The sequence below is a fragment of the Chryseobacterium sp. HNCC26DJ238 genome (genome assembly GCF_057180465.1).
The window spans coordinates 1-57,671 of sequence record NZ_JBXUGI010000014.1; the positions used below are offsets into that span (position 1 = coordinate 1).

50 protein-coding genes and 2 tRNA genes (1 of these 52 running past the window's edge) are annotated in these 57,671 nt (G+C 34.8%); 16 read left to right on the forward strand and 36 right to left on the reverse strand.

The genetic code is table 11. The annotated features are described in order from the left end of the window. Positions 1-147 precede the first annotated feature (147 nt). The gene (locus AC2A07_RS13725) at positions 148-1,272 is read left to right on the forward strand and encodes a pepsin/retropepsin-like aspartic protease family protein (RefSeq protein ID WP_484050886.1); all 1,125 of its coding nucleotides are present in this window, start codon (positions 148-150) and stop codon (positions 1,270-1,272) included. A gap of 105 nt (positions 1,273-1,377) precedes the next feature. Here the strand turns inward: AC2A07_RS13725 and AC2A07_RS13730 are convergent, their stop codons facing one another. The 4 genes from AC2A07_RS13730 to AC2A07_RS13745 all read right to left on the reverse strand — a co-directional run bounded on the left by AC2A07_RS13730 (position 1,378) and on the right by AC2A07_RS13745 (position 3,015). Beyond that, on the reverse strand, positions 1,378-1,767 hold the full coding sequence (locus tag AC2A07_RS13730; RefSeq protein WP_484050887.1) for a hypothetical protein: 390 nt from the start codon (positions 1,765-1,767) through the stop codon (positions 1,378-1,380). Between the two features lie 104 nt (positions 1,768-1,871). Beyond that, positions 1,872-2,180, reverse strand: coding sequence for a hypothetical protein (locus AC2A07_RS13735; RefSeq protein WP_484050888.1), 309 nt, complete (start codon positions 2,178-2,180; stop codon positions 1,872-1,874). A 138-nt stretch (positions 2,181-2,318) separates the two neighbouring features. Further along, positions 2,319-2,432 (reverse strand): type I restriction-modification system subunit M N-terminal domain-containing protein, encoded by a 114-nt coding sequence (locus AC2A07_RS13740; RefSeq protein ID WP_484050992.1) that lies wholly within the window; start codon positions 2,430-2,432, stop codon positions 2,319-2,321. 358 nt (positions 2,433-2,790) lie between these two features. Next, a complete protein-coding gene (locus AC2A07_RS13745; protein ID WP_484050889.1) occupies positions 2,791-3,015 on the reverse strand; it encodes a helix-turn-helix domain-containing protein in 225 nt (74 codons plus the stop codon). A 487-nt stretch (positions 3,016-3,502) separates the two neighbouring features. Here AC2A07_RS13745 and AC2A07_RS13750 point away from each other — a divergent pair, with 487 nt between their 5' ends. Next, on the forward strand, positions 3,503-3,925 hold the full coding sequence (locus AC2A07_RS13750; protein WP_484050890.1) for an XRE family transcriptional regulator: 423 nt from the start codon (positions 3,503-3,505) through the stop codon (positions 3,923-3,925). A gap of 175 nt (positions 3,926-4,100) precedes the next feature. On the opposite strand, the gene AC2A07_RS13755 is transcribed toward AC2A07_RS13750, so the two are convergent. The 14 genes from AC2A07_RS13755 to AC2A07_RS13820 form a co-directional block, all read right to left on the reverse strand. After that, on the reverse strand, positions 4,101-6,101 hold the full coding sequence (locus AC2A07_RS13755; protein ID WP_484050891.1) for a DUF262 domain-containing protein: 2,001 nt from the start codon (positions 6,099-6,101) through the stop codon (positions 4,101-4,103). 1 nt (position 6,102) lies between these two features. Continuing rightward, positions 6,103-7,482: a DUF262 domain-containing protein gene (locus AC2A07_RS13760; RefSeq protein WP_484050892.1), complete on the reverse strand. Its 1,380-nt coding sequence runs from the start codon at positions 7,480-7,482 to the stop codon at positions 6,103-6,105. Positions 7,483-7,513: 31 nt separating this feature from the next. Beyond that, positions 7,514-8,407 carry a restriction endonuclease gene (locus AC2A07_RS13765; protein ID WP_484050893.1) on the reverse strand — a complete coding sequence of 298 codons (894 nt, stop codon included), beginning with the start codon at positions 8,405-8,407 and terminating at the stop codon, positions 7,514-7,516. A gap of 33 nt (positions 8,408-8,440) precedes the next feature. Then, a complete protein-coding gene (locus tag AC2A07_RS13770; protein ID WP_484050894.1) occupies positions 8,441-9,850 on the reverse strand; it encodes a restriction endonuclease subunit S in 1,410 nt (469 codons plus the stop codon). Positions 9,851-9,852: 2 nt separating this feature from the next. Continuing rightward, positions 9,853-11,319, reverse strand: coding sequence for a nucleoside 2-deoxyribosyltransferase (locus tag AC2A07_RS13775; protein ID WP_484050895.1), 1,467 nt, complete (start codon positions 11,317-11,319; stop codon positions 9,853-9,855). Continuing rightward, positions 11,316-13,502 carry a type I restriction-modification system subunit M gene (locus tag AC2A07_RS13780; RefSeq protein WP_484050896.1) on the reverse strand — a complete coding sequence of 729 codons (2,187 nt, stop codon included), beginning with the start codon at positions 13,500-13,502 and terminating at the stop codon, positions 11,316-11,318. Before AC2A07_RS13780 ends, AC2A07_RS13775 begins: the two co-directional genes overlap by 4 nt. A 1-nt stretch (position 13,503) precedes the next feature. Then, positions 13,504-13,701, reverse strand: coding sequence for a helix-turn-helix transcriptional regulator (locus AC2A07_RS13785; RefSeq protein WP_484050897.1), 198 nt, complete (start codon positions 13,699-13,701; stop codon positions 13,504-13,506). Between the two features lie 448 nt (positions 13,702-14,149). Next, complete coding sequence (locus tag AC2A07_RS13790) at positions 14,150-15,100, reverse strand: hypothetical protein (RefSeq protein WP_484050898.1); 951 nt, start codon at positions 15,098-15,100, stop codon at positions 14,150-14,152. A 17-nt stretch (positions 15,101-15,117) separates the two neighbouring features. Then, entirely contained in the window at positions 15,118-16,143 is a 1,026-nt protein-coding gene (locus AC2A07_RS13795; protein WP_484050899.1) for a hypothetical protein, read from the reverse strand. A 10-nt stretch (positions 16,144-16,153) separates the two neighbouring features. Continuing rightward, positions 16,154-19,291: an AAA family ATPase gene (locus AC2A07_RS13800; protein WP_484050900.1), complete on the reverse strand. Its 3,138-nt coding sequence runs from the start codon at positions 19,289-19,291 to the stop codon at positions 16,154-16,156. Further along, entirely contained in the window at positions 19,288-19,833 is a 546-nt protein-coding gene (locus AC2A07_RS13805; RefSeq protein ID WP_484050901.1) for an ABC-three component system middle component 1, read from the reverse strand. The genes AC2A07_RS13800 and AC2A07_RS13805 overlap by 4 nt, the downstream gene beginning before the upstream one ends. Further along, a complete protein-coding gene (locus AC2A07_RS13810) occupies positions 19,811-21,193 on the reverse strand; it encodes an ABC-three component system protein (RefSeq protein WP_484050902.1) in 1,383 nt (460 codons plus the stop codon). The genes AC2A07_RS13805 and AC2A07_RS13810 overlap by 23 nt, the downstream gene beginning before the upstream one ends. Beyond that, positions 21,193-22,245, reverse strand: coding sequence for a ComEC/Rec2 family competence protein (locus tag AC2A07_RS13815; RefSeq protein WP_484050903.1), 1,053 nt, complete (start codon positions 22,243-22,245; stop codon positions 21,193-21,195). Before AC2A07_RS13815 ends, AC2A07_RS13810 begins: the two co-directional genes overlap by 1 nt. 561 nt (positions 22,246-22,806) lie before the next feature. Further along, positions 22,807-23,049 (reverse strand): helix-turn-helix transcriptional regulator, encoded by a 243-nt coding sequence (locus tag AC2A07_RS13820; protein ID WP_484050904.1) that lies wholly within the window; start codon positions 23,047-23,049, stop codon positions 22,807-22,809. Between the two features lie 675 nt (positions 23,050-23,724). Between AC2A07_RS13820 and AC2A07_RS13825 the strand changes: the two genes are divergently transcribed. Next, entirely contained in the window at positions 23,725-24,147 is a 423-nt protein-coding gene (locus tag AC2A07_RS13825; protein WP_484050905.1) for an XRE family transcriptional regulator, read from the forward strand. A gap of 282 nt (positions 24,148-24,429) precedes the next feature. On the opposite strand, the gene mnmE is transcribed toward AC2A07_RS13825, so the two are convergent. Beyond that, on the reverse strand, positions 24,430-25,815 hold the full coding sequence (gene mnmE, locus AC2A07_RS13830; protein ID WP_484050906.1) for a tRNA uridine-5-carboxymethylaminomethyl(34) synthesis GTPase MnmE: 1,386 nt from the start codon (positions 25,813-25,815) through the stop codon (positions 24,430-24,432). A gap of 245 nt (positions 25,816-26,060) precedes the next feature. Beyond that, on the reverse strand, positions 26,061-27,830 hold the full coding sequence (locus AC2A07_RS13835) for an aminopeptidase P family protein (RefSeq protein ID WP_484050907.1): 1,770 nt from the start codon (positions 27,828-27,830) through the stop codon (positions 26,061-26,063). A 493-nt stretch (positions 27,831-28,323) separates the two neighbouring features. On the opposite strand from AC2A07_RS13835, the gene AC2A07_RS13840 reads away from it, so the two are divergent. From AC2A07_RS13840 to pruA, 4 genes are all read left to right on the forward strand, one after another. Then, complete coding sequence (locus tag AC2A07_RS13840) at positions 28,324-28,761, forward strand: DUF6526 family protein (RefSeq protein WP_484050908.1); 438 nt, start codon at positions 28,324-28,326, stop codon at positions 28,759-28,761. Between the two features lie 26 nt (positions 28,762-28,787). Then, positions 28,788-28,955, forward strand: coding sequence for a phosphatidate cytidylyltransferase (locus tag AC2A07_RS13845; RefSeq protein ID WP_314497363.1), 168 nt, complete (start codon positions 28,788-28,790; stop codon positions 28,953-28,955). A gap of 11 nt (positions 28,956-28,966) precedes the next feature. After that, the gene (locus AC2A07_RS13850; protein WP_314497366.1) at positions 28,967-30,070 is read left to right on the forward strand and encodes a DNA topoisomerase IB; all 1,104 of its coding nucleotides are present in this window, start codon (positions 28,967-28,969) and stop codon (positions 30,068-30,070) included. A gap of 210 nt (positions 30,071-30,280) precedes the next feature. Next, positions 30,281-31,906 (forward strand): L-glutamate gamma-semialdehyde dehydrogenase, encoded by a 1,626-nt coding sequence (pruA, locus tag AC2A07_RS13855; protein WP_484050909.1) that lies wholly within the window; start codon positions 30,281-30,283, stop codon positions 31,904-31,906. A 948-nt stretch (positions 31,907-32,854) separates the two neighbouring features. Here the strand turns inward: pruA and AC2A07_RS13860 are convergent. Beyond that, complete coding sequence (locus AC2A07_RS13860; RefSeq protein WP_484050910.1) at positions 32,855-33,136, reverse strand: GIY-YIG nuclease family protein; 282 nt, start codon at positions 33,134-33,136, stop codon at positions 32,855-32,857. 409 nt (positions 33,137-33,545) lie between these two features. Beyond that, on the reverse strand, positions 33,546-34,790 hold the full coding sequence (locus AC2A07_RS13865; RefSeq protein ID WP_484050911.1) for a dicarboxylate/amino acid:cation symporter: 1,245 nt from the start codon (positions 34,788-34,790) through the stop codon (positions 33,546-33,548). A 174-nt stretch (positions 34,791-34,964) separates the two neighbouring features. Between AC2A07_RS13865 and AC2A07_RS13870 the strand changes: the two genes are divergently transcribed. From AC2A07_RS13870 to AC2A07_RS13880, 3 genes are read left to right on the forward strand one after another with little or no spacing between them, the layout of a single operon-like run. Further along, complete coding sequence (locus tag AC2A07_RS13870; RefSeq protein ID WP_484050912.1) at positions 34,965-35,882, forward strand: DnaJ C-terminal domain-containing protein; 918 nt, start codon at positions 34,965-34,967, stop codon at positions 35,880-35,882. Between the two features lie 3 nt (positions 35,883-35,885). Then, the gene (locus AC2A07_RS13875) at positions 35,886-36,188 is read left to right on the forward strand and encodes a chaperone modulator CbpM (RefSeq protein WP_484050913.1); all 303 of its coding nucleotides are present in this window, start codon (positions 35,886-35,888) and stop codon (positions 36,186-36,188) included. A gap of 30 nt (positions 36,189-36,218) precedes the next feature. Beyond that, complete coding sequence (locus tag AC2A07_RS13880; RefSeq protein ID WP_484050914.1) at positions 36,219-36,755, forward strand: hypothetical protein; 537 nt, start codon at positions 36,219-36,221, stop codon at positions 36,753-36,755. A 91-nt stretch (positions 36,756-36,846) separates the two neighbouring features. Here the strand turns inward: AC2A07_RS13880 and AC2A07_RS13885 are convergent, their stop codons facing one another. Then, a complete protein-coding gene (locus tag AC2A07_RS13885) occupies positions 36,847-37,830 on the reverse strand; it encodes a PLP-dependent cysteine synthase family protein (RefSeq protein ID WP_314497386.1) in 984 nt (327 codons plus the stop codon). Positions 37,831-38,005: 175 nt separating this feature from the next. Then, the gene (locus tag AC2A07_RS13890; RefSeq protein ID WP_484050915.1) at positions 38,006-39,235 is read right to left on the reverse strand and encodes an ABC transporter permease; all 1,230 of its coding nucleotides are present in this window, start codon (positions 39,233-39,235) and stop codon (positions 38,006-38,008) included. Between the two features lie 4 nt (positions 39,236-39,239). Between AC2A07_RS13890 and AC2A07_RS13895 the strand changes: the two genes are divergently transcribed. Then, positions 39,240-40,436, forward strand: coding sequence for an exo-beta-N-acetylmuramidase NamZ family protein (locus AC2A07_RS13895; protein ID WP_484050916.1), 1,197 nt, complete (start codon positions 39,240-39,242; stop codon positions 40,434-40,436). A 103-nt stretch (positions 40,437-40,539) separates the two neighbouring features. On the opposite strand, the gene AC2A07_RS13900 is transcribed toward AC2A07_RS13895, so the two are convergent. From AC2A07_RS13900 to AC2A07_RS13910, 3 genes are read right to left on the reverse strand one after another with little or no spacing between them, the layout of a single operon-like run. Further along, positions 40,540-40,746: a hypothetical protein gene (locus AC2A07_RS13900; protein WP_484050917.1), complete on the reverse strand. Its 207-nt coding sequence runs from the start codon at positions 40,744-40,746 to the stop codon at positions 40,540-40,542. Between the two features lies 1 nt (position 40,747). Beyond that, positions 40,748-41,374 (reverse strand): DUF3575 domain-containing protein, encoded by a 627-nt coding sequence (locus AC2A07_RS13905; protein WP_484050918.1) that lies wholly within the window; start codon positions 41,372-41,374, stop codon positions 40,748-40,750. Positions 41,375-41,383: 9 nt separating this feature from the next. Further along, entirely contained in the window at positions 41,384-42,559 is a 1,176-nt protein-coding gene (locus AC2A07_RS13910) for a thioredoxin family protein (protein WP_484050919.1), read from the reverse strand. A gap of 365 nt (positions 42,560-42,924) precedes the next feature. Here AC2A07_RS13910 and AC2A07_RS13915 point away from each other — a divergent pair, with 365 nt between their 5' ends. Then, complete coding sequence (locus AC2A07_RS13915) at positions 42,925-44,592, forward strand: NUMOD4 domain-containing protein (protein ID WP_484050920.1); 1,668 nt, start codon at positions 42,925-42,927, stop codon at positions 44,590-44,592. 173 nt (positions 44,593-44,765) lie between these two features. On the opposite strand, the gene AC2A07_RS13920 is transcribed toward AC2A07_RS13915, so the two are convergent. The 4 genes from AC2A07_RS13920 to AC2A07_RS13935 form a co-directional block, all read right to left on the reverse strand. Then, a tRNA-Phe gene (locus AC2A07_RS13920) sits at positions 44,766-44,838 on the reverse strand. Positions 44,839-44,947: 109 nt separating this feature from the next. Beyond that, positions 44,948-45,020 (reverse strand) — tRNA-Phe (locus AC2A07_RS13925). A gap of 101 nt (positions 45,021-45,121) precedes the next feature. Continuing rightward, the gene (locus AC2A07_RS13930) at positions 45,122-46,963 is read right to left on the reverse strand and encodes a lysophospholipid acyltransferase family protein (protein WP_484050921.1); all 1,842 of its coding nucleotides are present in this window, start codon (positions 46,961-46,963) and stop codon (positions 45,122-45,124) included. 22 nt (positions 46,964-46,985) lie between these two features. Next, positions 46,986-48,224, reverse strand: a complete 1,239-nt coding sequence (locus AC2A07_RS13935) for an aspartate kinase (protein WP_484050922.1) — start codon at positions 48,222-48,224, stop codon at positions 46,986-46,988. A 317-nt stretch (positions 48,225-48,541) separates the two neighbouring features. Between AC2A07_RS13935 and fbp the strand changes: the two genes are divergently transcribed. Both fbp and AC2A07_RS13945 read left to right on the forward strand, forming a co-directional pair. After that, positions 48,542-49,558 (forward strand): class 1 fructose-bisphosphatase, encoded by a 1,017-nt coding sequence (fbp, locus tag AC2A07_RS13940; protein WP_066674943.1) that lies wholly within the window; start codon positions 48,542-48,544, stop codon positions 49,556-49,558. After that, a complete protein-coding gene (locus tag AC2A07_RS13945) occupies positions 49,559-50,560 on the forward strand; it encodes an o-succinylbenzoate synthase (protein WP_484050923.1) in 1,002 nt (333 codons plus the stop codon). 229 nt (positions 50,561-50,789) lie between these two features. On the opposite strand, the gene AC2A07_RS13950 is transcribed toward AC2A07_RS13945, so the two are convergent. Continuing rightward, positions 50,790-51,917 (reverse strand): alpha/beta hydrolase, encoded by a 1,128-nt coding sequence (locus AC2A07_RS13950; RefSeq protein ID WP_484050924.1) that lies wholly within the window; start codon positions 51,915-51,917, stop codon positions 50,790-50,792. Between the two features lie 161 nt (positions 51,918-52,078). Between AC2A07_RS13950 and AC2A07_RS13955 the strand changes: the two genes are divergently transcribed. Beyond that, the gene (locus AC2A07_RS13955; RefSeq protein ID WP_484050925.1) at positions 52,079-53,752 is read left to right on the forward strand and encodes a glutamine--tRNA ligase/YqeY domain fusion protein; all 1,674 of its coding nucleotides are present in this window, start codon (positions 52,079-52,081) and stop codon (positions 53,750-53,752) included. A 233-nt stretch (positions 53,753-53,985) separates the two neighbouring features. Continuing rightward, positions 53,986-55,149 (forward strand): MFS transporter, encoded by a 1,164-nt coding sequence (locus AC2A07_RS13960; RefSeq protein WP_484050993.1) that lies wholly within the window; start codon positions 53,986-53,988, stop codon positions 55,147-55,149. A 14-nt stretch (positions 55,150-55,163) separates the two neighbouring features. On the opposite strand, the gene AC2A07_RS13965 is transcribed toward AC2A07_RS13960, so the two are convergent. The 4 genes from AC2A07_RS13965 to AC2A07_RS13980 form a co-directional block, all read right to left on the reverse strand. After that, complete coding sequence (locus tag AC2A07_RS13965) at positions 55,164-55,562, reverse strand: immunity 22 family protein (protein WP_484050926.1); 399 nt, start codon at positions 55,560-55,562, stop codon at positions 55,164-55,166. A gap of 288 nt (positions 55,563-55,850) precedes the next feature. Beyond that, positions 55,851-56,414 (reverse strand): DUF4256 domain-containing protein, encoded by a 564-nt coding sequence (locus AC2A07_RS13970; RefSeq protein ID WP_484050927.1) that lies wholly within the window; start codon positions 56,412-56,414, stop codon positions 55,851-55,853. A 26-nt stretch (positions 56,415-56,440) separates the two neighbouring features. Continuing rightward, complete coding sequence (locus AC2A07_RS13975) at positions 56,441-57,151, reverse strand: hypothetical protein (protein WP_484050928.1); 711 nt, start codon at positions 57,149-57,151, stop codon at positions 56,441-56,443. Between the two features lie 89 nt (positions 57,152-57,240). Further along, positions 57,241-57,671: the 3' portion of a YdeI/OmpD-associated family protein gene (locus AC2A07_RS13980; protein ID WP_484050929.1), read on the reverse strand. It continues 133 nt past the right edge of the window; only the last 431 of its 564 coding nucleotides appear in the window; its start codon lies off the right edge, out of view; its stop codon occupies positions 57,241-57,243.

Sequence of the window (57,671 nt, forward strand, 5' to 3'; positions counted from 1 at the left end):
TTAAGAAAGAAAGTTGCCTGAAGAGAACAACTTTTTCTATTTTTCAAAATAATGAAGATTCTACTGAAATAAAAAATCCGCGTCAGTTTTAGTTGTGAGACGGATTCTTTTTTATATCCTATATTTGTTTTTAACAAAAATCAAAAAATGAAAAATCCTGCAATACACTGTTTGACGATTTTCTTCTTACTTTTTCCTTTATTTTTTAATGCGGCAACGATTCCTTTTGAATTGATTGACGGAAAAATTGTGATAGCAGTAAAAATTAAAAATGACCAGCATCATTTTATTTTTGATTCCGGAGCATTCACCATTATTTCAGCAGATTTGCAGGATAAGATCAACGCAAAAAAGACGAATATAATATTTGAAGGGACAGACGCAAATAATGCCAAATCCAGGATGGATGTTTTCTCCACAAACAAACTGCAAATATCTGATATGGATTTAAACGATGTTAAATTTTCCTTTGCTGATGTCAACTGGATGAGTTCTCGTGCATGTAGGAAAATAAGCGGGATTTTTGGAGCCAATATGATGAAAGGTAAAATCTGGAAAATTGATTTTAAAAACAGGAAAATGACAGTGTCGGATCAGATTGGTGATTTAAACTCAGCAAATTCGTTACAGATTCCATTTTCTGAGGAGGATTTTACAGGTGTCCCTAAAATAAATGTTAAGATAAGAAATCAGAACCTGGAGTATATTTTTGATACAGGATCAGGAATGGGATTTACGCTTGATCAAAATTCCTATAACAAAATCAAAGACGATCAGTTTCTAACATTTGAAGGGTTGTTAGCTCAATCAATCAGTAGTGTAAGTACAGGAGAAAGGTATGTTGATTTAATGGAGGTGCAGATCAATAATGCTGAAATAGGAGCTCAGATGGTAGATAGCAGCCCGGATGCAAGAAATCTTCTGGGAACCAGGTTTATGGAAAACTATGAGGTTCAGCTTGATTTCATCCACAAAAAAATTATTCTGCAATCCAACGGAAAAAAACCTGAATATTCAACTTTTGGAGTTACTCTTGCGCCAATGAAAGATGACCTTGTCATCATCAATAAACTAAAAATCCCTCAATTATCTTCATTAAATCTGAAAGACAAAATTGTGAAAATTAATCATTTAGATATTTCGAAAGTCAATTCAGAAACATTTTGTGAAGTTAAGAAAATACTTGACAGCAGTTCATCAATAACAATCGAAACTGTAGGGAAGAAAAGCTTTACTTTAGAGAAGAAGAATGTTTTAGAGTACCTCAGATAAATAATTACAGATTTTCAGATATCTTTTGTACTGAGTATTTTGCTGCATTGATCTTTATAGAAATGTTTCATAGAAGCACTTCAGCCTCCATATTGCCAACCCACGTTACCTGCCATTTTTCTTTTGTCCGTTTTGTATGATTTCAATGATAGAATATCTGAATACTTTTCCTGCTTCGTCGTGTCCAACCTTTGCCAATTCTCTTTTAGGGAATCCGTTTTCAGTTACAACCTGTCCTGTTACTTTGATAATTATGGGCAGATTTTCTCCGTTGAAAAGTGAGTCAGCATCAATCAGCTTTTCATCAGCAGGTTCTAACCAATAATTTTGTTTTCTGTCAGTGTTTTCGGTTTTTCGGGTTTCACTCCATTGAGCACAGGTGCAAGAAATCACATTATAGATCAATGTCAATGTTTCGACTTTGCTCTCAGCTTTGAAATTTGGATTGTTAATTACTTCAAGCTTTGTGTATCTGAAAATTTTCGCTTTCGGCATTGGTTCTTCCGTTTCAATAGTTCCTTGTGGATAATCTTCTTTTTCATAAAATTGTCCTGTAACTTTAATTCTGTGTCTAGATGCATCAAAATATATTGGCAGTTCTAAAGTCTTGTCGGCAGGTTCAATGTAAAAGTGCAGTTTAAGTAATTTTTTGTTGTGTCACTATTTGCATTGTCTTTAGATTGGATCCATTGTGGACAGGCACAACCCCAAGCAGTATATTCAAATTCTAAATTTTTAACTGTAGCCGTCAGATTGTTTGTTGAGTCAGAAATTACTTTTTTGTAATTCTTCTCAACTTGTTCATTCACTGTAACTTCATCAGCATTTATTTTAGTTTCTGTCTGTCCACAGGAAATCAATATGAAGTTACAAAGCAAAATTGTCAATATGTTATTATGTTTTATCATTTGTTCGGTGTTTGATTCATTAATCTAACAGACTCGAATTGAATGGCGAATCCATGAGGAAAGAAAGGAGTTACCAAGAGGTAATATTTTATTATAGTTGAATACTAATTAACACCCGAAAAACTGTAGTGCCAGTCTTTATCTCAAAGATTTGTCATTCGCAAGCTTGAGGAGAATCAAGCTCAATACCACGTGCTTGTATTCGGAAGGCTCTACAGAACCTCTTAATTTATTAGTAGAATCCCACAGGATTCTTCGGTATTTTTAGTTTTTGCAGCTGTTTTCGTTGCCTTTATATCTTTTCTGAATAGATTATTTTAATTATTCGTATAACTAAAGAACAATAAAACAAAAAAGGAGAATACGCATTAAAAGTTTATTTTTAATAATATTTTGTCTTAAGCCCACAATTAATACAAATTAAAGTGAATTGTTATTCAATAAATTTCACTTATACTTTTAAAGATTTAAGACCGATCTGTGCTATAAGAAAATAAAAATTGATATATGTGTAAGCTTTAGCACCATAGTAAAAATAATATATAATAATAAATCAACCACTTAAAACATACTAATTGTGACTTTTGCTATTGTCCAAGAGTAATTTTTCCTAATTTAATTTAAAATCAAATAGCTCCTGTGGATGTACATCTAACCCTTTGGCTAACTCTTGAATAGTAGAGATTCTAAGATCTACTTCCCCTTTTTCTATTTTACTAATATTACTATGATCAACATCACACTTTTGAGCCAACTCTCTATAACTCAAATTAAGCTTTTTTCTAAAAATCTTTATTCTTTTCCCAAAAGCTATTCTAAATTCTAATTTATCCATTGCAGTCAACATTGAATAGACAAATTGATAAGATTTAAAGAAATTTTTGTAGTCGAATTAACCTACATTAAATAAAAATGCTTATATTTGCTATCTAAGTTATAACATTGGTTTTGAGATAGTTCAAAAAAAACATGTGCCAATGCTTAGATTTCAACCGGAAAACTAAAACTTTTCAAAAAACAACGAGTTGATCGTTACATGTTCTCACTACCTTGAGTGAGCTTATCAATCGTTGCTCAGTATGTTGGTGCAACTTGTCAAAATCGGAATTTCAAAAGAACGCAGATTTGTTCTTCACAACCGGAATTTTCACAACTTGACGGCCAAAATAAAATACAGAGCAGAAAAAGCCAATATCTAATTAATCATTTGATAGCTTAAGAAAAATAACGATGGCACCTGTTAACCCGCAGGTTTTAGGCTATGGACACTCACTAAATAAAAGAGTATAAACAGATTTGTAGGATTTTTTATTACCAATAATATGGAACAGAAAATACATCAGGGAAAAAACATAAAACGCTTCAGGGAAATGCTGGGAATCAAGCAGGAGGCCCTGGCTTGGGATCTTGGCGATGATTGGAGCCAGAAGAAAGTTTCGTTAATTGAACAAAGAGAAGTCATTGAGGATCGCATGCTGGAAAAGATTTCCGGAGTATTACAGGTTCCTGCAGAAGTTTTTCGAAATTTTGATGGAGAACAGGCTGTGAATATAATTTCCAGTACATTTATCAATAGGCATAATTTGATAGGTAGCCCTCCAGGGATTTTATCAGGAATGGTTAATAATTACAACTCTCTCGATAAACTGATCGAATTGCACGACCAAAAAATTTCGCTCTACGAAAGAATGCTGAAAGAAAAGGATGACATGATGGAAAGGATTGAAAAGCTGATCAATAAATAAAACATCAGTAATTCGGGATAATTACAGAAGCAAATAATACAATAGTAGTATTTATCGTGATATTTTTTTTCTAAATCATATATTGTATTACAAATCTACAGAATTTTTAATATACATATAGCAAATTGAAACAGACTCACATACAGAAAAACTTTAAAATTGTAACTTTAACAATTCATATTTTCTCTTTAAGTAAAGAGATTATTTCATCCTCATGTTCTTTTATTTCATTTATTCCCCAAGATAAATCTGGATATTTATTAAACATTAAATACTGTTTAACACTATCAGCGGTTGAGCCATTTTTGTAATGTTCCTTTTTTGCCTTGGGTTGATAATTGTTCATTGCAGAATTTTTACTATGGCTTATCAAGGTTAAATTTCCTATAGAATGTAGAAATTTTTCATCTAATTTATCATCACTATCTTTCGGATTTTGAGGATAATAATGCTCTACAGAACTTCTAAATGTAAAATCAAAATTGGAAATAAAACTAAAATATCCTCTAATTCCACTTTTCTCCTGTAATTCTTTATGAATAAGTAAGTAATCAATATAATTAAAAACTAGATTATTTTCTAAACTTTCATATCTCACTTTTGACCAATCCAAATTTTGGACATTGATTTCTGATGGACTCTGATAGATAAGTTCATAGTATCCCTTAGGTTTTGAAGATAAAAACCTATTAAAGACAAAATTTTTAGCAAGATTACGAAGAAATTCCATATACTTTTTTGAGGAAATATCTTCATTTGAGTAATTATCGTAAAGATAATTTAAAGTTGCATTTAACCAGTGTTTATACATCATGTTTGGTGCTACTGTGTGAAACATACTCAATAACCAAATCAAATCTTTGGTATCAAAATTAACTTCAACAGAGTTGTCTTCGTCAGAATTTCCAAACGTATTAATATAACTCTGTGACTTATTATTATAATAATATAATCTCTTTAAGCTCCAAGAGTCCTTATTATTAAGAAATTCTCGTTTTATCACATAATGATCCAATAAATATTTTGTTTTCAAAACAGTAAAAGAAAAGTTTTTGACAAATTCAATTTGGTCTTTTGCTTTTAAATTCTTTAGAAAGTCAAAATTTGTAATAAGTTTTTTATCATCTAATGTTGCATCTTCATTTTTAGTTTGAATGAGTAAGCAATGTAAGATAAAGTTTTGAAAATTTATTAGTGAATTAAAACGTTCTGAAGTTTCCGTTGTTCCTTCTTTAAGAATCGTACTATAGCTGTTATCACTGATTATTGCATCTATTGAAAAACCATCATCTTCATTTTCTAATTGATTACTTAAACTGTCTAATGTTTTTTCATCGAAATCTACATGTTGCAAAACTTCATCAAAAGAAGAAACAATGAGTCTGTCCCAGGTGTTACTAAATATTTTTGATCTTTGGTTTTTACTAAATCCATATTGTATATAGCGCTCCATTTGTGAGCACCCTTCCCAAATAGTATTGAATAATACTTTGGATTTTTCACAATCTATATTATCCTCAATCTGGTCAAGATAGCTTAAGAGAAAAGATTTTAGAACTTCATGTTTCTCAAGTTGTTCACCCCGATTATTCATGATTTCAAAATAATGATTTAAATCCGTTCCTTGTGGTACATTAACTTTCAAAATAATCACATTCTCATTCAGGTATGAAATAAACTTCAAAAATTCATCAGAGGTATTTTGATACTCGCCAAAAAGAGTCTTCAATTCTTTTTCTATGATGTGATAAGCACTTTCTATTGAAGTATTGTAATTAACAGTAGTGTTAAATTTCCCTTCGTATACCAAATCTAAAGCTTTAGATGAAAGCCTTCTATTTTCAAAATCAAGAATAATACTTTTGAAATCTGCTAATTCGGTTTCTAAATGATATACATTCTTTAATACCGAATACAAAATGTTCAACGTTGTTAATCTTTGTTGCCCATCAATGGTTTCATATAGTCCAGACTCTTGCTCTTTTTTAAAAACAACTAAAGTACCAATGTAATATTTCTGTTCATTTTTACTTTTAGAAGAATCGAATATATCATGAATAAGTTGGAGTATTTGACCTTCCTTCCACGCATAATTACGTTGATAAAGTGGAATTAGATATTTACCCGATCCAAAAATCTTACCTAAGCTAAACGCCTTAATATCTTCCGTACTCATACTATAAATAATTTAGGCTTTTGAATAAATCTAATATCTCACTGGTTTTAGAAGATTCAAAAGGGTTTGGAGTAATTTCTAATGTAGAATCAAAAATGTGTTGAGGTGTAAAAGAATCATTTATTTTTTTAAAAAAATTATTATCTAAAACATAATTATCAACTGATGGAAATTGTAAACTTTGATAATCTAATCTTAAATTGTAACTCCAAATAAAAAAAAATTGTATAGCTGTATTTAACGACTCTTCCCCAAATTTATCAACATAGAAAATCAATATCGTATCAAACAATAGCCTTGTATATTGATCTCCCGTTCGGTTTCTACCTTCGTAACTATTTAATACTTCTATTATTTCTCTATTCTTCTCGTTCAGAATAGGATTGTTTTCAATATCTTTTATTTTAGTTTTGAAGACCAGATAATAGTGTCCAATCATTTCAAAAAATCGTCTACCATTGATTATCGCTTCATTGATTTGGAAAGGATAATCCATTTGATGTTGATTAACCCTGCTATAACAGCTAGCATTATACTCATCTATATAGTGATGTAAAATTCTTAAACTTTTGGAAAAAGGATAATTATTCAACTCATTGATATCAATGCCTTTAAAAAGATAGATATCATTTTTTGTAAAATCTCGTGAGGATTGGGCTTTAGCCCAACCTTTTATTCTATAAAGATAATGAGCAAATAATCTTGCCATTTCTTCATCTTCTGCATTTTCCCAAGTATCAACAATTTTAAATTTTTTCTCTTGATCTGAATCATCAAAAGCTCTTAAGTGAAAAGCCTTTAATAAATCATGCGGATCGAGATCTTTTCCTCTAGCATTTTGAGAATCAAAAAACTGGAAAGCTTCAGAAACATCATTAAGCTTGAAAACGATGAACTCACAATTATTGAGCAAAAATCTAATCATCTCTTCGTCAAAATCAATTACAAGACGTAATAGCTCCTTATAATTGATATAAATATTTTGTTGAGATAAAGGATTTGAAAATTTAAAATTTACTAAGTTACTTCCTAGTGCTTGAATATCTTTTTTAATATCGGAAGGAGGATAGTCTTCGTATACTTTAACTAATGCTTTTATTATAAGTAATAAAGTAATGGTACGTTGTTGCCCATCCACAATATCTAAACATTTTTTTTCTTGATTATTATGAATAACAATTGTTCCAAACCGATAAGTCGGCTTTTTACAAAACGTTTTTATATCAGCAACTAATTGTGTAACATGTCTTTTGCTCCACTTATAAGGTCTCTGATAAATCGGAATTTTAAGTTTAGAATTACTTAAAAAATCTTTGACTTTTACAACATCATGTTGCAATTCGTTCGTATTATTTGCATCAACGGATAAAGATTCGATCATCTGTATTTTTTTAACTTTTTTTTCTACAAATCTACTCTCCAACAAAATAGATGGGATGTAATGGCAAATGTTGTTTTTGTGAATCATCTAATTTATGATAATAAGATTGCCACAATGAAATAAATCGTTCAAAATCGATAAGCTCTATATGTTCTCTTGAATCTTTTGCTTCTTTAATTGCTGGCTTTGAAAACGTTCCGGATGTCACAAAAATTCCAACATCGGTATTTCTTTTTAGAGTTCCTGCTAATTTTTGAATTTCATCGCTAGAAACGGCATCATTAGGGCGATGCTTTACTTGTACAATTATTCGGGGTTGGCTCGTGCCAAGAGGATCTGTATAAGCAATAATATCAATACCTCCATCTGGACCTCTTTTCGCTACATCCGAGATATAATACCCCATGACCTTTAGTAACTCTGCAACCAAATCCTGAAAATCATAAGGGTTTTTAGATATAATGTATTTTCTAATCCCAATATAGGCTTCATCTTCGTACTGGCTGATTACAGATTTTTGCACTTGCAAAGCATCTTCTTCATTGTCAGTTGATAAATCTTCTTCTAGGCTTTCAGATTTCCTCTTTCCGTCCCATTCTCTATATAATTTTGTTGCAGTGCTCAATAATCTTTCAGCACCTAAATCAAGGGCTTTCTCTCCCTCCGCAGTAAGTATCCAAGTGCCTTTCTGTTTTCTTAGGTAGCCCGCTTTCATACAATCTATCGTGTAGAAATGCAATATAGATTCCCAACGGATATATCCTGTTTTTTCGTATCTGTGCTTCTCGTAGTCATCAAAAGAGACCGTGTCTCTTATTTTGTCTACTATTTCTTTACCACGCATTTCTCCACCATTGTCTTGTAATATGGATAGTGCTGCAAAAATGGTTTTCTCGGCTATTTTTTTTGATCTTGATTTGGACACGGTTATATTTTTATGAAAATGTTTAATATTATTTTATCCCAATATCATTATTTCTATTTGTTGTTTGGCATGTGCCAAAACTTGCTCTGCTTCTTGTTGTAAAGCTTTGGCTTGCGCACGGATGCCTTGTATATGTGTAGTAATTTCGTTTTGTTTTTTTAATGGGGGAAGTGGGATTGGCATTTTTTTAAATTCTTCTGAATTGATGTTTGATTGAACCGCTGGTCTTTCAATTGCAGTTACCCAAAATTTATATATAGAAGAATTACAATAATAAAATAGAAAATCAGGATTAACTAACTTATCATTTATGACAAAACGAATTAAATAACCTGCAAATATTGCGGGATAATTAATGTTTTTATGAATATAGCATTTGCCAACTGAACCACTTCTAGCAAAAAGAATATCATTAAAATTTAATAGATATCTATCATCAGTGTTATTTGCAGTTTTAGCTTTATCAGTCTTCAGTTCTCCAATTTCATCAATATCAGTAATTCTAATATATCGAATATCATCTTCTGAAACTATTTTTGTTGCTTCTTCATTGGCTCCATATTGAGGATTTTTAAGTAAGAATGATTTTAATTCTTCAAATTTATAATTTGCTGTTTGCGAAATTAAGTAAGCAATTTTAGAATTATAATCAGGATCTAACCTACTACTGCTAACTTCGCTAAATTGTGTTGTAAAAATGCGAGCTTCTAGGCTATTGTCTTTTTCGGGTAAGATAATACCTAACTCGTTTAATAAATAAGTATCTATACTATCAAGTAAAAATTTGGCTTTTGCTTCTTTAGTTTGTTTTTGATTGTAAGCATTAACGTAAGTGTCTACAATTTGTTCTTGAATGTCTTTTGGAGGAATTGGGATTTTTACATTTCCTAAATCACTTAAGTTTAATCTTTCTTGAATTCCACCTTTCTTTTCAATTTCAAATAATCTAAATCCAACCTCAGTATCTATTAATATTTGAAGATATTTTGTTAGCAAATGATTATTCGTTTTATTTCGTAAAATACCAACAGCTCTATTAGCAGTAGAAATAGGAAAATTTTCAGGAACAATTGCATTTAATCCTAAAGAAGCCATAATTGATATTAATAAATCATTTGGATAGATATGACATCTTTTAATTTTATTAAAATAATTTTCAGTAATGAAAATAGGTCTTTGACTTAAAATCTCTCCATTTTTAATATCTTGAGCTCTTAAATATCGTTTACCATTACCTTCCTTCGCTATTTCTTCCTCGGGTAATTTATCATGGTCTCCATCTTTAACAATAAAGTGTTTTTTTATTTGAACTAAGGGATATTTGAAAGAGCTTAAAAAATTAAGTTTATTAATAAAAAATTTAGAATCCCATCTATTCTCTATCTCTGATCGTTTTACTACAAAAACTTTGTTGTTATTTAAATGTTGTGGTATGATGTACATGCTTAGCTAATTTTAAGATCTTCTTTTAATAAACTTATTAAATTTCTTGTAACAATACCTTTAACTGCAGAGTAGTAAATAGCTTTATTATATGGGATATATTGTAATTTATCCATATCAAAAGGAGGTATTTTAGGATCTTTTTCATCTTTTATAAGAATCATTGGCTTGTCCATTCCTTCAGCTAAACCAACTTCAAAAATCACATTTTTATTACAACCTGTAATATCAGCCACAAAAACATCACATTCTTTAATCGATTTTATCAATCTACTATCGATACGCTGACTTTTTCCACTAAAACGCATAATTGGTATTAACTCTACGCTTGTGTTTACTTTAGTGCTTACTTCCTTACATATTTCCTTAAATAGCGCATTGTACTCATTTACTTCTGCATGGCTCCAATATGGCATTGCAACAAATACTTTATAGGTTCTTTTAGCGTGAATTGATTCAAAAATTTTTACTAAGGTTAAAGGTTTTACTTCAGTAATATCATTAAGATGATTATTAAAAATCCATTGCTTAAATTTTTTATTTTTGTTCGCATCAAATTCATTCTGAGCAAAAACTAAAGCCAAGACAATATTTTTATGATCAATAATTGACTTTTCTCTAAACTCTAAAACTAAATTGTCGATTAATTGTAAAGAACTTTGTAACCTATCTAAATCCAAAGTAATACCATCTAATTCGCTTACTTCTAAAATGAATGACTTAACATTTGAATCAATAATATCTTTTAATCCTAAGTAATTATACGCTTCAAACCTAAAATATAATTCCCTGGCAAGGCTTGCATTAGAGTTTATCAATTGATTGACTTCTTCATCGGAAAACAAATCTTTTTTAAATAGAGACTTAAGATTTTCTTCAGATGTTAGTTGTACAGCTTTCGAATTAATTAAATGGAAATATGCAGTTTCATTTTTTATGGCTTCTTCATCTTTAAATTGAATAAGAATATTAAATGGTACAACATAATTTAATAATTCTTCAAATTCTCTTTTTTCTTCTTCTTCTTTTAAATTTAAAATGAAGTCAATTGCGGATAATCTATGATTACCATCAATTCTGGAAAAAATTTTATCGTCAAATGATTCAGGAATTTCTAAACTTATAGATCTTAAACTAGGGTTATTTAATTTGTCTGAATTCAAATACGCTTTGAAATCAGTGTTTTTTGGTGTGTAAATAATACCATTCTCAAAAGCATATTTTGTCCCATTTACAATTTTTCCTACTACATCGACTTCAGAAATATTCCAACATAGGGTTAATTCAGAAAAAAAACGATAATTAGATTCTTTATAATACTTTACAATTTCCTGTATTCTGTTCTCATCATGCTCTCTTTGATACTTATCATCAGAAGCTGATACCTTAGCTAAATCTCCAATTTTCGCAAATCCTCTAAAACATAGCTGATGGCCAAAAACATGGTCTAACATACCTCTTAAAATCATAATCTCTCTATTGAATTAATAAATTTTGTAAGTTCTTCACTAATAATATCTAGTTCGTTGTTACTTGTTGGCTTGCCTGCTGCATCATATCCAATATCTTCAGCAATAGCCATGAAAATATCGTAGTTTTCTGATGAATTAGCTTGTAAATATTCTTTTATGGCAGTTTGATAGGCTTCTGTCAATTCTTCCTTTAAATTATTAATTCGTTCCGTATATGAAGCACTTAATTCTGTTTTCCATGCTTTGTATTCTTCTGTTTTTTTAAGCTCTGTAATGCTTAGTGTAGAATCTAGATTTATAAAACCCTTTAATTCTTTAATATCAGCATTCTTTTCCTTCTCCCATTTTTTTATGGTATTGATATAATCAAATTTCTGTTTGAGACTGTGCTGAATACTTAGTTTTTTACTTTGCCAATCTTCAGTTTTAGAAATAGAATTTTTCATTAAAAATAGAACAGAGCTTTTAACTCCTGCCCCTGTCGCTGCAAAAGCTGTTTGAGGCATAGAAACCACAGCTACAATACGGAATTTTTCATCTATACCATCACGAATATATTGTAAAGAACTATTAGTTAATATACCATCTGGAATGACAATCGCTAGAAATCCCTTAGGCTTTAAGAAATTATAACATTGTTCTATAAATAAGACTTCTGTACTTTGAGAATCACGTGTTGTAATTGTATTCGTTTCTCTAGGGTCTAACCAATCTGGTGATTTCTTTGCAAAATCAAACATTCCTAAATACGATTTTTCTGTTTTTTTAACTGTACTACCAAAAGGTGGATTGGTTACAATACAATCGAATGAATTGTATTTGAATCCTTGATTTTTAGTTACATTTTCAATTGCTTTTTCATCTAATAAACCGTCAGATGTAATCACATTGGTATGTCCATCATCATGAATAATCATATTCATTTTAGCTGCACGAGAAATTTGCTCATTTATTTCGATTCCAAAAAGATTCTTTTCTGCGAAATCGTGCCAAAAACGGAAATGCTTGAGTTTATTTTTAGGATTAATTTTATGATCAGGATAAATTTCATTCGCTTGCTCACGTACTTTATTTAAAGCATACAACAAGAAACCTCCTGAACCACATGAGGTATCTAAAACTTTAGATTCATTTGTAATTGGCAGAACATCTGTTGCAAATTTTACGATAGGACGTGGTGTGAAATATTGCCCAAAATTCCCTCTAAAGAATGAGTCCATAAAAGTTTCAAAAGCACGACCTTTCGCATCCAAATCGGTTTCACTGAGATTGATATCTTGCAAATAACCAACTACAGTTCTTATTTTTTCAGATGTTAATCGAATGTTATCACGAAACACTTCTGGATCTTTTTTACGACCTTCTTCATAAAGCCCATTAATACGCTCAGCTAATTCTTTGTTTTCTGCTTGTCTTCTTTTGCTTCCATCAGGATATTCTTCTGCATCTTTGGTTATGATTTGAAAGTGATAAGGCATTCCCGAAGCTCTATCTTTCCGTTCATCCCAAATTTTACAGAAAATTAGTTTATCCAATTCATCAAATGCTTCAGAAGGATTAAGTTGTCCACCAGCCCACAAAGAATCATGCGCTTGTTTAAAGCGACGTGTTAATTCATTTTGCCCAATTACTTGAAGTTCGAAGAATTTTTGTTTTCCTTCACTAGTTTTTATAGAATCAGCATCATACACATACTTGTAATTTGCCATTTTATTCACTCCATATTGTGGAATGTCAGGTTGATTAATACGAGCATGCTTATGTTTATCTACTTCAAAATATTCATCCTTTATCCCTGAAGTAACCCAAACAAATTTCACATTATTAGGTAAAGCATAGGCATAGCTATAGGCTTGTTCAACAGCTTGAAGAAACTCTTGTTCACTTACCTCTTGTTGTTTACATTCTACCAAAATGTGCGGTATCAAATGTTCGTCATCATTGTAAACTATAATATCCGCTTCCTTTTTACCTGATCCCATAGTAACTGACACAAACATTTTCATTCTCTCAGGTTTGTAACCATAATCAAAAATTAATTTCAAGTATGTTTCAGCTTGTACCTTTTCTTCGGGGTTAGTATAATTTTTCGATTTATTAAGTTTAATATATTTTATTGTCTTTTCGTCTTCAGAAATACTGATAATACCTTTGTCGACTCCTTGTTGTAATAAGCTCATTTTATTTACTTGAGTTAATTAATTCTTTAATATCAATATCTAATTTATTTGCAATTTCCAAAAACATTTCCATCGAGGGTTGTATCTCGTTGGTACACCAGCGAGAAATTGTCACTTCACTTTTGCCCAATTGTTCTGCAAGCCATTTACTCGTTCTTCCTTTTTCAGCTAAGATTATTTTTAATCGATTGATTTTCATTATATGTTATTTTATTAACAGCAGGTGTTAAATTTAATGAAAAAACCATTAAGTGCTTAAAAAAATAATTTATATTCTTACTAACACTTTAAATCAACTAGGCATATTGCATTAACCACGATCAGTATGTTTAAGATAGTCCAGTTTATTGTTAAGTTAATAAACAGCATGGCCTTAATTGTATAGTCGAAGTTTTCAATTATTTGCTGTAGAAAAATAAATTTATTGTAAGAAAGCAATAGTTTTGGTATAAGTTCTTGTTAGATTATATACAGACTCTAACTCAATTGCAAGTATGCTGTAATCACAACGGAAAAATGTAGCAAAATTTAGCGGATAATTTCTGCCACAGCAGTCCGGTTCGAATGCCTCAAACTCCACTTATTGATCTGTAAAGATTTTTGTTTCCAGATGCTAGTTTGGCACCAAACATATTTCTTGGTATTCTTCAAATTTTTATTTTAGAAATTTCGTTAGAAGATATCACTTGTGTTAATATTCCTAGTTTATTATAAGTCTTTTCTGCTTTGTATCTACAACGTTCATCGTTTGTGATGAAATAGTCAAAATGAGCAGCGTAAAAAGTATGAAGAGAATCGTCAAACATATTATTGAAATTACTATCTGTTTTGTAACCTGCTAAATCAAATTTATAAAATGTTTCTAATATTTTTGAATACATTACATTATTACCTGTTTTTGTGTTAGGAGTAAAGACATCATAAATGTCTGTTAAATCCAAATGTTTAGGCAAGTCTTTAAATTGATTTCTTAATGCGGCGGTAAACCCTTGATTATTTTTTAATTTTTTCAAGCTTAAAGCAAGAAATTTTTTAATCGTTTTATATAAACTATAATCAGATTTAAATTTATTCTGGAAAGCATATAAATCAGCTTCTAAGGAATATTGGTTATCATATACTTTAGATAAAGGAAACATCAAAGCAAAAATTGGTTCAGAATATCCTTTTTTGAAATTTTCCGGTAATGGTATAAATTTTTTTAGTTCAGCCTGCATTCTCAGCAAAGGCTCATCTGAAATTAGCTCGTCATAAGTTTCTGTCTCAAATTCCCACTCTTTATTCTTTTCATTGAAAAATTCAAATATATTTCGTTTGTGAAAAACTACATTACTTTGATTCCAATATTGACAGACGCAATTATTATTCGTTAAGTATTCAATATTTTTTAAATGTCCCTCAACATAAGTTGGATTCTTTTGGTAGCCCCTAAACAGATCGTTAATATGTGCATTAGAATACGCAGTGAAGAGTTGTTTATTTTCAATTTTTTGTCTTAAGAAGAGATAATTTGCTTTAACTTCATTCTCTAATGTTTCAATTTTTTCGATCCGATCAAAAATATTTAAGTCAAGATAAGCAGATGGTATATTTCCCATATATTAGTAAATATTTATTATCTATAATTTCTTACATCATTTATCCAACGTTGATCTAAATTTACTATTTTAAATGAACTATATGTACTTTCTAAATCTTTATAGAATATGAACATTCTAACAAACCAGCGCTCTTTAATACCTACCGCTACGTCAGCGTCATATTCCTCATTACGCCAAATATTTACAATTCTCTGTGGTAAATAAAATCTTAAAACTTTTTCTCCATTGATTATTAGTTCCCAATTATCTAATTCATCCTGTGGGTAATAATAATATTGACCTTTCAATGAGCCTGTGTTACGTAAGAAAGATGTGATATTTTGATCTTGCGATAATAAAAAAATCATATCACCACTTTCTAACAAACCAATTAATACCCTTCGCTCAAAAAACTCAAAAGAGTTTATTATTGTCTGAATATGACTTTCTACATTAATTATTTCTTCTAGTCCTCCATTACCTTTTAGAAATGACAAAAGATTTCTCCGTTGTTGTTCATTATAAATATTGCTAAGATAATCATCAGTGATTTCATGAAATAAGTCACATGTTGCCGAATCTAGTAGCCATCTTAGAGATATTAAAGGAATCTTATTATTTGCGGCAAATTCAAAAGCATCCTTCGAAAAGTCTTCTACTGAAGCAACACCTACTTGATAATTATATCTTACTCTATTGGCTATCGCTAATTGCTGCCTTCTAAGATTATGTCTCAATTGCAGTTGTTCATCAGTTAATATTTCAAATTCATTAATATCATATCTCAATCCAAGCGCATTTCTAACAATACCTAAGCCTGTTTTTTTATTATAAGCTTTGCATTCAAAGTTTATTCTTGAAGGGTATGAAAAAGGCATTTGAATTGGAGGATCCATTAAAACATCAGCGTCATGAGCAGCTCCCTTACCATGAATAAAGTTAAGTCCTCTATCTTCAAATATGTATTTTCCGTCAGGAGATACTTTTTTAAACCCGCAATTTGTAAGCATTCTACGTACAAGATATTCCAGTAAGCTACCTTTTATTTTTGCAGCATTCATATTCTTTAATTTATTTTTCTTTCTTTACTTTACCAAAGGTCTCAAATTCTATATATTTCGATTTAAATAATTCTTTAGGAATTTTTTTCTGTAACAACAAATGAAAATTTTCTTCATGTGTAGAAACAATTAATTGCTTACCTAACGATAAAGTAATTCCTCTGAATAAATCAATAAATGACAATATGTTTATACTATCCATTGATTGTATTGGATCATCTATGAAGATACAGTCTACAGATTCTTTTGTGTCTGGATTTTTTGTTTTCAGAGCTCTTGCCAAAAAAATGCTTAGACTAAGAATGTTAATTTGGGCAGTACTGAAATAAAGTGCAGGAACAGATATTTCGTTCTCACCCTTAGTATTAACTTTTACAGTGTATATCTGCAATCTTGGTTTACTATCGGCAAATTCACACTTAAATTGTATGGATTGATAATCAGGATGAGGATCAATCTTATTATAAATTTTATTAATTAACTCTGTATAAAAATACTCATCTATTGTTTTAGTTAAATATTTAACAAGATTTCCTCTTTCAGCGCTCAAATGAGTTTCCGCATTATTTAACCTGCCTAAATCTTTTTTATAGTAGTCAATCTTTTCCTGAATTTTTTGAGAAACAGTAGCATTAAGACAATCATCTTTTAATATCTCAACAATTTTATAATTTCCAATTTTTTCCTCTACCAGTTTTTTATCTTGTTTCTTATGATCAATTAGATCTAAAAACTCATTCTCAATTTGAGATTTACTCTTGTCTTTCAAGTCTATATTAAACTCCGACTTTATAAAACCTTCATAATTATCATAAAACCTTAATATAAGAGATTTAGAATCAATTATTTGTTGAATCCTATTATTACATTCTTCTTTTGATAAATTTGTTAGTGACAAATCGATATTCAATTGTTCTAAAGAAATTTTTTGATCATCTCTTTCTTTATTCAGTTCTTGGATTAATTTTTCAATCAAAGATTTGGCTTCTAGCAAAATTGTCTTATCAACTTTGCTGTGATTTAATACAGTATTAAAATAATTTATAACAATAACATACTCATCTGAAACTTGCTGAGCTACAATATTCTCTTTTAATTTATCTATATTTTCAACATTACTATTAATGCTAGTGATAATATCTTTAATCTTTTCAGAATTTACATTTACAGTGTTAGTATTTTTATGAATATCAGTTTCTATCTCAGAAATTTTGTTTCTTAAGTCCTTTACTACTTCATCACTATTTTGCTTGTTTCCAAAAAACAGTAAAACTTCATTTATATTTTCAAGGATATTTTTAAGTTCTTCGTCTTTACTTAATTTTTCTAAATTTAATTTTTGAAGTTCTGTTGTTAAGTTTTTTTGCTCATTTAAAAAAGGTGATTTGACTAGAACAAAAGTTTTATTTATTTCTTCAATTCCAAAAAGTATTTGTTCTTTTAAGTCATTAATTTCGGTTTCAAGGGAAATTTTGATTTCCAAATTTTCTCTTAACTGATCATCAAAAAATTTATTACCAACTATATTATTTGATAATTCTTCAAACGAATTATAATGATGATTACAAAGGGGACAATCAGAAGTTTGAGTGCGAGTGATTATTTCTAACCCCAGGCTCACATACTCTTTTAATTCATTATTAAATCTATCTTGAGAACTAATTTTATTTTCTATTTCTTCTAAGTTTTTACTTTTTGTATCAAGGCTTTTTTTTAGATTTAATTGTTTTGTTATTAAATTTTGATAGCTAGTGAAGTATTTAAATTCTAACAAAATCCCTAAGTCAGAATTAATTATTGACTCATAATATCCAAATTGTTCAAGAATAATTTTTACCTCAGATAGTTTCAGTTCTTTGTCAGAAATAGTGCTGAAAAGATTATTAACAGACTTTCTAATAGCCTCACTAATTTCTAATAAATTCTCCAATCTAATTTTTTGATTGGGAATCTGTTCTAATTTAGCTCGCTCTTCATTTAAGAGTTTTTGTAATTGTTCTGTTTTATTTAAGAAAACAATATTTTCTTCTTCGATAAGAGATTTTTCACGTTCATTTATTATATTTTGATTTCCAAATTCTGTAACTCTTTTTTCTAATTTATCTATTTCTTTTTGAACTGTTAGAAATATTTCAATCTTCTTTTCAATGTTAAAGTTTGCATCTAAACGATCTCGTTGTTCTAAAAGATTTTTATCAATATTATCAATGCTTGACTCTATTTTTTCCTTTTTTATTATCAAAGAAATAATTCGTTGCAATTCTTTAATTTGATAATCAAATTTTTCTATTTTTTCCCGATTATCAATATATTTGAAGACTCCATTATTAATCCCCTCTGATAAGTTTCCTTCACCATCTCTTGCTAACCTGATATTATCTATTTGTAATCTTAGTTTAGTTAGATATTCTTCTAAAATTAATAATCTGACTTTAATATTTCTAGATAAATTATCATGAGTGGTTTCATCAAATGACTCTTTTGTGATATAATCTAAAGACTCATTATTTTTTTTAAGAGAGGCAATTATTTCATTAATTTCATCAAACTTTTTAAACTCCTGCTTGTAATCAATTTCCATTTGAAGCGATTTCTCTTCTTTCTCCACTTCTTTATTAATACGGGTTCTTTCCTGTTTTATGAAGTCCAAGACCCGTACTGCTTTTTTATAAATAGCATCGTATCGCTTCAGATCAGAGTCAATCTCCAAAAACCTTTCATATCTTTTGTCAGCTCTTTCCTCCTTTATGAAAGTATCTATCAAATCCTGACTTAATATTTGATTTCGGAAATACTCATTATCAGGCTTCCCTTTCGAGTTATATTTTTTTCTCTTATTAATTACATTTTCAAAATTACCATTGTTCGTCTCGACAATGACTTTACCGGAAGTAGATGAGTTATTTAATAATAGTGGAAGATTATTTTCTTTCCTCATTTTCTCAAAGTCATCCATTCTGTCAAATCTTTGAATCTGATGAGTGATACTCCATTCGACAGCATCGTAAAAGGAAGTTTTACCAAAGCCATTTGGTGCATAAATAGAGGCGAAATCCATTATTTCGCCATGAGCAGTAAAATCAAATGTTGAATTCTCTTCTTTTTCAAATGCTCTGAAACCAGTTATTTTAACACTTTTGATTTTCATTCTCTATTCAATTCTTTAATAATAAACTCTTGAGCTTCCTTATCACCAACAACTTTATCTTCTTGATCTAGTAGTTTCCATAAAGTAGTATTTAGTGGAATGTATTTTTGTATAATAATTTCTTGAGTTTTATCAACAATTTCTTTTAAATCGGAATTGGTGATATGTTTTATTATCAGTTCATTTTCTTCAGACTTACTAAGTTCTTTACTGAAATTTTCTTCAACGATTTTTCTACTAGAAAATTTGTCGTTTTCTATTTTATTTTTTAATTCTTTAGACGCTCTATCATCAGTAACGTAAATCACGTACAAATTCCATTTTTCGTAGACAGATTCTAATTTTGGCTGGAATTTTAAAGCTATTTCTTCAGAGATTTTTTGCCACAGGTTATCCTTTTCAATAATTGTAGATTTTGCTAAGACAAAAAAAACAGAAATATTTACACTTATTTCTACGTGTTTGAAACTAAACCTACAATCAGAGTATTTAGCTGATAATTCTTTCAAAGTATCCTGACTATATTCCGAATATTTTCCCATATTCTTCTTTGAGTTTTATTAATAATTCATTTTCGTTTAATCTATTAAACGCCTGATATTCTTCACTATTTTCAACAAGCATTATGTATTTAAGGTATTCAAAATGAACAAAATTATACTTATCAAAAATAAATTCTTTGGACTCTGATTCAGCATTAAATATATCCGAACCTTCTCCATTATATAAAGGAATACCTTTAATATATTTTTCTTTAATAACGCTAATGTTTGGTAGAATATCTCCTTTATATAATGAATAATCCTTTATTTTAATTGGATTATTTTTAGTTTTTATAAAAACAGTTCCATTATCAGATAGATTTTCATAGTTATATAATAAACACTCTTTTATAAAATTTTCCCCCATCCATTCGGTTTCTTTTATATTGAAAATTAGCCTCAAAATTGATTGAGCTTCAATTAATTCATCTTTTGCGCAAATTTTTGATTTTATAATATTAAAAAATGTCAAAAACTCCAACCATGTAACGTAGATAAGCTCATCTCTAAGAGTTGAGATATCACTTTTATTTAATAATAATTTATCTTTAAAATGATCTTTGATAAAGCTAGGAGTAATTTCACTACTAATCACTTCTAAAGTTTTACGTTTAAGTACAGATTTAACTATTGCAATATCTTGTTCTCCAGAACCTGCATTAAAGACAAAAACTTTATCTTTTAAAAAAGAAAAGTTTGATAAATATACAGGTGTCATTTCTGACAAGTTATTTTCTTCAACTATTTCTATAATCCTAATAATCGGAACAACATCTATCTGTCCAGTTGCGTAATCTGTTATCGCCGATGATTGAATACCAACAATATTTATCTTACCACTATATATTCTTAAAATTCCACCACCAGAAAAACCTACTATATCCTCATGATTTAAATTTCCAAAATTTGTTTGTAATCTTAAATACCCATTATTAGTGGTATCAATTTTGCGTGTAATTTCATAATTACTATATTTATCATTATTATTTTCTCCTATTTTACTAGGATATCCACATAGTAAGCATTCATTAAATACACTACAATTTTCATCAATAAAAATTTGATCAAATCCTGTAACTTTGTCTAAAACTAAAATAGCTGCATCAGCATTATTGTGTTCAAAATAATTTTTTCCTTTTTTTACTTCAACAGGTATTAGTTGATTTTGTTTATCCGAAAAAGAATAATTTATCGTAGACATTAATTCTTTTGTATCTACATCTCGATCGTTGGAATCTTGTTTATAAAATACATGTTTTGCCGATAGTATATACGTTATTGTTTCGTCTAAAGGCTGGAACAAAACACCACTACCTTCGCCCAAAATAACAGTATACCTTTTTAAGTCGCCTTCTTCCATTAAAATTCATTTTGCATTTTACATTTCAAATTGGGATAGTCTCTCCAGTCTTCTTTTGAAAAAATTTTATCTTTTAAATTATAGTTAAAGTAAATAACTGCATTAGAATTATTATTTATTATTCTAGCTATAGTTCTTTTATTGGGTAATCCGTGTTTAGAAGCATTTGAACTAATTAGATAATTGTCAGTTTTTACAATTTCCAAAAGTTCTTTTTTAGTATTATACATACTTCCATGATGCGACACTTTCATCAAATTAACATATAAAGGATTACCCTTGTTATAACCAAATCTGTCTAGTCCTTCAATTACGATAGATGGGTGACTATCTGCCAAGAAAAGAAAATTAATTTTATCGTATTCCATTATAAATGCTATAGAACTACCATTTGCAACGCTAGTATCTTCAATGAATTCAAAATCAGTTTGATTTTCTTCCTCAACAAAGGCCTTCAAAGAAGTTTGAAAATCATGCTCATCACCACTTGTAAAATAATCCTTTTGTTTTTTATACAGTTTTAAAAGTTTATTAAGCTTATCATTATTTGGTGACAAAATTTTAAAATTTAAGCCAAACAATCTATGCTCAGAAAATTGCTCAATAATCTCTCCTTTCCATAAATCATTATCTCTAAGGTATTTTTCAAATTTAATTCCCTGTTTAGAACTTGTGCTAAAATCATCTGCTCCGTAGACTATTTCTATATCCAAGTCTAAGTTTTCTTCTTTCTCAAATTTGTTTGCTATTTCTTTTCCTGAATTGAACCAAACCTTTTTAACAAGCTTATATGCGTCTTTATCTTTATTTAACCATCTTAAAATTCCTCCAATATGATCATCGTCAAAATGGGTCAAAATGAGAAGATCTATGAATTCTTCATCTTTCCGAATCTTTTCCATTACTCGATATAAATCACCTTTAATATTTGATCGACTTTTATAGGTATTACCAGTTCCCCCATCAATAAGAATGTTCCTTGGCATACCATCTTCAATCAATGAAATCAAAATTGAATCTCCGTTAAAAGCTCGTAAAAATTGTATTTTCATATTTTTAAAATTAACATAATAATACGAATCAACTTTACGGTAATCCGTGAAATCATTAGTTATATCTATGTAAAACTACAGAGGTCTGGAGTTTTAAAATTTATAATAAGATTATAGATTTTTGTATGAGAAGTGAGAAGTTGGATTTAATTTTCATTTAGCATTTCAAATATTAGTTTTTATAAAATTATAAAAAAAAACCAAATAAAATAAGAATATAGAAAATAATTATAATGAGTAGTTAAATTTCAAAATAGATAATTCATTTAGAATTATAAATATCGCATTTTATCTATCTTTATCTAACCCTGATTTAAGACAGGAATTGTAAACTTCTTTTTAATTGCTAGATTATTAAGGCGTTCATTTGCGAATATGGTAAAACCGTCAGGAATTCAACATTAACTCCTTCATTATCAGAAATTAATGAAAATCAACACAAACTCGATAATTAAATCTATGATTTTTCACTAAACTTATATTATCGAATAAAAAACAAAAAATTCTGTCTGGTTTTTATTCATTTAGTAGATCAAAAAATATAGCAAATTTTTCTATCTCTTAATCGTCAAAGTCAAAAAAGTCCTTCAGAGAAATTCCAACGTAATTAGAAAATTTTGCGATTGTATAAATAGTTAGCCCCCTCTTATTATTTTTACTTTCCCAACGATTTAATATTTGTCTATCGATTTCGAACTTTTTGGCAAATTCAGATTGCGACAAACCAGTACTGGCTCTAAGAAACTTAATCCTGTCAGCAATTTTATTTTTTAATATTATATCTTCCTCGGTGAGTGCGGCCATCCTGCAATTTTGCAAAAAACCATAACTTTATTGTAATCCACTTGGATTACAATAAAGATTTTTTTTATATTTGTAAATAATAAAATGCAATTTATTCAAATTAAAAATTGAAGCAATTGCTTAGAATCTCGCATTAGAAAATAAATGCTTGAAGATGATATGATTTTGTTGTAGAAACTCTTGTCCAGAATGTTTTTCTCAAACTATTGTTAAATCGTGATACCATTGAAACACCTAATCATATTACAGGATTTTTACGGTTTGTGATGAAAAGAGACTGCATATCGTATGTCACTGCGCCGAAGAATAAATTCAACCGTCTAGTTGCTTCTTTTGAAAGTTTTGAGAATTATCAAGATTATCCTGTGGGTTATGATTCCCTAAATGATAAAGAGTATTTAAATAGCCAGAAATCCGATCAAAGCAAATTTGATGAAGTTAAAATCAGAAAGTCAGGGATTACAAAAAAAAACAGGAATTCGTTCTTCACAACCAGAGTTATTATGACTTGCCGACCAAAATAAAAGACAAAGCAGAAAAAGCTAATATCTAATTGATCATTTGATAGTTTAAGAAAAATAACGATGGCAACTGTAAACTCGCAGGTTGAGGTTATGGACACTCACTAAATAAAAGAGTATAAACAGATTTGTAGGATTTTTTATTACCAATAATATGGAACAGAAAATACATCAGGGAAGAAATATAAAACGCTTCAGGGAAATGCTGGGAATCAAGCAGGAGGCTTTGGCTTGGGATCTTGGCGATGATTGGAGCCAGAAAAAAGTTTCGTTAATTGAACAAAGAGAAGTCATTGAGGATCGTATGCTGGAAAAGATTTCCGGAGTATTACAGGTTCCTGCGGAAGTTTTTCGAAATTTCGATGGGGAACAGGCTGTGAATATAATTTCCAGCACATTTATCAATAGGAATAATTTGATAGGTAGTTCTCCAGGGATTTTATCAGGAATGGTTAATAATTACAACCCTCTCGATAAACTGATCGAATTGCACGACCAAAAAATTTCACTCTACGAAAGAATGCTGAAAGAAAAGGAAGACATGATGGAAAGGATTGAAAAGCTGATCAATAAATAAAAATACAGGTTCTTTGGGATATAAAATATCGAACAAAATGACGAGATTTTTTCAAAACAGAATACTTACATTCTGCTTTTGCTAAAATTTAGTTGATCAAACGTCAGATATTTTCGTTGACTTTCAATTTGTTTAAAATAATTTTCATCATCAGCATTTTATGCTGCTTCAAACAAATTTCAGTCATGAAGCAGCACAAAAGATGTACAGATATAAAAATATACTCAAAAAAGAGAAATTAAAATTTATATAAAATACGGTAGAGCAATTAAACAAATAGGTTTATTTCCCAATACAAAACTTAGAAAAAATATTCCCCAGCACTTCATCATTCGTAACTTCACCGGAAATTTCTCCAAGGTGTTCCAGGGCATTTCTCAGTTCGTAAGCCAGTAATTCTGTGGAAATCTGAGTGGTAATCGCATCTTTTACTTTGTCAACGGCTTCCAGGGATTTCCCTAAGGCTTCGTAGTGGCGCTGATTTGTAATGACAACATTGCTTTCCTCTGATTTCAGCTGTTCTACGTACGAAGATAATTCATCCTTTAAATCCTGCATGTTCTGATTTTCGACAGCCGAAATGGTGATGAAATCAAATTCCTGGGAAATCTCATTCCTGAAAATGCTTTCAGCCCTCTCATATTGATGGGGGAGGACTTCATCAATTTTAGTGGCACAGATGATCAGCTTCAGATCGTCCCGCTGGAGGGATTTTATCATTTCAATATCTTCTGAAAAATTTTCGGTAGCGGCATCGGCTAAATACACAAGGATATTGGCATTTTCAACCTTTTCCTTCGCTTTCTGTACCCCGATGGCTTCAATTTCATCCGTTGTTTCACGAAGGCCTGCCGTGTCAATCAGCCGGAATGCGTGGCCTTTGATGTGAAGAATCTCTTCGATCGTATCTCTTGTTGTACCTGCAATATTGCTAACGATGGCTCTTTCCTCTTTCAGCAGGGCATTAAGCAAAGTAGATTTTCCGGCGTTGGGCTTTCCGATGATGGCAACGGCGGTTCCGTTTTTTATGGCGTTTCCGTACTGGAAACTTTCAATCAATGAATTCAGTTTGGTCTCAATTTTATCAAGCAGCTGATTCAATGCCGAACGGTCTGCAAATTCTACATCTTCTTCTGCAAAATCCAGTTCAAGCTCGATCAGCGAAACAAAATTCAAAAGGTCTGTTCTCAAAAATGAGATCTCATTGGTGATACCGCCTTTCAGCTGGCTCAGCGCAACTTTTCTTGAAGCTTCATTTTCAGAAGCGATCAGGTCAGCAATCGATTCCGCCTGGCTCAGATCGATTCTTCCGTTCATGAATGCACGCATGGTAAATTCTCCGGCTTTTGCCATTCTTGCGCCGTTCTTAATCAGGACTTCAAGAATTTTTTTGGCAATATGAGGCGAACCGTGAAACGAAATTTCCACAGAATCTTCTGCCGTAAAGGTTTTCGGGGCTTTGAATACCGAAACCATCACTTCATCGATCACTTCCTCACCCTCCTTGATAAACCCGTAATGAACGGTGTGTGAAGGAGCGTTTTCAAGGTTTTTCCCGTCAAAAATTTTAGCAGATATTGCGATGGCGTCGTCTCCCGAAATTCTGATGATTCCGATAGCGCCAATTCCGTTGGCCGTGGCAAGTGCGCAGATAGTGTCGTGATTCATGATGCAAAGATACGTTTTTGTCTGTTTTTTTTCATCAATTGCTGTTTTCACTTAAAACGGTCAGGATACCTTTTATTGAAATCAATACGGAAATGTTCACATACCGATCAGAAATAAAGGAAATCAGCAAGATGGACAACGGTGCAATAACAGGAATCAGATAATGAAAAAGCATTGACGTTTTACAAAAAAGCCCTGCCGTCTAATGAGGGCAGAGCTTATATTTATTGTAAAAAAATCGTTGATTAGAGTGGCTGAACCAGTTCCAGGAACCAGTCCTTCACTTCGCCCTCCAGGTGAGGACCGATTTTTTCTTCACAGGTTCTGTGGTAATCATTCAGCCATTGGATTTCTTCTGCCGATAAGATTTCTTTCACTACCGTATCTGTGAAGAAAGGGCAGTAGGTCAACGTTTCAAACTCATAAAAAGTCCCAAAATCCGTAACCTCTGATTCTTTCACTGCAATTAAGTTTTCATGACGGATTCCGTATTCGCCTTCAACATAAAATCCGGGTTCATTGGAGCAGACCATTCCCAAAAGCAATTCCTGGGGATTAAGATCCTTTCTGATGTTTTGCGGGCCTTCGTGTACATTCATAAAACTTCCGACCCCATGACCCGTTCCGTGGTTGAAGTCCTTGCCGTTCATCCACAGAGGAAGCCTGGCAATCGCATCCAGCTGTACCCCTCGCGTTCCTTTAGGGAATTTGACCATCGATAAACGGATCAGCCCCTGAAGCACTAAGGTAGAATTTGTTTTAAACTCCTCGGAAGGCGTTCCCAAAGCAAAGGTACGCGTGATATCAGTTGTTCCTTCCAGGTACTGACCCCCTGAATCTACAAGGATGGTAGACTCATTTGTCACTTCCTTACTGCCTTCTTTTTTGGCAGAATAGTGCATGATGGCACCATTGTCTTTGTATCCGACGATGCTTCCGAAGCTTTCCCCTACAAAATTTTCTCCTTCTGCACGGAAACCTTTTAATTTCTGTCCGATCGAATATTCGGTCATGCTCTCCTTTCCGGCAGTCTGCGTCAGCCAGTAAAGGAATTTCACCATCGCAACACCGTCCCTTACCATCACTTTTCTGAAACCTTCCAGTTCAGTTTCGTTTTTCTGCGCCTTCATCAGGTTTCCGGGTACCGGAGCTTTCACAAACTGGTTTCCGATTTTTAAGGCTTCGAAAATCGACTGATTGCTGTTTGGGGAAACCAGCACTTTTTCATTGCTGAAGTTCTTCAGAGAATTGAAAAATTCCTCGTAAGGCATCATTTTTACAAAAGAATCATCCATCTGCTTTCTTGCCTCAACCTCCATTTTTTCAAGATCAGTAAATAAGATCGCATCATTCTTCGTGATAATGATATATCCCAGAAATACAGGATTGCTTTCGACGTCGCTTCCTCTCAGATTCAGGGTCCATGCAACATCGTCAAGGCTTGAAATGATATGAACGGTCACTTCCATCGACTCCATCTTCTGACGGATGGCAGCGATTTTATCGATGACGGATTTTCCTGCTCTTTCCACAGGATGAGTGTAGATCGGGTTTTTGGAAGCTTCCCCTCTTTCTTTCCAGACGTATTTCAGTAAAGGAATATCAGATAAGGTTATATTTTTAGCATGTAATTTTTCACAGAGAAGTTCCCAGTTGGCATGCGAAGTGGCTAAAGCATTGACGGCAACGGTTCCGTTGTCAGGGATTTCAGAAATGATCCAGTCGATATAGTGCGGAGTGCCTTCCATACCGTCTTTGAACAGGTCAATTCCTGATCCTTCAAGTTCGATCGGAGCCTGGGTAAAATACCGTCCGTCCGTCCAGAGTCCGGCTTTATCCCGGGTAATGACCACAAATCCTGCAGATCCCAGAAAACCCGAAAGCCAGGCTCTTTCCTGCCATTCTTCAGGCAGGTATTCACTCATGTGAGGGTCAGCAGAATAGACGATAAATGCATCAACATTATTTTTTTGCATCTCCTCCCGAAGCGCAGCTACTTTTTCCTTTGAAGTCATTTTTTATAATTTTAAAACCGAAAGTTACAAAAAAAACAATTTCGCTGTCCCGGTTTGTACCAGCTTTTCATCAATAATTATTTATCCTTTACAATCTTTTCAGAAGAAGATACCGGTTTTTATCAGGAGCTGTTTCCGGCTATCCGCTCATACTCCTCGCGCCCATGCTTTTTCGCTGGCACGAAACCAGCCGCCCGCTGTGGGGTAACCGCTTCTATGGGCTAGGGCTGAAGTCCTTCAGTACAAAAGTATCTTTTACGGTAAAGCTTACCTTATTATAAAATTATTCAGGAATGGGACTGCTGTGTTTTATTTAGTAACGGTAAGGTTCTCCTTTTCCAGAGTTACATCCTGTTTTTATTTCTCATTCTTTCAGAAACTAAGCAAAGCATATCTTTCACATCCATATGTAGTTATTATTCCTGCAATCTGATAATTCATGATCATCAGAAATTTCAATATATTTTGGAAAGGTTCTTGCTATATTTTAAATATGAAAACTCAAAATTACCGGAATCACAGAAAATTTTATCCGCCTCATCATTTCGTTTTTATTCCGTTGCTGCTTAGTTTGGAAGTCTATGGAATCTACAAGATTTTTAATGATGCAGATCACCGGCTGATATGGATTTTATTTTCATTGGTCATATTTCTTGTTTTCTACCTTGGAATGATGGTAAGACAGCATTACGCAATCGGGCTTCAGAACAGAATGGTAAAGCTTGAGTTCAGACAGAGGTATTTTGAAATTTTTAATAAACGGTCAGACGAAGTCTGTGAAAAGCTAAGCTTCGCACAGATAGCAGCATTGAGATTTGCTTATGACGAAGAATTTAAAGAACTGCTGTACAAAGCACTCAACGAAAATATATCAGGAGATGCTATCAAAAAGTCAATCACGAGATGGCGTCCTGATCATGACAGAATATAATCAATTAATCATTTAAATAAACTATTATGAAAAAGTTATCATTATACAGCTTAAGTCTGTTAAGTTTCATGTTACTGACAAGCTGCGAAGCAGTGGAAACAATCTTCAAAGCAGGAATGTGGTGGGGAATCATTGTAGTTGTCGGTATTGTAGGATTTCTGATCTGGTTATTTACAAGAGGTAAAAATTCTTAATCACTATTTTTATGGATCAGTCAGACCTTGAGATTATTTCTCACCTGAAGCCGGCAAAGATTCTTAAAATTATGAAGGATCCGGTAGCTTCTGCCAAAGCAGTGAATCTTATTTACACTTCCGATGCAGAAACTGCCGGAATCATCCGTCGAAAGAGAGGCAAGAAATACATGTATTTCAGAGACGGTGAAAAAATTAAAGATAAGGAGGAGATCAAAAGGATCAACAGCCTGGTCATTCCTCCGGCATGGGAGAATGTGTGGATCTGTGCGATCGATAACGGACATCTTCAGGCCACCGGTCTTGACGCAAGAAAAAGAAAGCAGTACAGGTACCATTCACTCTGGAGTGCATTGCGGAATCATACCAAGTTTTACAGGATGCTGCAGTTTGGATATGCACTACCTGAAATCCGTCTCCAGCTGGAGAAAGATCTTGCATTACGCAATTTTGAAAAGAAAAAAATTCTGGCACTGATTGTCAGCCTGATGCAGCGTACCAACATCCGGATCGGAAACAGCATTTACGAAAAGCTTTACGGCTCATTCGGTCTGACGACCCTTAAAGGGAAACATGTAAAAGTGGAGGGGCAGAAAATCAATTTTGCATTCAAAGGCAAAAAAGGTGTTATGCATGATGTCAACCTGAAAAGTAAAAGACTGGCAAAACTTATTACGAAATGTAAGGAAATACCGGGAAAAGAACTTTTCCAGTATTACGACAGTGAAGGAAACAGGCATCATATCGACTCCGGGATGGTGAATGATTACATCAAAGAACTGAGCGGTGAAGATTTCACGGCAAAAGATTTCAGGACCTGGTCAGGAACCGTTAATGCCCTGATTGCATTTAAAGAAATCGGCTATGCAGAGAATAATGCACAGTATAAGAAAAAAGTGAAAGCCGCTTTGGAAATGGTTGCTGAACACCTTGGCAATACCAGTACTGTGTGCAGAAAATATTATGTACATCCGCTGGTCATCAATCTGTACGAAAACAATTCAATTAAAAAATATTTGGATGCTCTTGAGGTCATCGAAGAAAATGATGGAAAAGCGGGATTGACGCATGAAGAAAAACTCGTTTTGCAGATTTTGGAAAATGAAAAAATGTAAGATCGTTTTATCAATAATGATAAGGATGCTTCGCTGTGAGGTTTAGAACGATTTCAAAATTCACTGTACATAGGCGATGCAGATTTACGTTAAAGTTTTTAATCCCGTCTTAAATAACGGATCATTTGTCATGCAAAACTGATCATTGACATCAAATAAATGTTGTAAATTTGTATCATTAGCAAATTATATAAAATAATACAACGTAATATGTCAAAAGCAATTTCGCAAGTACCATTTGCAGTCAACGAACCGGTAAATTCTTACGAACCGGGTTCTCCGGAAGTAAAATCTCTCATCGCTCAGTACAAAAAAATGTGGGCACAGAAGATAGAGATCCCTATGGTGATCAATGGTAAAGAAGTAAAAACTGACGATAAAGTTCAGCTGCAGTCTCCTCAGGATCATGCTCATGATTTCGGTTTTTACCACAGAGGAACCATGCAGCATGTAGATGATGCCATCAACGCTGCCTTAGCTGCCAAAAAAAAATGGAACGAGCTTGGATGGGAGCACCGTGCAGCTATTTTCCTTAAAGCTGCCGATCTTTTAGCCGGACCTTACAGAGATGTCATCAATGCCGCTACAATGATCGGACAGTCTAAAAATGTTCACCAGGCAGAAATCGATGCTGCCTGTGAATTTATTGACTTCTTAAGATTCAATGTAGAATTCATGACCGAAATGTATTCTGAACAGCCGGTTTCTGACGCAGGAATCTGGAATAGGGTAGAGTACAGACCTTTAGAAGGATTTGTTTTCGCAGTTACTCCGTTCAACTTTACCGCAATTTCGGGTAACCTTCCGGCATGTATGGCCATGCTTGGTAACGTAGTCGTTTGGAAACCTTCCGATAAGCAGATCTATTCCGCAAAAGTAATTATGGATGTATTAACTGAAGCAGGTCTTCCTGCCGGAGTGATCAACATGATTTTTACGGACGGAAAAGAAACAGCAGAAAAAGTGCTTGCACACAGAGATTTTGCAGGACTTCACTTTACCGGTTCCACAAAAGTTTTCCAGGGAATGTGGAAAATGATCGGTGACAATATTCATAACTACAGAACATATCCGAGAATCGTCGGAGAAACAGGGGGAAAAGATTTCGTGATCGCTCACCCTTCTGCCAACGTAGAAGCGGTGGCAACCGGTCTCGTAAGAGGTTCTTTTGAATACCAGGGACAGAAATGTTCTGCTGCTTCCAGAGCTTACATTCCGAGATCGATCTGGGAAGACGTGAAGAAAGTGATGGAAACGCAGATCGGTTCTATTAAGATCGGTTCTCCTGAAGATCCTTCCAACTTTGTCAATGCGGTCATTGATAAAAATTCATTCGAAAAATGTAAAGGATATATTGACAGAGCTGAGGCATCAAGCAATGCAAAAGTGATTATCGGAGGAAAATGTGACGATTCCAAAGGTTGGTTTGTAAGCCCAACTGTTATAGAGACTACTGATCCTCAGTATGAAAGTATGGTCGAAGAAATCTTCGGACCTATTTTATCAGTGTACGTTTATGAAGATAAAGACTGGACAGAAACACTTGCGATCGTGGATTCTTCGTCTCCTTATTCTCTTACCGGGTCTGTATTTTCACAAGACCGTTATGCAACTGATGAGGCGTTTAAAGCACTGGAAAACGCATCAGGGAATTTCTATATCAATGATAAACCTACGGGTGCCGTTGTCGGACAGCAGCCATTCGGCGGAGGAAGAGCTTCCGGAACGAATGACAAGGCAGGTTCTAAGATGAACCTTCTGAGATGGACTTCCGTGAGAAGTATCAAAGAAACTTTTGTTTCTCCTAAAGATTACAAATATCCATATTTAGGATAAGACTAAATTTGAGTTAAGCAACAAATAATTTGCTCGACCAACCATAACAGGAGCTCCGGAATAAAATTCCGGAGCTTTTTTTGTCAATACTGATATCCTCAAAATATTTACTGGTTGCCATATAAAAGTGGTCTAATGGTGGCTTCGAGAGCCTCAGCCACCATCGAGAGCCTCAGCCACCATCCTTCGAGAGCCTCAGCCACCATCTAGAATACAAACTACCGTTATAAAGCCTCAGCCACCATTACAGAGTGTAAGCTATTATTATAAAGCCTCAGCCACCATCCAGAGCGTAAGCTACTATTATAAAGCCTCAGCCACCATCTAAAGCGTATAGATACTCAGCCCACCATCCAGAGTACAAACTATCATTAGAAAGCCTCAACCACTATTAGAGAGCGTAAGCTGCCATTTGAGAGCCTAGTTTACCTTTTATTTCTCAATCCTTTAACGCTCCAACTAATAATGGCTGAGCATCATGAACACTGGATAGCTCTCAATAATTGCTGAATCTCTCTAAATAGCTGAGTCTAACTAATTGGTAATTAATATTGTAAATGGCGGGAATGTTGGCTGAGGCTCCTAACGACGATGAATGCACTCAATGGTGGCTGTCTCTCGAATGGTGGCTGAGGCTCTCGAAGCCACCCATTCCCTCAGCTAATAATAGCTAAGCCTCATAACACTGGATAACTTTCAATGATAGCTAAATCTCTCAAATGGTGACTGAATCTATCCTGAATCTCTCAACATTTGTAAGGGCTCTCAATAGTAGCTAATCTCTCTAATGGTGACTAAATCTCTCAACATTTGTTAGGGCTCTCAATAGTAGCTAATCTCTCTAATGGTGACTAAATCTCTCAACATTTGTTAGGGTTCCCAACGATGGCTAGATCTCTCGAATGGTGGCTGAGGCCCTCGAATGGTGGCTGAGGCTCTCGAAGCCACTCATTCTCTCAAATCCCTGTACGCCTTAGCTAAAACAGGAAGAAGATCATACGTACCATTCATCAAAGCTTCCTTCTTTTTTCTGCTCCATCCCTGCACTTGTTTTTCTCTGTAAAATGCATCAGCGACATGGTCGTATTCTTCGTAATACAGCAATTTTACCGGCAGCCTTCTGGAGGTGTGGCGGGCACCTATGCCTTGTTGATGCTCTTGCAAACGTCTTTTCAAATCGACAGTACTTCCGGTATAATATGATCCGTCAGCACATAATAAAATGTACATATAACCTGATTTCATATTTGTGTTTTAAATTTTTAATGATAATAATAGCTGAGCTCTTAACGATTGCTGAATTTTCAATGGTAGTTAAATCTCTGAATGGTATCTGAGGTTCTCAATGATAACTGAATCTCTCAATATTTGCCAAGACTCTCGAATTGTATCCGAATCATTCGACGATGGCGAAAGCTCTCGATGACGGCTGAGGCTTTCTACAGGTGGCTGAGGCTCCTAACGATGACGAATGCTCTCAATGTTGGCTAAGGCTCTCGTCGTGGCTGAGGCTCTCGAATGGTGGCTGAGGCTCTCGAATTGTAGCTGGCTCTCGAATGGTGGCTGAGGCTCTCGAAGCCACTATTCTCTCAGCTAACAATACTGAGCCTCATAACAATAGAAAGCTCCTCAATAGCGTTCAGTTAAGGCTCTCGTCGGTGGCTGAGGCTCTCGTCGGTGGCTGAGGCTCTCGAAGCCACCTATTAACAAACATCGCAGCCACAACATCACCTACAGCGTTTAATACCGTTGCAAGGGGATCTACCAGCGTTCCGATGATAATAACTGCAGGTATCGCTTCCTGGGGAAGGCTGTACACAGAGATCATGAGCATTTCGCCGATATACCCGCCATTTGGAATTCCCCCGGCAACAATGCTGACAAAAACAGTTATTCCCAAAGCAAGCAAAAGGTTGGAGGGCTCAAAAAAATCTCTGCCGATGATTTGGAAAGCAACATAGATTTTAATAATCGATGAGATGGAAGAACCGTTCTTGTGAAGTGTGGTTCCGATAGGGATTACCAGATTGGAAATCGATGACGGGATGCCGATCTTTGAAGCCGCTAACAGATTCGTAGGCATGGTGGCAAAGCTGCTGCAGGTACTCAAGGCGGTAAGTGTGGGAAGGACAGCATTTTTCCAGAAACTTTTAATTCCTTTCAGTCCGTTGGCCATGAATGCGTAAAGTGAAAAGAATACAAAGAAGTAGATAATGCCGACGATATAATACAGGCCGAGGGGTTTGGCGTAAAAACCAAAAAGCTGAGGTCCCAGTGTAGCGACCTGGTAGGCAAAATAGGCTCCGAGGCCGATTGGCGCGATTTTCATGATCATCAGCAGAAGCTCTTTCATCACTTCATACCCCGATGCAATAAAGATTCTGAAAGGTTTTCCGCTGTCACCGGATTTCCTGGCAGCGAACCCGGTAAGAAAAGCGAAGATCAGCAAAGCGAGCATATTTTTACGGGAAAACAGCTCTGTAAATTCCCCTACGGTAAAAAAGCTTACGATCCGGTCACCCCAGTTTTCTTCTTTGGATGCTTCAGCAATAATTTCGGTGCTTCCTGAAATGGATGATACCGGAAAAAGATAGACCGCTGCAATGGTGAAAATGGCTGCAGTCAGAATAAAAAAGAGAAAAGTCAGTGACATGACTATGATAATCTTCCCAAACCGGGATTCCTGATCAAGGGAAGCAATAGAATTGGAAACAGCAAAAAATACCAGAGGAACCACACTGACAAAAAGCAGATTCAGGAAAATATCGCCAAGGGGTTTGATGTACTCAACAATCTGCGGAGCAACAATACCGATGATACTTCCCACGGTAATTCCTAAAAGCAGTAATAAAATCCCGGAGTAATTTTTCAGAACATTTTTCATAAGTGTGTATTTTTTTTTAAGCCGTATGATATAGCTTCTCTGGATCAGTGTAGGGTTTCCGAATCAGTAGAGGTGAATTTATACATTTATTGTATCAAAGATAGATTTATTTTTAACAATTTCTAAATGGAGGTCTGCCTTAATTTTTTTAAATTTGAGTAAACATTCGTTTCTATGGCTTATATCGATTATTATAAAATTTTAGGCGTAGACAAAAGCGCAACGCAGGACGATATCAAAAAAGCGTACCGCAGGCAGGCCAGAAAACTGCATCCCGACCTTAACCCTGATGATAAAGAAGCTGAAAGACAGTTCAAGGAACTGAATGAAGCCAATGAAGTACTCAGCAATCCGCAAAACCGGGCTAAGTACGATAAATACGGTGAAAACTGGAAGCACGGGGAGGAATATGAAAAAGCACAGCAACAGCAAAGACAGTATCAGAATCAGGGTGGAAATCGCAGTGGCGGATTTTCCGGGGGAGATTTTGGAGAAGGTGGTGATTTTTCAGATTTTTTCCAGAGTATGTTCGGAGGTGAAAGCGGTGGTTTCGGAAGAAGTTCACAGGGCAGTGCTTCAGGAAAATTCAAGGGACAGGATGTGGAAGCCGAGCTGACTCTGAGTTTAAAAGACGCTTCAAAAACGCAACAGCAGATTTTTGATATCAATGGAAAGAAAGTAAGGATTACCATTCCTTCGGGAGTATACGACGGTCAGCAGATCAGGCTCAAAGGTCACGGGAATCCCGGTTTTAACGGAGGTCCGAACGGGGATTTATACATCACATTTACCATCACTCCGGATCCGGATTTTGAGAGGGCAGGAGATGACCTCAAAACGAAAGTCAGTATCGATCTGTATACCGCAGTATTAGGCGGAGACGTTAAAATACAGACTCTTGAGGGGACTGTAAATCTGAAAGTGAAACCTGAAACCCAGAACGGAATGACCGTCAGGCTGAAAGGAAAAGGTTTTCCGGTCTATAAAAAAGATGGTGAGTCCGGCGATTTGTTTGTAACCTATGAAGTGAAATTACCGGCAAATCTTACGGATAAGCAAAAAGAACTTTTTGAACAACTTAAAAATTCTTAAATCATGGACGAAAGAATATCACGGGAAGAACTCGTAAAAATATACAATATTGAGATTACGTTTTTTGATGAACTGGTCAATTCAGGTTTACTGAATATTCAGACGGATAACGAAATCCGTTATCTGATGTATGAAGATCTCCAAATGTTTGAAAAACTGACCAACTGGCACTATGACCTTGAAATTAACCTTCCCGGTCTGGAGGTTATTCATCAGATGCTGCGTAAAATGGAGGGTCTGAAAAAGAAAAATCGCGAACTGATGAATAAACTTTCGGCAATTAGTGACCGATTTGAAGATATTTAATTTAGTTTTGTAAACTGTAACATTCATGATATGGCGAGAATAAACGACGATAAAATTATCAACTTACAGATCGATAAAAAAGATTTCGAAGAGATCTATCTCAACGGAAATCAGGGAAGTTTATTCTGGTCTCCTACTGTAAAAGGGAAACTGATCACTACCGTTGTCGTTGCTGCCATTTTGCTGGTATTATTTTGCTTCAAAGATGATCTGAGCAAAGAGAAATTCGGAATTATATATTTCGTCAGTTTTCTTTTTCTTCTCTGTTCGGTGTACTTATCCTTAGCGATCAATAAAGTTTCAAAATGGAGAAAAGAAGTGGTGCAGTATCTTAAAACTCTTGAGAATACTGAGGTATACCAGATCCGGTTTAATGCTAAAGTTTTCAAAGTAAATCTTAATGATAAGAAAGAAACCAGCCTCTGGACGGAGTTTACTGCTGCTGAGATCAGTGATCAGTTTATTGGTTTAGAAGGGAAATTCAATTACATGTTTCCAAAAAAATCAATGCAGGATACCGATTTTGAAATGCTGAAACAGGCAGTGGAAAAAAATATTCAGAAATAAAAAAATCAGAGCTGAGGCTCTGATTTTTGTTTTATCATTAAAATTTACCCCTGACATACAGAGCAAATTCACCGTTGACTGACTTTGTCGTTTAATCCAGCCAGCCCATCTCTTTCATCCACTCATCATTGTAGATTTTTCCTACGTATCTTGAGCCGTGATCATGAAGTAAAACAACAATGACATCATCTTTTGTAAACTGATCTTTCATCTGAACCAGAGCAGCCATTGCACTTCCTGCAGAATATCCACAGAAAATCCCTTCTTCTTTTGCCAGTTTTCTTGCATAGATGGCACCGTCCTTATCAGTGACTTTTTCAAAATGATCAATGACAGACATATCATAGTTTTCAGGAAGGATATCTTCACCAATACCTTCTGTTATATATGTGTATGCATTTCCTAAATTGATCTCTCCCGTTTCATGGATTTCTTTCAAAATTGAACCGTAAGTATCCACTCCAATAATCCTGATATCTGGATTTTTCTCTTTAAAAAACATTCCGCAGCCGGTAATGGTACCGCCTGTGCCTGCTCCTACTAAGAAATGGGTCAGTTCTCCGTCTGTCTGATCCCAGATTTCAGGAGCGGTAGATTCATAATGGGCTGCTCTGTTGGAAAGATTATCATATTGGTTGACATACCAGCCGTTTTCCGTTTCTTTTGCCAGCCTTTTGGAAACTGAATAATAAGAACGCGGATCCGTTGGTTTTACATCTGTAGGACATACGATCACTTCAGCACCAACTGCACGGAGAATATCACATTTTTCTTTAGACTGCTTGGAGTTGGTTACAAAAATACATTTGTAGCCTTTAATGATTGCGGCAAGAGCCAGTCCCATTCCTGTATTTCCTGAAGTTCCTTCAATAATGGTTCCTCCCGGTTTCAGTCTGCCGTCTTTTTCAGCATCTTCAATCATCTTCACCGCCATTCTGTCTTTTACCGAATTTCCGGGATTGAAAGTTTCAACCTTTGCCAGAACCAGGGCCGGAAAATCTTCTCCCAAAACTTTATTCAGCTTTACGAGAGGTGTATTACCAATGGTTTCGAGTATATTTTCTGCGTATTTCATACTTTTTCTTTTTCTGCGGGGCAAAGATACGGCTTTCCATTGAGTTCGGGGGCAGCGGTTATCTTAAATGAATCATAAGATTATTAGGGGATCTTTACTGCTGTAGGAATGTTGAATTCCAATACTTTCAAATAATTGACAGCGAATTGACCATGAACGCATCGTTATTCTCCTTCTAACTGTACTTGATTGCTTTTACCGGAGAAATTTTGCTGATTAGGTAGCTGGGGATGATCAGGGCTAATCCTGAAATCAGTAGAATTCCGGCAGAGATTGAAAGAATGATCAAAGGATTCAGATCTACAGGTACTGTGCTGACATAATAATTTTCAGGATTCAGTTTAATGATTCCGAAAAACTTCTGGATCAGTAGTAATCCGAGACCGATAGCATTGCCATAGAGCAGTCCGGGAACCATAATGATCAGGGTGTAGTTGATGAAAGTAGTCCGGATCTGGGAATTGGTGGCTCCCAGCGTTTTCAGTAACCCTATGGAATTGGTCCTTTCAATGATCAGAATCAGGAGAACCATGATAATATTGATGATCACCACAATCAGCATGATTGAAATGATCAGCGCAATGTTGACATCAAAGATACTGATCCAGTCATTGATCTGGGGGAATTTATCAGTGGCTTTCTCAGCATAATTTTTATAGCCGATTACTTTATCGATTTCAGCTGAATCTTTGTCGATATCATTGACATTTTTAAAGAATATATCAATTCCGCCGATATCCTCAGGCGTCATATCCTGAATTTTTCTTACCTGATTGACGTCTCCGATCACAAACTGGTCATCAATCATCTTGATGTCTGTCTTGTAGATTCCGACCACCCGGAATTTCCGGTAGATCTGTTTCTGATCTTCCTTGGCAAAAACAGTTACAATGCTGTCGTTAAGTTTCAGGTGAAGATCTTTGGCGATCTTATCAGAGATCGTAATGCCGTTATTATAGCCTTTTTCTGTGATCTGAGGAGTTCTGCCTGCAATCAGGAATTTTTTGAATCGTAAACTGTCAAAATCTTTTCCTACTCCTTTATAGATAATTCCTGCAAAACTGTGTTCATTACGCATGATTCCTGTTACCATGGCATATTTCTGCACACTCTCAACATCTTCAAGTTCCTTCAGTTTTTTAATGTTCAATCCCTCATTGTCGAGAATGGAAGTGTTGTAAGAAGAATTTGAACGTGTAGATTTTACGGTAATATGCCCACTGAAATCAGCCAGCCTTTCCTTAATTGCTTTTTTAGAACCGAAACCAGTGGAAACGGTGATCAAAGAGACGATAATTCCCAAGGCAACAGACAGTCTGCCAATGAAGATGATCACCCGTGAAAGGTTATTTTTGTTATCTTTGGAAAACGCTATTTTTCTGGAGAAATAGATAGGAAATTTCAAGCTTATGAATTTAGATTTCAAAATTAAAACTTTACTTCTTATTTGCCTAATTTTTTTAGGAGTATTCAGTCCCTATTATTCTCAGATGGCCGATCAGGGCGATTTCAAGACTGGTGCAGACCGGCCTGAGCTGTATCTGCCGCTGCTTAAAGGAAAAAACATCGGAATTGTGACCAACCAGACAGGTCTCATGAAAGATAAGACTCATGTGGTCGATTATCTCGTGAAAAACGGAATCAGGATTAAAACAATCTTTGCCCCTGAGCATGGTTTCAGAGGAGAGGCTGATGCAGGTGAAAAAGTAAAAAACGGAGTCGATGTGAAAACGGGGATTCCTATCATTTCCTTATACGGACCCAATAAGAAACCGAAACCGGAACAGTTAAAAGGGCTTGACATTGTTCTGTTTGATATTCAGGATGTCGGAGTGAGATTTTATACTTATATCTCCACCCTGACGTATCTGATGGAGGCCGGAGCAGAAAATAAGGTTGAGATCCTGGTCCTGGACAGACCCAATCCGCACGATGGATATATCGACGGTCCGGTACTGAAGAAAAAATGGGAGAGTTTTGTGGGGATGCATGAAGTTCCGGTGGTCTATGGCCTGACAATCGGGGAATACGGAAAAATGGTGAATGGTGAAAAGTGGCTGAAAAATGGAATACAGGCAGATTATAAGGTGATTGAAATGCAGGGATACCATAAAAAACAGCGGTATACCATTTTAGATAAACCTTCTCCGAATCTGCCGAATGACCGTTCTATCAATCTTTATCCGAGTTTGTGTTTTTTTGAAGGGACACAGGTTTCTGTGGGAAGAGGTACTGATTTGCCTTTTCAGGTGTATGGCTCGCCATGGACGAAAGATCTTCCTTATCAGTTTACCCCTAAACCTAATTTTGGTGCAAAAGATCCTTTTCTGAACGGAAAATTATGTTACGGTGAAAATCTTTCAGCCTATACAGTGGATTTGAGGGAACTTCACTTGGAGTGGCTGATTAAAGCCTATAAAAATTACAGGAACCCTGAGCTGAATTTCTTTTTGAAGAATCTATTTTTTGATACATTAGCAGGCAGTGACGAACTGAGAAAACAGATTATTGCAGGGAAATCCGAAAAAGAAATCAGGTTATCATGGAAATCCGATCTTGAAAAATTCTCAAAAATAAGAAGCAGATATATGATTTACAGAGACTGAAATAGGTGAATTATCAATTGCTGATTGCTGTTTATACCCATTAAAGTTTAATGTAATTTACCAGGCAAAGCTGAATTGACTATTCATATTTTATCCTGCATTATCAGTCAAAATGCTGTGGCGGATTTTTGTCGTCTTTCCCTTTGTTCAGAATAAACAGTCCGATGGACAACCCGATTACTCCGGCAGCAGCTGTCATCAATGCACGCTCTAACTTATCAGCTTCCTGATTTCCCAGGTAATTCATAAGAAAAAGGATGGCAAAAGTAATAATGGAGATGATGATATGGTTTCTTCCCAGTAATTTCATATTATTTCAGTTTATAAGAGATCATGACACCGCCTCTGTACGGAAGAATTTCACCGCTCTTGTTGTAATCTTTCGCAAGATCATATCTTCTTCCGGTACCACGTTCATATCCTTTGTAAAAGTCCTGGGAGGTACCAACGGTAGCATACAGATCCATTGTCCATCGGTCAGCTAATCTGAATTGGTAACCGGCAGTGATTCCCACTAAAACAGAATGTCCTTTCTGGTATAAATTTGAATTTTCGAAAGTTTCGTTATTTTCATTGATATAGGTATATTGTTTCCAGTAATTCCATTTTTGGAGAACAAAAGATGATGCTGATATATTGGCACCCAAATACCAGCCGTTGAATGCTTTTTTGAAATAATACCTTCCTTCTAGTGAAGCTGAATAATATTGCAGTTCGTGACCGGCAAATGATTTCCAGGGTGAGATAAACACATCTCCCTGCAGCGTATATTTTGAGTTTAGCTGATATTCTATTCCTGCATTGACAATTCCTATCGGAATAAAGAGTGCATTTGCTTTCAGATGCAAAGCGTTTTCCTTCTCCGGAATCTGGTCCTGAGCGCTGATAAAATTGACTGAAAGTAAAGTAAGGGCTGTGATAAAAATTTTATTTTTCAAACCGTATCTTTATTTTATTTTTTTTAATAATTCATTGGCCAGACTGGCGTCTTTTCCGGCTTGTTCAGCTATGCTTTTTGATAATTCAGCGAAGTTTTGTGCTAAATCACGGTTGCCTAAATGGTAATAAATGGAAGCTAAGATATAAGTGTTTTCGGAAGTTTCCCCGCGCATCACAGATTTCTCCGCCCATTCAGCTGCTTTTTTTAAGGAAGAGGTAGTTTTTACATGATCTGAAAAGATCCATGCAGCTTTCAGAAGCTCATTAGGCTCGAAAGAATCTGCATTTTGATAATAGTTCAGAGCTGCTTTTTCATATTCCGGAAAATTGGAATTTTGTTCGTAATAGGCTAATTTGGTCTGATTTAACTTAAGCATAGCTGCTTCTTTACCAACCAAAGGTTCTGCCGTTTTTAGAAAATAGGCGTCATTGATCTTTTTAGCTTTTTCATCGATCGATTCCTGCACAACTTTGGCTAAAACAAGCTGGTTATTGAAATCGATGTAATTCTGTTCAGGAAGATATTTTATGATATCTGACTTTTGGGCGATAAAGATTTTATAATTCGGATCTTCCGTCGACTTTAAGAAGTAGAGTAAAAATCCAACATCTTCTTTGGTGAATTCATCTGTTTTTTTTCTGTTTTCGAAATATCGTTCTGATGCCTGTTTAGCAAATTCGTAATCTGCACTTGAGTTGAGTTTCATGATGTTGATAAGAAATTCACGGTCTTTCTCACCCTTTGCAAAGCGTTCTTTTAGGGAGCCTTTCTTATTTCCCGGCGCATTGATGTCCTGTGCCATGGTTAAAAACATACCCTCTTCCATATATCCGTAATTCTGTGATACCAATTCCCCGCCCCCGTTAAGGAAAAGATAGGTAGGGTAGGAACGTACACCGAATTTCCGGGCAATTTCCCTTCCTTCTCCTTTCTCCATATCGATTCTGGCATTGATGAAATTTTTGTTGAAGAAATCACCTACAGATTTTTTATTGAAGACGTTTTTTTCCATCATTTTACAGGGACCGCACCAGACTGCATAGGCATCAATAAACAGAATTTTGTTTTCTTTTTTCGCTTTTGCAATCAGATCTTTAAATGGAATCTCCTGAAATTGAATTTCGTCCTGTGCAAAACTGAGTATAGTGATAAAAATAAATAATCCGGAGATAATATTTTTCATTTTTAATTCAAAATTTTAATTAGCGAAGATACTGATTTTGATTGATCAGAATTGTTAAAAATATTTAAAGTAAACGGATACAGTGTTAAAATAAACAATGACATCTCGTAAAGGAGTAAGTGTTTTTGATCAGGGATACATCTCTTGTTGTAAAGCTTATAAATTGCTTACCTAAATTATTTTTCTCTTAAAAAATTTTGTTTGTGTATAATTTTATCAACAAAAAGTAAATAATTTAAATATTTTTTAAATAAAGATTTAAAATTGTGTATAAAAAAACAGCAGGTAATCTTTGATATCGCAAATTTTCGTTTTAAATTCGTTACAGAATTACACTAAAGTGATCAAAAAGAAATTTCTGACTTATGAGATTACCTGTTGAATTAGAAAATGAATATTTAAGAACAGTACTTGCCAATCTTTCTCTGGAAGATCTTCCCGGTGAAAAATGGGAAATGATCAAAGATTTTGAAAATTATACTATTTCTAATTTTGGGAGAGTAAAAAGTTTGGAACGCTGGGTTCCGAATTCGTTGGGAGGAGGTCAGAAAATATTTGAGAGAATTATGAAGCTTCAGGGCATTAAATATTTTAATAAACATTTAAACAGTCATTTTTACGTTGTGAATTGTCTTTTATCCAGTGAAGGAAAGTCTTATGGAAAATCAGTAGCGCGTTTGGTTTACTATCATTTTGTTGAGAAATTTGACTTAGACGATCATTCATTGCTTATCTCTAATATAGATGGAAATAAGTTTAATTTGCATTTTAGTAATCTTGAAAAGTTAACTGTCAATAAACTGCGCAGTAAGGTATTGAATATGGGCAGAGGCAAAAAGGGGAATTATCAGCAGGCAGTCAGCCAATACACAGTTGATGGTGACTTCGTTGCAGATTATGAAAATATTTATGAGGCCAGTAAAGCTTTAGAAATTTCTCCTGTTTATATTTTCAATGTGATCAATAAAAAAAGAATAACATCAGGCGAATTTCTATGGTTTGCAAAAGATTATCAGCCTACTCAGAAAGATTTTTTACCGGAATCTAAAAATAAAAAGGAAGAAGTACTCAATGTAACTCTTTGGGAAAGGCTCGGACAGCCTGCAATTGATCAAACCAATCCTCCGGCGTTGATGAATTTATCGTTAAAAGATCTTCCGGGTGAAATTTGGAAGCCAATTCCCGAAGTCGAAGGATATTTTACCATTTCCAATAAAGGAAGGATAAAGCGGCTCAATACCTGGACACGGAATTCAAGCATGATCTTTTTGAAGGAACGTATTATTTCGATCTTTGTACATGTCTCCGATTCCAATAAATATATTTTTTACACCAGATTAAACTGTAATGGAAAAAGATATAATATTATAATTAGCAGATATGTTTATTACTGCTTTGTTGAAAAGTTTGACCTTAATGACAAAATTTTGATAATTGTTAATGAAAGTCATCCACAATGGAAGATGGATGCTGCGAAACTCACGCTGAAATCTTCTTCTGAAATCCTGGCAGAAAGAAATAAAACCTATGTCCCTAAGGTGAGAACGGTTGTCAATTCAAAAAAACTGTTCAACGATACGCTTTGGCAAAAACTGGGCAAACCAGGAATCAGTAAAAAAAATCTACCTGCCGTTTTCGACCTTTCCCTGAAAGACCGACCCGATGAATACTGGAAATCATTACCCGGTTTTGAAGGTAAATACAGTATTTCAAATAAAGGAAGGGTAAAACGAATGAGCGGATGGACAGCAGGTATGCAGTTTTATGGAGAGGATCAGATGATCCCTATACAATTTAGAGATCATAGAATGACACATCTTTGTTTTAAGTTGCATCAGAAGGAAGATCGGAATGTAAAAATGCTTTTCCGCTTACTTTATTATTGTTTTGTTGAAGAGTTTAATCTTGATAACGATATGATGATTGTTATTAATAAAAATGAGCGGATCTGGGATATTGATATCTCGCATCTGCTATTGTGCACAAGAGCAGATGCGTATGATATAGAAAAAAGAAAAAAGAAAAAATTCTGAGTAGTTCAGGTCTTTTACAATCTGAGCGGGTTTTTGCCAATTGAAGATCTTGTTATCGTAATCATTAGAGTAAACCAAAGTGAAATTTTCCTTAAAAACAGTTCTCTGTTTTTAAATTTTGATAAGCATCGCTCATGATTAAACAAAAAAAACCGCCTTTCGAGGCGGTTTTGTGGTTTCTCCAGGAATCGAACCAGGGACACATGGATTTTCAATCCATTGCTCTACCAACTGAGCTAAGAAACCATTGATGTGTACTTCACTTGAAGTGATGCAAAAATAATAATAAATATTAAATTCTGCAAATTACTTTTAAACAGTCTGAATAAAAAACCGCCTTTTTCAAGGCGGTTTGTGGTTTCTCCAGGAATCGAACCAGGGACACATGGATTTTCAATCCATTGCTCTACCAACTGAGCTAAGAAACCATTTGTATGATTTACTTCGTTGTTTTAAAGTGATGCAAAAGTAGGAAGTTTTGGTATATGAAGCAAGTATTAATTGAACTTTTTTAACATTAAACTAAAACCTACTGATTCTCAGTCTGATTATTTTCCTGTTCTTTTCTGATCTGCTCACTCATTTCTTCCAAAACAGGTTTGATCGTGCTTTCAGGAAGGTCACTGATCCGGATATACATCAGTCCGTCAATCGCATCATTAAAGTTAGGATCCACATTGAATGCAATAACTTTAGCATTTTGCTTAATGTACTTTTTAATTAATACCGGCATTCTTAATTCAGGTTCAAGATCATCTATGATTTTGTCTAACTTATTTAAATCAGATTCCATTTCATCCAAAAAAAGATGCTTGTCCCGGTCTCTCAGTTTTACTTTAAAATCATTTCGTGGGGTAATATATTGAGCAACAGCAGAATCATAATAATTGGAACGCATAAACTCAATCATCAGCGATTTTGAAAATTCTGAAAATTTGTTGGAAATACTCACGCCGCCCATCAGGAATTTATGATCAGGGTTTCTCAGGCATACATGCACAATTCCACGCCACAGGAGGAAAAGAGGAAGAGGTTTCTGCTGATATTCTTCACAGATATAGGCACGCCCCATCTCGATCACTTTTTTGAAAAAAGGATGAATGTCCTGTTCAAACTCAAACAGGGAACTGGTGTAAAAGCCTTTGATCCCAAACTTTTTCATGACATCTTTACCGAGTGCCATCCTGTATGCTCCGGCTAGTTTTTCTGCCGCATTATCCCACAAAAACAGATGATGATAGTGTTTGTCATATTCGTCAAGATCAAAAGGAAGGTTGCTTCCTTCACCCACTGCACGGAAAGTAAGCTCCCGCTGTCTTCCAATCTCCCTCATTACAGAAGGAATCTCTTCGTAGGAGGTAAAGTATATCTCATAATTGCCGTTGCTGAAAAGCATTTTGTCAGTGCCGCGAAGTTTTGAAATATCTTTTAACAGATCCTCCTTCGGGGTTTCGTCAATAATATTCTGAACAATATTCTCCTCACGTAATAACTGGAATTTAAGTGACAGGTTTTTAAGATTGATCACCTGTGCAAGAGATTTTCTTTTTTCATAGTAAGACTTCATCATGTAAACCTTACGTTTCAGAAATTCTCCCAATTCCTCGATATTTTCCATCTCGTCCATCACTTTAACAGTGATTGGTTTTCCTATCCTGATACGGATGGGCTTTTCCCGGTCGTTCATCATTTCTGCGGGGAGCATAATTGTCTGCAGGTTAGGATGGATTTTGGCAACCTGATAAAACAGCGTACTGTTTTTAGCATGGAAATACATGGGCACTACCGGAACTTTTGCCATTTTAATAAGCTTTAAGGCCGGTTTTTCCCATTCTCTGTCGAGAATTTCTCCGTAGGGATTGTTTTTGTTTGAAACTTCTCCTGCCGGGAAGATTCCTACGCAGCCACCGCTTTCAAGGTGTTTTAAAGTTTCACGCATCCCCGTTGCGCTGTTTCTGGCTTCTTTTCTCCCTTCAAAAGGATTTACCGGAATTACAAAAGGTTCCATGGGTTTTATTTTTTCTAAAAGAAAATTTCCCATTACTTTAAAATCAGGACGGACTTCTGTCAGTATTTTGCACATTAAAATCCCGTCAATAGCACCAAGCGGATGGTTAGAAACCAAGATAAAAGGCCCTGTCTTGGGTATTTTTGCCAGGTCTTCCTCAAAAGCGACATAACTTAAGTTCCTTTCTCTTACGAAAGAATCGAAAAAATCTTTACCTTCCTTTTCTTTCAGCTTATCATAAAGTCTGTTTACTTCATTTATTTTCGCAATGCTCATAACAGCAGATGCCACAGGATTTTTTAGAAATCCTATTTTATGTAAGCCAGAAGCCTTGATTAAATCAGTTTTCGATATTAAACTCATCTGTGTTTAGTCGGAATTAGTTTTATAATGTTACCATTTGAAGAGTATTCTTTGAAATCTGTTCCAATAATACACTTTTTTCCTGGTAAAATTTGTCTATGTTCTCTATTTTTGCATTTCTCACAGTAAATAAAGATACATTTTTTATAATATCGGTTTTGAAACTTTTCTGAAGTTCATTATTCAGTTCCTCAATTTTAAGAAATTTATCTTCAAGACACAGTGCCAGTGAGATTGCAGAATTCTGCATCAGTGATACTTTGATCTTGTGCTTTGCTAAATTATTGAAAATTAAGCTCATGTGATCTTCTGCAATAAAAGAAAAATCCCTTGTGGAAATTTTAAGTAAAGTCTGGTCTCCTTTTAGTATATAAGATTCTTCGCTCTGATTTTTTTCAGAAATACCTACTTTAGTTCCCTCCTTTGTAGGATCAACAAAAGATTTCACGAAAAAAGGAATATTCTTCTGCTGAAGGGGCTGTAAAGTTTTCGGGTGAATGACACTTGCACCGAAGTAGGCCATCTCAATCGCTTCTTCATAAGATATATTGGATAAAAGGGTAACATCTTTAAAGATTCTCGGATCACCGGTCATCACTCCCGGGACATCTTTCCAGATCGTCATGGCGCTTGCATTAAGGCAGTACGCAAAAATTGCAGCAGAATAATCTGAGCCTTCTCTTCCAAGGGTGACTGTAAAATTATTGTCATCAGAACCGATAAACCCCTGGGTGACATAGCAGATATCAGGATTTAAAGTTGAGATAAACTCTTCAGTTTTTTCCCAGTTGACGTTACCGTCTCTATAGGAATCGTCGGTTTTTATGTAGTCTCTTGCATCCAGCCATTGATTGGTAAATTGGATGTCATTCAGATATTCACTTACGATTTTTGTGGAGATCATCTCTCCACAGCTCACTACCTGATCATACACGAAGTTATAATTCGGTGATTTATTTCTTCTTAAGAAAGCAACAATATCATCAAAAAACAGATTGATTTCTTCAAAGACCGCATGATCTTCCCGGAAAAGCCCCTTGGCTATTTCGATGTGCTTCTGTTTTATGAGTTCTATTTCAGTTTGATAATTATCTTTTTTGAAGTACATTTCTACCACTTTTTCCAGCTCATTGGTTGTTTTACCCATTGCTGAAATAACCAGTAGACATTTTTCAAAACCCTGGCTGCTGAGAACCATTGATACATTTTTTACACTTTCGGCATCTTTCACCGATGCGCCGCCAAACTTGAAAATTTTCATTAAATTGTTAAGAATAAAATTGTTAGATACTAAATCGTTCGATTTTTTTCGGAGGTCAAAATTATACATTTACAACGAGATATGAAATAGGGGAGCGGAAGGATTGGATTAAGATTTAATTAAAATTACGGTAAAATATAATAAATGTTGATTGTCTCAGCATGCAAACGGGAAACATTTTTAGGATAAGGAATCACGGTTTATTCGTTTTTTTGCTATGTATGTATTTGATTACTAAGGGGTAGCCTGTTTTATGAGAAAATATTTTTTAATGTGATAAATTTTACGAAATTTGACGGTAACGTAAAAATATTAAAATGTCAGATCAACCATTACAGACTTTAGGAGAATTTTTAATTGATAAACAGGAAGACTTCCAGTATTCTACCGGAGAATTTTCACGTCTTCTAAGTGCTATAAGATTGGCATCCAAAGTCGTAAACAGAGAAGTGAATAAAGCTGGGATCGTTGATATTACAGGTGCCGCAGGCAATCAGAATATTCAGGGAGAAGAACAGCAGAAACTTGATGTAATCGCAAACGATATTTTTATTACGGCTCTGTCACAGCGTGAAGTGGTTTGTGGGATTGCTTCTGAAGAGAATGATGATTTTATTGATATCAAATGTGGTGAAAACGGTCACCTTAGCAAATATGTAGTATTGATTGATCCTCTTGACGGCTCTTCCAATATTGATGTCAATGTATCGGTCGGGACTATTTTTTCCATCTACAGGAGGGTTACGGAGCCCGGAACCCCGGTTCAGCTTGAAGATTTTTTACAGAAAGGAATCAACCAGATTGCAGCAGGTTATGTAATTTACGGTTCATCTACCATGATTGTTTACACAACAGGAAACGGGGTGAACGGGTTTACTTTAGATCCTTCTCTGGGAACCTATTATCTGTCTCATCCTAATATGACATTTCCGAGAACAGGTAAGATCTATTCAATCAACGAAGGAAATTATATCAAATTTCCACAGGGCGTAAAAAATTACCTTAAATACTGTCAGATGGAAGAGGGAGACCGCCCTTATACCTCCAGATATATTGGTTCTCTAGTTGCTGATTTTCATAGAAACATGCTTAAAGGCGGGATTTATATTTATCCGTCCTACGGTCAGTCACCCAATGGTAAATTACGGTTGTTGTATGAATGCAATCCGATGGCATTTCTGGCTGAACAGGCCGGTGGAAAAGCCACTGATGGATTCAGAAGAATTATGGAGGTGGAGCCTACCGAACTTCATCAGAGAATACCGTTTTTCGCAGGAAGTGTTGATATGGTTGAAAAAGCAGAAGAATTTATGCGAATTGACAGCGTAAAGTAAATGAAAGCAGAATACACCAGATATTTATTAAAATTCAAGCGCCCGAGCGGAACGTCTCGTGGCGTTTTGTATGAAAAAGAAACCTATATTCTGGAAATTTCAGATAATGGAAAAAAAGGAGTAGGGGAATGTGCGATTTTTCGAGGTCTGAGTTTTGATGACCGTCCGGATTATGAAGACAAACTCAATTGGCTATGTCAGAATATTCATCAGGAATACGGATTTTTAAAAGATGAATTGAGGGAATTTCCCTCCATTTGGTTTGGATATGAGCAGGCTGTCCTGAACCTAAAACACGGAGGGAAATTATATTTCCCAAGTCACTTCACTGACAGGAAAAGCTCAATGATAATCAATGGCCTGATCTGGATGGGGAATGTTAATTTCATGGAAGAACAGATTCGTGAAAAATTAAATCAGGGATTCCACTGCATTAAATTAAAAATCGGGGTTGACTGGAAATCTGAACATGAGATTCTCCAGAAATTAAGAAAGAAATTTTCGAAGGAGAAATTGGAATTGCGTGTAGACGCTAACGGAGGTTTTTCAAAAGAAAATGCGGTAAAAGTTCTGCAACAGCTTTCAGATCTACAGATTCACTCTATTGAACAGCCTGTTAAAGCTGGTAATTGGGATGATATGGCTGACTTGTGTCTGAATACACCAACACCTATTGCGTTGGATGAAGAACTAATCGGCGTTATTGATTTTGAAAAAAAGAAAGCGCTTCTGGAAACGGTGCAGCCACAATACATTATACTTAAACCTGCTTTGATAGGAGGTTTTTCCGGATCAGATGAATGGATCTCTTTAGCAGAGCAGAACAAAATAGGCTGGTGGATTACCTCCGCTCTGGAAAGTAATTTAGGACTGAATGCCATTGCTCAGTATACTTATACAAAAAACAACAGAATGCCTCAGGGTCTGGGAACAGGAAGCCTGTTCACCAATAATTTTGAGAGTGATCTGGAACTGAAAGGTGATCGGGTGTTTTTTAAATAAAGTAGTTTTTGGTCGATAATTTTATCTTTACGAGTTAATGAAAATTTAAATCACATCTTTTTCGATGAACATGGTTTTCTTTATATATTCTAAGATATAAGAAAACTTTCTTTTTACTTTTTTCATAATAATATAGTTTAATGTTATCTGAACAAACTGAACTATGTCAAACGTCGTACCAAATTATAATAATTCACTTTAAAATTTATTTTTTTTGTGTAATGACTTTTCAGGTAATTGTAAAAGTATAGTCATTGTTTTTTATTCTGTTGGTAATCAGATTACTGTCAATTCCATTCAAGGTCTGCAAAATATCATTTTGTGCCTGTGAGCTGGATAGATATCCCCAGTGATTTCCAAATTCAAATTTGAAAGAATCTTTAAGGTCATTTTCTATATAAGTACAGTCTATAATGGAAACAACATCCTTGAAATGTTCAATATCGGACGGTCCGTTTTTTCCTAATCGGGGGGTAAGAATATTCTTTGTAAACTGGGAGATCCCTAATATGGAATCTTTTCTGTTCAGGTAAATTGAAACTCTGTTGGCGAGCAGAGGAAATTTATTGAAAGAATCTTCAGCCTCTTCAAAGACTTTATAGGAAACATCTGCATTCAACAGCAGTACCTGATCAATGATCCTGAGAATATTTTCCTTTTTCAGACTGTACAGCATGCTCTGCAGTACTCTGTTCCCCATTGAATGGGCCATGATATGAATATGTTGGTTGCATGGTGCCAGATCCCTGTGAGAGAAAATGTCTTTCAGAAACTGAGTGTAAAAATAAAACATCCTGACAAGAGAAGTTCCCGAATTAATACTTGCTGCTTTATCATCAAAATAAGTCATGGGAACCAGGCTGCGGGCTGCAGGCCAGCTTACAAAAAGGATGTGCGCGATCGGAGAATCCTGATTGTCTATAAACAGTTTTTTAAGATCAATAATGGCTTTTAATTCATCATCAAAAGTATATGCATAACCATGGATAAAGATCAATACATCACTTCTTACTTTTGTTGAGGACATGTTTTTATACAGTTCATAAAACATTCTCTGCGTCCCTCCAAGATGATCCGCAGTTAATGCAGAGTTTTTCAGATCTTTTTCGCTCATCAGAACTTCCAGAACTTCTTCGTAGCCCTGTTTTTCAGGCTCAGAAAACAATTGATAGTCAAGTATTTTTCTGTTGGAGTATTCTTTTTTATTTTTTACAGGTTCAGGGGTTTCAGTATAATTTTCAAAATTACATTTAGCAATCCTGAAGTTGGGGATTGAATACTGGTCATTAGAGAAAGAATCGGTCTTTTCGCCATTATGACGCACGATCTTGCGGTTGCTGAGGATATAAACAGCCATTATTAACAGTTTTGTGAGAATGATTTTTGGTTGAATAAAGTTCTGAAAAAAAAATCAATTTGATGTGAATTCAGGATTAAAAATATCGTTTTTTTTAACCCTTAAATTTTCTTAAATTTGCAAATTGCTGTGTAATCATGCAGCAGCGTAAGTTTATTGTAATGGAAGAAGAAAAAAAGTCACTCAATTTTATTGAGCAAATAATAGAAGATGATCTGGCAAACGGGATGAGAAATGATCAGATCCGTTTCCGGTTTCCGCCTGAACCCAATGGTTATCTACATGTAGGTCACACAAAAGCGATCTGCATCAACTTTGGTCTCGGTGAAAAATACAATGCTCCCGTAAACCTCCGTTTTGACGATACAAACCCTGAAAAAGAAGAGCAGGAATTTGTGGATTCTATCATGAAAGATGTAGAATGGCTGGGTTTCAAATGGGATAAGGTTTTGTATGCATCTGACTACTTCCAGCAGCTTTATGACTGGGCAGTGAAGCTTATTAAAGAAGAAAAAGCTTATGTAGACGAGCAGCCTTCGCAAATAATTACCGAACAGAGAAAGAACCCGGCAGAACCGGGAGTGGAATCACCTTTCAGAAACCGTCCTGTTCAGGAATCTTTAGATTTATTTGAAAAGATGAAAAACGGTGAGTTTGAAAGTGGTTCAATGTCACTGCGTGCAAAAATCGACATGCTTTCACCGAATATGAATATGCGGGATCCTGTGATGTACAGAATTTTAAATAAACCGCACCACAGAACAGGTACAGACTGGAAGATCTATCCGATGTATGACTGGGCTCATGGGGAGTCTGATTATTTAGAGCAGGTTTCTCATTCACTCTGTTCTTTAGAATTTGAAAACCACAGACCTCTTTATAACTGGTATCTTGAGCAGGTTTATGATGACTCGAAAGTAGCACCCAAGCAGAGAGAATTTGCGAGGATGAACGTTTCGTACATGATTACTTCCAAAAGAAAACTACAGAGGCTTGTTGCTGAAAAAGTGGTGAACGGGTGGGATGATCCGAGAATGCCTACCATCTCAGGAATGAGAAGGAAAGGGTTTACCCCGGCTTCGATCAGGAATTTTATTGATAAAGTAGGAGTTGCCAAAAGAGAAAATCTCATTTCTGTTCAGCTGTTGGATTTCTGTGTACGTGAGGATCTCAATAAAGTTGCAAAAAGGGTCATGGCAGTAGTGGATCCTGTAAAACTGATTATTGAAAACTATCCTGAAGGGCAGGAAGAATGGTTAGATACTGAAAATAATCCTGAGCAGGAAAATGCAGGGACAAGACAGGTTCCTTTCTCCAGGGAAATATATATTGAGCGTGAAGATTTCAAAGAGGAAGCTAATAATAAATTCTTCAGACTGAAGTTAGGCGGAGAAGTCCGCTTAAAATCTGCATACATCATCAAAGCTGAAAGGGTGGAGAAGGATGAAAATGGAGAGATCACAACAATCTATGCATCATATGACGATAAATCTAAGTCAGGAAGCGGAACTGAAGAGAGTTTAAGAAAAGTGAAAGGTACACTGCACTGGGTATCTGCACCGCATGCCATTCCTGTCGAAGTGAGAATCTATGATAATCTGTTTACTGTAGAGCAGCCTGATGCTGAGAAGGATGTTGATTTCCTGAATTTCATCAATCCTGATTCTGTATCGGTCATTCAGGGATTCGCTGAGCCGGGATTGAAGGATGTTGCAGTGGGTGAACCGCTTCAATTCCAGAGAATTGGGTATTTTACGAAAGATCAGGACTCAACGGATACAAATTATGTATTCAACAGAACCGTAACATTAAAAGACTCCTATAAGCCGGAGTAGTAATTTATTTATAATATTGTAAATGAAACAGGGCTTAATTTTTTAAGTCCTGTTTTTTGTTTTTATCTCATTGATGACCTTACTGTATTTTCAGGGATTTCACGAACCCAATTGGGTGATTTGTGAAACTGTGAGCGCTGTCTGTGTTTAAAATGATTCATCAAATAATAGAAATTGTGAAATTCATACATTTATATACAAGTTCTTTTAAAGGACTTTCAAAAGAAAGCTGGATGCTGGCACTCGTAATGCTTATTAACCGCTCCGGCTCTATGGTACTGCCTTTCTTGGGAGTATACATGACGGCATACCTCCATTTCAGTATCGAAAATACCGGTATTGTTCTTAGTTTTTTCGGAATAGGATCGGTGATCGGTTCTTGGCTGGGAGGTTACATTACCGATAAAGTCGGAGAATATAAAGTGCAGTACATCAGTTTACTGCTGAGTGTGCCTTTGTTCTGCCTTATTCCTGTTTTCAAAACAGAGGCCGGTGTTGCACTGATTATTTTACTGCAGAGTATTGTAAGTGATTCGTTCCGGCCTGCCAACTCGGTGGCCATCACAAAATATGCAAAACCTGAAAATATAACCAGAGCATTTTCACTCAACCGTATGGCGGTCAATCTCGGATTTTCCATCGGGCCTGCTTTAGGAGGTATTCTGTCTGCAATTTCTTATGAATTTCTTTTTTACAGCAATGCTCTGGGAGCTTTGCTTGCCGGTCTGATGTATATTCTGTTTTTTTATAAAAGAAATAAGCTGGCAAAAATAAAGGCTAAAAAAGTAAAGGAAGCTGTTGAAATTAAAAAAGAAAACTCGCCTTATCGGGATGGTAAATTTTTGATCTACTGTTTCTTCTGTATGCTTTTTTCAATTTGTTTTTTCCAGTTATTCAGCACGCTGACTATATTTTATAAAGATACTGCGCATCTGAGCCAGGAGAGTATAGGATATATTTTAGGGTACAGCGGTTTTTTAGTGGTATTGCTTGAAATGGGTCTGGTGCAGATTGCTGAAAAGTATTTCAGCTTAGCCCGTACGATGTTTTTAGGGACTTTTATCTGCGGACTTTCTTATGCATTGCTGGGTTTTGATTACAGTATTGTAACACTGGTGATCTCCATGAGTTTATTATCCGCAGGCGAAATCTGGGCGCTTCCTTTTATGTCAACAATTACCGCATTGCGATCAGGTAAAAATAATAAAGGTGCGTATATGGGGTTGAATGGAATTTCTTTTTCAATTGCTTTTATCATCACCCCTTATCTGGGAACACTGATTGCAGAAAAATTCGGCTTCAGTTTCCTGTGGATCGGAACCGGAATTTTAGCGACCCTTATTGCTGTAGGCTTTTATTTTGTGGTGCCCTGGATGTTGAAAGAAAAAGAAGCTTAGCAGCTTCAATTTCTTTAATATTCAATCTCAAAACTTCCAACATAAGTCAGGGAAAAATCATCAGATTCTACAGAAACCGGTTTTGGAATTTGTCCGTGGCTTACAAAAATTAAAGAATTTATTTCAAATTTCAATTCCAGTTGAATGATTTTATGAACCAACTCAGGGAGCCACTGGTCTGCAAATGAATACTCTGAAAAATTATCATAAATGTTCTGGCTGAGATTTTCAAAACCATATTCTGCAAGATCACCGTCAAACCATACGGTATCCTGAGATTCTGCAAATTTTGAGATGTAGCTGTCATCGTCTTCTTCGTTCAGGTAATAGTTTTCATCCTCTTCTACAAAATGCAAGAAATCTTCTTCCGAATTGAAATTCCCTACCCAAAAATCTAAAATCTGTGTATTCATGCCTAATTTTTTGAAGCGTCAAAGGTAAGATTAATAGTTTTTATATTAAAAGATTTCAGGGAATTTGCAATATAGAAAAATATTTAAAGTGGCGGATCTTTCGTGGAGTCTTATTAATTAGATATAGAATTCTGTCGTTCGTCACTTCGAGTAGGTTTACAAAACCGTATCGAGAAGTTTGTGATTCAGGGACTATTTGTATTTTACTGATTATCAATACGGATTATCACAGAATTTATCCGAACGGACTGATTCGTAAATATTGGATGAACTTTTAAATGGGTTGAGTTAAACCCTTAACAAGCCCCGAAAAGCTCTCGCTGCATAATATGAATTGGCACCATTATGATAGACAAAGACCTTATCGTATCTTCTGTCACAAAATAATGCACCACCGAGAGTTCTGATTTCTTTTGGCGTTTTGATCCAGCTTGATGTTTTCAGGTCAAATTCTCCTAAAGTCTGCAGGAAGCGGTATTGAGCCTCATCAAGAATTTCTATACCCATCTCCCCGGCAACATCGTCAACAGTATTCTGAGGTTTATTTTCTTTTCGCGAGTCCAAAGCTTCGCGGTCATAGCAGAAGCTCCTTCTCCCTTTGGGACTTTCTGCCGAGCAGTCGAAATAGAGGTACTGATCTGTTTTCTGATCATAATCTACAACATCAGGCTCACCACCCGAAATTTCCATTTCATGGAGTGACCGGAGTTTCTGAGGATTTTCTTTCAGTTTCTGTTCAATTTTCAGCCAGTCCATTTCAGGATGCCGATTCTTGTTTTTTTCAAAACGCTGATGTACAATCTCCAGAAGCGCTGCAGCTTCTTTTTCGGATAGGTGATTTTCTGACTGCATATGATCGGTTTTTTTAATGAAGAAATTTAAGGAAAATTGGACAGCCTGTCATTGGGTAAATCATATTCGAAGATTTTATCTGTTTCAGGATCAATATAAAGCCATTGAAATGGACTGATCTTATGTTCAGATTCGGTATAAATTCCCAAAACATAATATTCTTTATCATCTCTGGTTTTTTTCTCAATGGAATAGGCAAGATCTTCCCTGTTTTTGATGGATAATTTAATTAAATCTTTTTTTGAATTCGCAATATAATATTCTGCAAGTTTATAAAGGTGATCTAAATAAGAATCTGACAATTCATTTTCTTTCGAATAATAATATTTGAGAGGCTTTCCGTATTCATTCCTGAATTTTGAGACGTTTCCGTCTTTTATTTTTTTTGCAGAAACAAGCCATTGTGCATTTTGGGGAGTATCACCGTCACCGGCAATATAGACAGAATCATTTTTCCATTCGATGACAATAAGGTCACCGCGAAGAAGGCTGCGGTCGTTGTTATTGTCGTTGACAAAAGTGATCTCATCCTTCCCTTTTTTACCGTTGAGCTGCGAATAGTCATAGTCGTCATTGTAGGAAATAAATTCGACCGTATCCTGTTTTACCGAATCTTTTTTGGCGGCAGTCTGCCGGACTGTTTCTGTTTCAGCTTCATCTGCAGAATGATTTTTTGGTTCGGACAGAGTACACGAAAAACAAAATATCAGAATCAGAGCCGTAAAAAAATCTTTCATATCTGTTGGTTAAGAACTTAAAAGTAATAAAATCTGATGAATCAGAAAGAGATCCTTCCAAATACCTTTTTAAGGTTTAGCTGGAAAATTTAAGAAACTCTTCTTTCTCTTTCACTTTCGGAAATCGTTTTTTCCAATCTTGAAATCTGAGTTTTATACTGTTTAGCACTCATGATCCAGTGAATCATGACTTTCTGATAGGATGGAGCCTGTTTTTTAAAAAATTCCCATGCTTTTTCATCAGATTTAAATCTTTTTTCATATTCTGCTGAAAGTGAACTGTTTTCAGTTTCGTGGGAATAGATTCCTGATTTATTTTCTTTTCTGAGCTTAAATGCATCAATACCTGCGGGATGCATCAGACCTGATTTGGAAAGTTCCTCAATCTTTTTAATATTTACGGTACTCCAGATGCTCGTCGGTCTTCTTGGAGTAAATCGAATGCTGTAGCTTTCCTGATCAATTGATTTTCTTACTCCGTCAATCCAGCCAAAACACAGTGCCTGGTCTACAGATTCAG

What these genes read in the sequence shown, in the direction of transcription:
- AC2A07_RS13805 (WP_484050901.1), bottom strand. Translation starts at nt 19,833, where the DNA reads ATGGGAAAATATTCGGAATATAGTCAGGATACTTTGAAAGAATTATCA.
- AC2A07_RS13970 (WP_484050927.1), bottom strand. Translation starts at nt 56,414, where the DNA reads ATGCAGTCAGAAAATCACCTATCCGAAAAAGAAGCTGCAGCGCTTCTG.
- AC2A07_RS13930 (WP_484050921.1), bottom strand. Translation starts at nt 46,963, where the DNA reads ATGAGTTTAATATCGAAAACTGATTTAATCAAGGCTTCTGGCTTACAT.
- AC2A07_RS13880 (WP_484050914.1), top strand. Translation starts at nt 36,219, where the DNA reads ATGGCGAGAATAAACGACGATAAAATTATCAACTTACAGATCGATAAA.
- mnmE (WP_484050906.1), bottom strand. Translation starts at nt 25,815, where the DNA reads ATGAATCACGACACTATCTGCGCACTTGCCACGGCCAACGGAATTGGC.
- AC2A07_RS13725 (WP_484050886.1), top strand. Translation starts at nt 148, where the DNA reads ATGAAAAATCCTGCAATACACTGTTTGACGATTTTCTTCTTACTTTTT.
- AC2A07_RS13875 (WP_484050913.1), top strand. Translation starts at nt 35,886, where the DNA reads ATGGACGAAAGAATATCACGGGAAGAACTCGTAAAAATATACAATATT.
- AC2A07_RS13735 (WP_484050888.1), bottom strand. Translation starts at nt 2,180, where the DNA reads ATGATAAAACATAATAACATATTGACAATTTTGCTTTGTAACTTCATA.
- AC2A07_RS13900 (WP_484050917.1), bottom strand. Translation starts at nt 40,746, where the DNA reads ATGAAATTACTGGGAAGAAACCATATCATCATCTCCATTATTACTTTT.
- AC2A07_RS13815 (WP_484050903.1), bottom strand. Translation starts at nt 22,245, where the DNA reads ATGAAAATACAATTTTTACGAGCTTTTAACGGAGATTCAATTTTGATT.
- AC2A07_RS13750 (WP_484050890.1), top strand. Translation starts at nt 3,503, where the DNA reads ATGGAACAGAAAATACATCAGGGAAAAAACATAAAACGCTTCAGGGAA.
- AC2A07_RS13795 (WP_484050899.1), bottom strand. Translation starts at nt 16,143, where the DNA reads ATGAATGCTGCAAAAATAAAAGGTAGCTTACTGGAATATCTTGTACGT.
- AC2A07_RS13745 (WP_484050889.1), bottom strand. Translation starts at nt 3,015, where the DNA reads ATGGATAAATTAGAATTTAGAATAGCTTTTGGGAAAAGAATAAAGATT.
- AC2A07_RS13935 (WP_484050922.1), bottom strand. Translation starts at nt 48,224, where the DNA reads ATGAAAATTTTCAAGTTTGGCGGCGCATCGGTGAAAGATGCCGAAAGT.
- AC2A07_RS13770 (WP_484050894.1), bottom strand. Translation starts at nt 9,850, where the DNA reads ATGTACATCATACCACAACATTTAAATAACAACAAAGTTTTTGTAGTA.
- AC2A07_RS13730 (WP_484050887.1), bottom strand. Translation starts at nt 1,767, where the DNA reads ATGCCGAAAGCGAAAATTTTCAGATACACAAAGCTTGAAGTAATTAAC.
- AC2A07_RS13800 (WP_484050900.1), bottom strand. Translation starts at nt 19,291, where the DNA reads ATGAAAATCAAAAGTGTTAAAATAACTGGTTTCAGAGCATTTGAAAAA.
- AC2A07_RS13775 (WP_484050895.1), bottom strand. Translation starts at nt 11,319, where the DNA reads ATGATTTTAAGAGGTATGTTAGACCATGTTTTTGGCCATCAGCTATGT.
- AC2A07_RS13820 (WP_484050904.1), bottom strand. Translation starts at nt 23,049, where the DNA reads ATGGCCGCACTCACCGAGGAAGATATAATATTAAAAAATAAAATTGCT.
- AC2A07_RS13965 (WP_484050926.1), bottom strand. Translation starts at nt 55,562, where the DNA reads ATGAATACACAGATTTTAGATTTTTGGGTAGGGAATTTCAATTCGGAA.
- AC2A07_RS13840 (WP_484050908.1), top strand. Translation starts at nt 28,324, where the DNA reads ATGAAAACTCAAAATTACCGGAATCACAGAAAATTTTATCCGCCTCAT.
- AC2A07_RS13975 (WP_484050928.1), bottom strand. Translation starts at nt 57,151, where the DNA reads ATGAAAGATTTTTTTACGGCTCTGATTCTGATATTTTGTTTTTCGTGT.
- AC2A07_RS13790 (WP_484050898.1), bottom strand. Translation starts at nt 15,100, where the DNA reads ATGGGAAATATACCATCTGCTTATCTTGACTTAAATATTTTTGATCGG.
- AC2A07_RS13760 (WP_484050892.1), bottom strand. Translation starts at nt 7,482, where the DNA reads ATGATCGAATCTTTATCCGTTGATGCAAATAATACGAACGAATTGCAA.
- AC2A07_RS13780 (WP_484050896.1), bottom strand. Translation starts at nt 13,502, where the DNA reads ATGAGCTTATTACAACAAGGAGTCGACAAAGGTATTATCAGTATTTCT.
- pruA (WP_484050909.1), top strand. Translation starts at nt 30,281, where the DNA reads ATGTCAAAAGCAATTTCGCAAGTACCATTTGCAGTCAACGAACCGGTA.
- AC2A07_RS13835 (WP_484050907.1), bottom strand. Translation starts at nt 27,830, where the DNA reads ATGACTTCAAAGGAAAAAGTAGCTGCGCTTCGGGAGGAGATGCAAAAA.
- AC2A07_RS13865 (WP_484050911.1), bottom strand. Translation starts at nt 34,790, where the DNA reads ATGAAAAATGTTCTGAAAAATTACTCCGGGATTTTATTACTGCTTTTA.
- AC2A07_RS13915 (WP_484050920.1), top strand. Translation starts at nt 42,925, where the DNA reads ATGAGATTACCTGTTGAATTAGAAAATGAATATTTAAGAACAGTACTT.
- AC2A07_RS13945 (WP_484050923.1), top strand. Translation starts at nt 49,559, where the DNA reads ATGAAAGCAGAATACACCAGATATTTATTAAAATTCAAGCGCCCGAGC.
- AC2A07_RS13870 (WP_484050912.1), top strand. Translation starts at nt 34,965, where the DNA reads ATGGCTTATATCGATTATTATAAAATTTTAGGCGTAGACAAAAGCGCA.
- AC2A07_RS13895 (WP_484050916.1), top strand. Translation starts at nt 39,240, where the DNA reads ATGAATTTAGATTTCAAAATTAAAACTTTACTTCTTATTTGCCTAATT.
- AC2A07_RS13910 (WP_484050919.1), bottom strand. Translation starts at nt 42,559, where the DNA reads ATGAAAAATATTATCTCCGGATTATTTATTTTTATCACTATACTCAGT.
- AC2A07_RS13845 (WP_314497363.1), top strand. Translation starts at nt 28,788, where the DNA reads ATGAAAAAGTTATCATTATACAGCTTAAGTCTGTTAAGTTTCATGTTA.
- AC2A07_RS13960 (WP_484050993.1), top strand. Translation starts at nt 53,986, where the DNA reads ATGCTGGCACTCGTAATGCTTATTAACCGCTCCGGCTCTATGGTACTG.
- AC2A07_RS13825 (WP_484050905.1), top strand. Translation starts at nt 23,725, where the DNA reads ATGGAACAGAAAATACATCAGGGAAGAAATATAAAACGCTTCAGGGAA.
- AC2A07_RS13785 (WP_484050897.1), bottom strand. Translation starts at nt 13,701, where the DNA reads ATGAAAATCAATCGATTAAAAATAATCTTAGCTGAAAAAGGAAGAACG.
- AC2A07_RS13885 (WP_314497386.1), bottom strand. Translation starts at nt 37,830, where the DNA reads ATGAAATACGCAGAAAATATACTCGAAACCATTGGTAATACACCTCTC.
- fbp (WP_066674943.1), top strand. Translation starts at nt 48,542, where the DNA reads ATGTCAGATCAACCATTACAGACTTTAGGAGAATTTTTAATTGATAAA.
- AC2A07_RS13755 (WP_484050891.1), bottom strand. Translation starts at nt 6,101, where the DNA reads ATGAGTACGGAAGATATTAAGGCGTTTAGCTTAGGTAAGATTTTTGGA.
- AC2A07_RS13860 (WP_484050910.1), bottom strand. Translation starts at nt 33,136, where the DNA reads ATGTACATTTTATTATGTGCTGACGGATCATATTATACCGGAAGTACT.
- AC2A07_RS13950 (WP_484050924.1), bottom strand. Translation starts at nt 51,917, where the DNA reads ATGGCTGTTTATATCCTCAGCAACCGCAAGATCGTGCGTCATAATGGC.
- AC2A07_RS13810 (WP_484050902.1), bottom strand. Translation starts at nt 21,193, where the DNA reads ATGGAAGAAGGCGACTTAAAAAGGTATACTGTTATTTTGGGCGAAGGT.
- AC2A07_RS13955 (WP_484050925.1), top strand. Translation starts at nt 52,079, where the DNA reads ATGGAAGAAGAAAAAAAGTCACTCAATTTTATTGAGCAAATAATAGAA.
- AC2A07_RS13850 (WP_314497366.1), top strand. Translation starts at nt 28,967, where the DNA reads ATGGATCAGTCAGACCTTGAGATTATTTCTCACCTGAAGCCGGCAAAG.